Raw genomic sequence first — 50,862 nt, 5'->3', positions numbered from 1 at the left:
GCCACGGGCCGGCGCCGGAACCGGAGCTCCTCGGCCACCTGTTCGGTGAGCGCGCCCAGGGAGGTGCCGAGAGCGCCCGCCAGCGCGGCGATCATCTCGCTGGAGGGTTCCTTGCGGCCGCGTTCCACCTCGGAGAGATACTGCGGTGAAATACCCGCGCGCTCAGCGGTTTCCGCGAGCGTTTCGCGTTTCTCGGTGCGCAGCGTGCGGAGCCGGCCACCGAGTACCTCGCGCCACAGCGGCTCGGGCCGCTCCACCGGCTGCCGGGGCGGCCGCTCGGCGCGACCACCGGGAATCGCCTGGAGTCTGCGGGGCTCGGTCATGGACAGAGCCTAGAACTCGGGTCCGCCGGTGCGCGCGGATTACGCTACGGGCGTACATCCGGGCCGGCTCGGGTGACCGATATGCGGAGTTGTGCCCGCGAAGAGCCGATCCCGCGGCCCGATCTGTGCCGGGGCGCTGCCGGACAGCGCCCACACGGGCGGCTTCTCCGCGTCGAGCACCGGCAACAGAGGCGTCGGTGCGGGTGTGCCGGTGTTCGGTGCGCAGGCCGCGCGGTGCGGTACCGGCATCGCGGGCGGATCCCTGCCGGATTCGGCCGGATATGCGGGCCCGCGCACGCGGGCCCGCATATCGGTCAGCTGCTGCCGAAGAGGCCGCGCAGCAGGTGGCGGACCCAGCCCGCCGGGTCCTGCCAGCCGCGGTCGCGGTGCCGGTCGTGGTTCCAGTGGTCGTCGCGGTCCCAGTGGCGGTCACGGTCACGGTCGCGGTCCCAGTGGCGGTCGCGATCACCGTGGCGGTCGCGATCCACCTGGGTGTAGCCCGGGGCCGGGGCCGCCGGGTCGGCCATCGCGGGCGCCGCGAGGCCGGCCAGCGGGACCAGGGTGATGGCACCCGCGACGGCGAGCCGGGCGGTGGCCCGGCGGGTCGCGGATACTCGGTTCGTGCGGAACACTTCGAATCCTCTCGTGCGGTGTCCGCCGGCACGGCGGAAGTGGCCGGCCGGCGGACGTTGAACCTTCACCCTCGCGCAATGGTCACGAAAGTCACAGACCTTCCGTGGATCCGATCGAGAAATCATCCCCGGGTACTACGGGGAAACCCGGGGCCCTGCTTCGACCGGGCGATGAGCGGGTCATCCGCGCGATGGATCGCCTCGTCGGAGCGTGACGCCGGTCTCCTCGGCGCCGAGTCCTTCCTCGCAATGGAAAATTTTCGAAGTGGAGGAACTTTCCCGGACGTGGCATCGTTGTCAGAGAGATCAGGTGGATCGACCGTGGTCCGTCTGGCTCGCAACAGAAAGTATGAAGTAAGTAACATGGCTCAAGGCAGCGTGAAGTGGTTCAACAGCGAGAAGGGCTTCGGCTTTATCGCGCAAGACGGGGGCGGACCTGACGTCTTCGTGCATTACTCGGCAGTGTCGGGAAGCGGTTTCCGTACCCTCGAAGAGGGTCAGCGCGTGGAGTTCGAGATCGGGCAGGGCCAGAAGGGTCCGCAGGCTCAGGACGTCCGCGCCATCTGAGTGGTGTGACGAAGTAGCGAGGCCCCGTACCGGAAGGTACGGGGCCTCGCTCCGTTTCCGGGGCATATCGCGGGGGTCTCGACTGGAAGCCGACCGCTGGGTATGGAAATTTTTTGTCGACCCGGTTCGAGCGGGACCGGGTCCGCCGGTCGTCGTTTTGCCGGTCGGCTGATACACGCCGAATCGAGAATTATCGGGCGAGGGCGCTCGGCCGCCCAGTGTGAAAATCCGGCAATTCGAATCGGGCGGTCCGAGTACCGGAATTCGGACCGCGCGGACATTCGGCCCGACGCCGCCCCGAAGACTTTTCTCCGCTTCCGATCCGGTCCGGCGGATTTCGAATGTTGTTCCCCGGGCCGAGCCGGGTCCACGCGGCGGGTTCCGCGTCCGTGGCGGCGGCCCGGGCCCGGGCGCATACGCCTGCCACGGTAAAGCCCCCACCGGCTCCCCCCGGGTGGGCGACGATCCGTTGCGTGATCCACCCCACCCGGCCGGCCGGGTACGCGCAGGTCGGCAGATACCGAAAGCAGGGGGTGGCACAGGGCCGGATCGGTCCGAACTAAGCTTGGGCCGTCAACTGGCCGTCCCCACATCCAGGAGTATCCCACTGTGAGCCAAGCAGGCCGTCCTGTAGTTCTGATCGCCGACAAGCTCGCCCAGTCGACCGTCGACGCGCTCGGTGACGGTGTCGAGGTCCGCTGGGTCGACGGCCCGGATCGGCCCGCGCTGCTGGCCGCGGTGCCCGAGGCCGATGCGCTGCTCGTCCGCTCCGCGACCACCGTCGACGCCGAAGTCCTCGAAGCGGGCAAGAACCTCCAGATCGTCGCCCGGGCCGGAGTCGGCCTCGACAATGTCGACGTCCCCGCCGCCACCGAACGCGGTGTGATGGTCGTCAACGCGCCCACTTCCAATATCCACACCGCCGCCGAGCATGCCGTCACCCTGCTGCTGAGCGCGGCCCGCCAGATCCCGGCGGCCGACGCCACCCTGCGCGAGCACACCTGGAAGCGCAGCAGCTTCAACGGTGTGGAGATCTTCGGCAAAACCGTCGGTGTGATCGGCCTGGGCCGGATCGGACAGCTGTTCGCGGCGCGCCTGGCCGCCTTCGAAACCAAGATCGTCGCCTATGACCCCTACGTCTCTCCGGCCCGCGCCGCGCAGCTCGGCATCGAACTGCTGAGCCTCGACGAGGTGCTCGAGCGGGCCGATCTCATCTCCATCCACCTGCCCAAGACCCCGGAGACCAAGGGCCTGCTCGGCAAGGACGCGCTTGCCAAGACCAAGAAGGGCGTCATCATCGTGAACGCCGCGCGCGGCGGCCTGGTGGACGAGGCCGCGCTCGCCGAGGCGATCACCTCCGGACATGTCCGGGCCGCCGGTATCGACGTCTACGAGACCGAGCCCTGCACCGACAGCCCGCTGTTCGAACTGCCCCAGGTCGTGGTGACCCCGCATCTGGGCGCCTCCACCACCGAAGCCCAGGACCGGGCGGGCACCGATGTCGCCAAATCGGTGCTGCTGGCCCTGGCCGGTGAGTTCGTACCCGGCGCGGTCAATGTCACCGGCGGTGTGGTCGGCGACGAGGTCGCCCCGTGGCTGGATCTGGTCCGCAAGCAGGGCGCCCTGCTCGGTGCGCTCGCCGACGAACTGCCGGTGAGCCTCGAGGTGCAGGTGCGCGGCGAACTGGCCGCCTCCGAGGTCGAGGTACTGCAGCTCGCGGCCTTGCGCGGGGTGTTCTCCGCCCATGTGGATGATCAGGTCACCTTCGTCAACGCGCCGGCACTGGCCGAGGCCCGCGGGATCAGCGCCGAGGTGACCACGGCGACCGAGAGCCCCAGCCACCGCAGCCTGGTGGATCTGCGCGCGGTGTTCGGCGACGGCCGCACCATCAATGTCGCGGGCGCGCTGACCGAGCCACAGCAGGTCGAGAAGATCGTCAACATCAACGGCCGCAACTACGATATGCGCGCCGAGGGCATCAACCTGGCCGTCCTCAACTACGAGGACAAGCCGGGCGCACTCGGCAAGGTCGGCACCGCGCTGGGCGCCGCCGAGATCGATATCCTCGCCGCGCAGCTCACCCAGGACGCCAACAAAGAAGGCGCCACCGTCGTGCTGCGGGTCAACAAGGAGGTGCCCGAAGCGGTGCGTTCCGAGATCGCCGCCGCGGTCGGTGCCGCCAAGGTCGCCCTGGTCGACCTGTTCTGAGCTGTTCCGTGCACGCCGCCGCCCGGGCCGGTGGGCGGCGTGCACCGACGGGTAACCGTCCGCCCCGGGCCGTGCGTTCCGGGGCGGGCCCGTACCCGGCCACCGTCCGGTGACAGATCTACCCGGCCCGGCAGCCGCGTCCCGCTCTGTTCGCGGCCTCGTTCGTAGAAAGCGTGGTTGTCATGAAACTCGCCGTGATCCCCGGTGACGGTATCGGACCGGAAGTCGTCACCGAGGCGCTCAAAGTGCTCGATGTGGTGCTGCCCGGGGTCGAACGGACCCACTACGACCTCGGCGCCAAGCGTTACCACGCCACCGGGGAGATCCTGCCGGAATCGGTGCTGCCGGAACTGAAACAGCACGACGCGATCCTGCTCGGCGCCATCGGCGACCCGTCGGTGCCCAGCGGCATTCTGGAACGCGGTCTGCTGCTGCGCACCCGGTTCGCGCTCGATCACCATGTGAACCTGCGCCCCTCCAAGCTGTACCCGGGCGTCGGCAGCCCGCTGGCCGGCACCCCGGATATCGATTTCGTGGTGGTCCGGGAAGGTACCGAGGGCCCGTACACCGGCACCGGCGGCGCGATCCGAGTGGATACGCCGCACGAGGTCGCCACCGAGGTCAGCACCAACACCCGGTTCGGGGTCGAACGTGTGGTCCGCTACGCCTTCGCCAAGGCACAGGCCCGGCGCAAGCACCTCACCCTGGTGCACAAGACGAACGTGCTCGCGTTCGCCGGTTCGCTGTGGCAGCGCACGGTGGACGAGGTCGGCGCGGAATTCGGTGATGTCGAGGTGGCCTACCAGCACATCGACGCCGCCACCATCCATATGGTCAACGACCCGGGCCGATTCGACGTGATCGTCACCGACAACCTGTTCGGCGATATCATCACCGATCTCGCCGCCGCCGTCAGCGGCGGTATCGGCCTGGCGGCCAGCGGCAATATCGATGCCACCGGCACCAACCCGAGCATGTTCGAACCGGTGCACGGCAGCGCCCCCGATATCGCCGGTCAGTCCAAGGCCGACCCGACCGCGGCCATCCTCTCGGTCTCGCTGCTGCTCGAGCACAAGGGCGAGACCGCGGCCGCCGCCCGCATCCAGGACGCGGTCGCCAAGGATCTGTCCGGCCGCACCGGTACCGCGTCGACCACCGAGATCGGCGATCGGATCGCCGCCGCCCTCTGACCTCGAGAGCCCCGGATTTCCGTGCGCGAAATCGGGTTGCGTGTCCGATACCATCGGGGATACCTGGGCGTATCCCCGATGGACGGCCCGAGCACTTGGAGGCAGCATGACCGCGTGGCACGCCACCAGTGATGTCGGCTTCGGCCCGTACACAGTGCTGGATCTCTACGATCTGCCGGAGGACGGCAAGGGTTTCGAACTCGAGGACGGGTGGTTGGTCGAGGTGGCAGCGGGGGCGCGGCACCACTTCATCGGGTGGTCGCTGGCCGGCCGAATCCGGACAGCCGCGGGATGCGCAGACGTATTCGTCTGTGACGGCGGCGAGTGGGAGGTCAGCACGCCGTCGGGTGTCCGTAAGCCCGATGTGTTCCTCGTCCCCAAAACAGTGGCGCGAGCCGCGATTGTCGACGAATCGCCGAAATTGATTCCGGGTACCGACATCCTGCTGGCCGTCGAGGTGGTGTCACCGGGTAGCGGCAGCGAACGCACCGACCGCGTGCGCAAGGTCCGCGAGTATGCGGCGCTGGGAATTGCGGAGTACTGGATCATCGAACATCAGCCGCATATACGGATTCATCGAGGCACCCTTGACGGTGCCTCCTATCGGTGGGACCCGCCGGTGGCGGAAGGCACCGAGTTCATCGCCGAGATCGAGGCCGACGCGAGAATTCGCGTGGCGCTCGATCCGGCGGTGCTCATCGAGATCTGACGAGTGCGATCCGCTCGTCCGACCCGGCCGGGCCACCGGATGCACCACAGACACGACTATCCAGGTGGTGGTCGACTCGCTGTGCTCGTCGAGACCCGATCGATTATCCGTTGGGCATCCGGTACGGCCGGGGAGCGGTCGGCGGTAACGGATTCGGCCCCCGATTACTCGAGGGGCTTTTCCGACGCCACCGGGACCAGCGGGATCGCCACGGCTGCCAAGGCCGCTGCGGCCAGGTAGACCGCCGGGAAACCGGTCGCGGTGATGAGCGCGCCGAATACCGGCGGCACCGCGGCGACGGTCAGGTTCTGGCCGGTGTTCTGGATGCCCAGCCCGCGACCGCTCCAGAACGGCCCGGCGCGTTCGGCGATCGCGGTGAAGGCCAGACCGTTGTCGGAGACCGTGACCACCGAGGCGGCGACGAGCAGTGGGACGGCGGCCCACCACCAGTGCGTCCAGGAGGTCAGCGCCAGCAGGGCCATGGTGGCGACCGCGGCGATCGCGACCTGGCGCAGCGGGCCCATCCGGCTGCCGACCCGGTCCGACCAGGCGCCCGCGCCGATCCGGCCCAGTGCGCCCAGAATCTGGGTGCCGGTGACCAGCGCGCCGGCCGCCGCCAGCGACCAGCCGAGGTCGCGGTGCAGCCACAGCAGCGCGAAGGTCCAGACCGTGGCCTGGGGTATGACCAGCAGAATCGATACGCCGTGGATACGCCACAGCGTGCTGCTGCCCCGGTAGGGGTTGATGCCGGTCGCCTGGGCTCGGGCCGGCCGGGGCGGGTCGACGACGCCCAGCAGACAGCACACGGCGGCCAGTCCGGCGAGGATCGCGGGCACGCTGAGCGCTGGTGCGACACCGAACCGGTCGGCGACCAAGGGTATGGACATCGCCGCGATTCCGACGCCCAGCGGCTGGCCGGTCTGCCGGATTCCCATGGCCAGGCCGCGCCGGTCGGGCGGGAACCAGCCGACGATCACCCGGCCGCTGGCGCCGTTGGTGCTGGCGGCGCCGATCCCCCCGAGGAACAGCAGGACACCCAGGGCGGGGTAGCTGGTGGTGAAGGCGGCGGCCGCCCCGGCCGCGCACATGATCACCGGCCCGGCGACCAGGGCGATGCGTTCGCCGACCCGGTCGACCAGATAACCCCAGGCGATGAGAGTGCAGCACAGGCCGACGGTGGGCATGGCCACCAGCAGGCCGGCGGTGGGCAACGGCATACCCCCCGCTGTCAGCGCGGGGAGCAGGAACGGCACCCCGTGGACGAAGATCGCGCTGGACACCTGGGCGAAGACCCCGAAGGCGAGCATGAGCCAGCGGTGTACGGGGGATATCTGTCTGCCGGACGCGGCGACCGGCAGGGCCGCCGAAGGACTGTGCGCCATGGTTCCCCATCTCGGAACGAGACATATCTCAATATGTAAGAATTGCGTCTCAATCTTTGAACGTACGACGGTCACGGTACACCTCGCGACCCGGGATCCCGCAAGTGGTGTCGCTGTTCTCGCCGCCGGACGGACCGACCGGTCGGGCGCATTCGGGCTGGTGAACCCGGCTGGATAGACTTCGGTCATGCGTCTAGGTCGAGTTGCCAGCCCCGACGGGGTCGCGTTCGTCGCCATCGAAGGCGAAACCGCCAAGGAAATCGCCGAACATCCGTTCGGCACCCCGACGTTCACCGGCCGCAGCTGGCCGTTGGCCGATATCCGTCTGCTCGCCCCGATCCTGGCCAGCAAGGTGATCTGCGTCGGCAAGAACTATGCCTCCCATGCCGCCGAGATGGGCGGTGAGGCTCCGGCCGAACCGGTGATCTTCATGAAACCGAATACGTCCATCATCGGTCCCGATATCCCGATCATCGTGCCGCCCAGTTCGTCCCGCGTCGACTACGAGGGCGAGCTCGCCGTGGTCATCGGGCGGCCCTGCAAGGACGTACCCGCGGCCCGGGCCAGGGACGTCATCCTCGGCTACACCGTCGCCAATGATGTGACCGCCCGCGACCAGCAGGCCCAGGACGGCCAATGGACCCGGGCCAAGGGCTACGACACCTTCTGCCCCCTCGGGCCGTGGATCGAAACCGAACTCGATCCCGCGGACCTCGAGATCAGCACCGAACTCGACGGTGAAGTACGACAGCGCAGTACCACATCGCTACTGCTGCACGATATCCCGGATATCATCGAATGGGTCACCCGCGTGATGACCCTGCTCCCCGGTGACGTGATCCTCACCGGAACTCCCGAAGGTGTCGGCCCGATGAAAGACGGTCAAACGGTCTCGGTCACCGTCTCCGGTATCGGCACGCTCACCAATCCTGTTGCCGCAAAACGCTGAACGAAAGAGGGACATGACAAACGTACGGGTCCGTTTCTGCCCGTCGCCCACCGGAACACCGCATGTCGGGCTCATCCGCACGGCACTGTTCAACTGGGCCTATGCCCGCCATCAGGGCGGCACGTTCGTCTTCCGTATCGAGGACACCGATGCCGCGCGGGATTCCGAAGAGTCCTATCAGGCGCTGTTGGAGGCGTTGCGCTGGCTCGGACTCGAGTGGGACGAAGGCCCGGAAATCGGCGGGCCCTACGCGCCCTACCGGCAGTCACAGCGGCGCGAAATCCACCGCGACGTGGTGCAAAAACTCCTCGATGCCGGTGAAGCGTACGAATCCTTTTCCACGCCAGAAGAAGTCGAGGCGCGCCACCGTGCGGCCGGGCGTGATCCGAAACTCGGCTACGACAATTTCGATCGCGACCTCACGGCCGAGCAGATCGCCGAATACAAGGCCGCGGGCCGGGGCGCGGTGGTCCGGCTGCGTATGCCCGACACCGACCTCACCTGGCACGATCTGGTACGCGGGGAAACCACCTTCAAGGCGGGTTCGGTGCCGGACTACGCGCTCACCCGCGGCACCGGCGACCCGCTCTATACGCTGGTCAACCCGGTCGACGACGCCACCATGCGGATAACTCACGTCCTGCGCGGCGAAGACCTCCTCTCCTCCACGCCGCGTCAGCTCGCGCTCTATGCCGCGCTGCAGCGCATCGGGGTCGCCGATTTCACTCCCGAATTCGGTCATCTGCCGTTCGTGATGGGGCAGGGGAACAAGAAGCTGTCCAAGCGCGACCCGGAGTCCGACCTCTTCCTCCACCGCGCTCGAGGATTCATTCCCGAGGGCCTCCTCAATTACCTCGCGCTTCTCGGCTGGAGCATCGCCGACGACCACGATGTCTTCTCCATGGACGACATGGTCGCGGCCTTCGACATATCGAAAGTAAATTCGAACCCGGCCCGCTTCGATCAGAAGAAGGCCGATGCGATCAATGCCGAGCACATCCGTTTGCTGGAGCCCGCCGATTTTGCCGGACGGTTGCGCACTTTTTTCACCGAGCGCGGATATATCGGTGCCGGAATAGACGAGAAGGTATTCGCCGCCGCCGCCGATCTCGTGCAGACGCGCATTGTCGTGCTCGACGACGCGTGGGGTCTGTTGCGATTCCTCTTCGCGCCGTCCGGCGAGTTCGGTATCGACCCCGCCGCGGGTAAGAAGAATTTGGGACCGGACGCCGCTCCGGTATTGGACGCGGCAATTTCCGCGCTCGAACCATTGACCGCCTGGACCGCATCCGAGATCGAGAACGCGCTCAAAGTCGCGCTCATCGACGGAATGGAACTGAAACCGCGAAAGGCCTTCGCGCCGGTGCGGGTATCGGTCACCGGATCGCATATCAGTCCGCCGCTGTACGAATCCATGGAACTGCTGGGCCGCGAGCTCACCATGCAGCGGCTGCGCGCGGGCCGAGAATGGACGCCGCCGGCCGAATGAGCGCCGGTGTGACACCGCCGTCCCCGCGCCATCGGGGGCGGCGGCCGTCCACCTGCCGCGGGCGGGGCGGCCCACCGCGGCACCGTTACACACCTGATGTGACGGCGTGACCAGGCGATTTGTAGTTTCCCCGGAACGGTTTGGTACTCTCTTTCTCGGCCGGAACGACGGTGCCACCGCAGCCAGCGGTGCAACCGAAAGCCCAGGTCATTGGGGTATGGTGTAATTGGCAACACAGCTGATTCTGGTTCAGCCATTCTAGGTTCGAGTCCTGGTACCCCAGCGGAGATCGCTCTCAGCTTCATCGTCCAGATGCGGTGCGGAACGAGTTATCCAGGCGATTTGGTCGCCGCCGCCCGGTCGGTTACGCTGATCGAGCTTCGGATCGAAAGATCCGCGATCCACTCCAGCCAGGAGTTGATCACAAGTCCTGGCCCCGTCGTCTAGCGGCCTAGGACGCCGCCCTCTCAAGGCGGTAGCGCGGGTTCAAATCCCGTCGGGGCTACTCAGCTGCGAGGCCCATGCTCATGGAGAGCATGGGCCTTTGCTGATTCGCGATGTCTTGCGGGGGTGCAACCCCCGCACCCCGCCCAGGCGGGCTCGGCGCCCCCTGGACCCCCCTTCGCGGACCGGGAGCGGTTCGGGGTGGGCCCGGGGCTTCGCCCCTGGACCCTTTATGGACTGGGAGCGGGCATGGGCCGGGCCGGGGCTTCGCCCCTGGACCCTTTGTGGACCGCTTCTCGGCGAAAGGTGACGCCGGGGGTTCGCCGCTGGAGTGTTTCGGTGGTCGGTGACCCGAGCGGGGGGCTGCCGGGGTTTCGCTCCTGGATCTGTTCGCCGACTGCTTGTGGTCGAGCGTGCGTGAGGATGCTGTGAGCAGCCGTTTTATGGCTGATTACCGGTGGATGTGCCGTCGGCGTGTCGCCCCGGCAGCCCACTGGGATCGTCGGTTCTTCGAGGATGGCGCGGGCTCTTTCTCGACCCGGAAACGATCTCGGGCCGGTGGGTGCGCCGCCCCGGGACTTTCCCGGGCTTGTTGCCTCCGAACGTGAGGCCGGAGCTGTGGCGCGTGGAAACGCCGGCCGAACTGCTTGCTGCGGGCTGGTCGGCGGGTTCGGGCGGGGTCGGACACCGCATGCGGGCCGGTAGCGTCCGGGTAGATGTTGGTGGCCGGGGGCGGCCGGGCGGGCGTGGGTTGCGCGGTGGTGCGGACAGATGCCGGGTGCTGCCGGTCGGGCAGCACCCGGGGGCTCAGTCGTCCAGGGCGTTGGCGGTGGATCCGCCCAGGGGCATGGCGGGCAGGCCCAGTTTGCGGTGGTCCCAGCTGCGGATGCGGTCGGGGACGATGCGGACCGCGACGCGTTTGTTCAGCATGCCTTCGACGTATTCGCGCATATCGTCGGTGTACGGGCCGGTGTAGCGCTCCCAGACGCTGACGCCGACGGCGAACAGTTTTTCCGGGTCGTCGATCACCTCGGCGCGGCCCTCCAGCGAGACTCCGCGCAGTGTGTCGTAGGTTTTCCCGGCCTCGACCATGCAGGTGACCGTGGGGTTGCGCCGCAGGTTGACGGCTTTCTGGGATTTGCCCTTGGTCTCGAACCACAGTTCGGGGATCGCGTCGGGCCGCTCCGGATCGGCGATCAGCGCGTACCACATGGCGGTGAGGTGCGGTTTACCGTCCGCGCCCAGGCTGGCCAGGGTGGCGACGCGACTGCGGGTGAGGAAATCGGTGATCTCGGTATCGGTCATCACGATCTGTGACCGTTGGTTCACTCCCATCAGGCCACCATAAGTGACGGCAGCTGCCCGCCGCTCAGAGTCGGCGGTGCAGCGCATCGGCGGCCGCGACCAGGTCCGCCGCCCAGCGAGCGCCCGGTCGGCGGCCCATTCGATCGATCGGACCCGAGACCGAGACCGCGGCGACCACCGCGCCCTGCTGGTCGCGCACCGGCGCGGATACGCTGGCCACTCCGGCCGCGCGTTCGCCGGCGCTCTGCGCCCAGCCGCGTTTACGGACCTCGGCGAGTGTGCGCTCGGTGAATACGGCGTCACCGAGCACGGTGCGCTGCAGGTCGGGATCGGCCCAGGCGACCAGCACCTTGGCCGCGGATCCCGCGGTCAGCGGCAGGCGGGAACCGATCGGCACGGTGTCGCGCAGCCCGGCGGGGGGTTCGAGGGCGGCGACGCAGATCCGTTCGTTGCCTTCCCGGCAGTACAGTTGCACGCTTTCGCCGGTGATCTCACGCAGCCGGGGCAGAATCGAGCCCGCGGCCTCGAGCAGCGGGTCGGCGGCGCCGGCGGCGAGTTCGGCGAGGGCCGGGCCGGGGCGCCAGGAGCCGTTGCCGTCCCGGGCGAGCAGCCGGTGGGTTTCCAGTCCGACCGCGAGCCGGTGCGCGGTCGCGCGGGGCAGGCCGGTGCGCTCGCACAGCTCGTTGAGACCGCAGGGCCGCTCGGCGACCGCATACAACACTGTCACCGCTTTGTCCAGGACGCCGATACCGCTATGCTGTCTCATACAACGATATTAGCGTCCTGCATTCTGAGATGCCATTACGAACAGCCCAGGTGGTGTCCTGGAAGGGGTCGCATGATTCCAGCTAGCGCGTATCCGGTGCCGGGCAGGCCCGGGCCGGATGCCGAGCCCGAAAGGTGATCGAGACAATGCCACGTACGCTGGCCGAGAAGGTATGGGAACAGCACGTCGTCGCCCGCGGCGAGGGTGAGGGCGAGGCGCGCGAACCCGATCTGATCTATATCGATCTGCATCTGGTGCACGAGGTGACCAGCCCCCAGGCCTTCGACGGTCTGCGGGCGGCCGGCCGCCCGGTGCGCCGGCCCGATCTCACCATCGCGACCGAGGATCACAATGTCCCGACCGTCGATATCGACAAACCCATCGCCGACCCGGTGTCGCGTACCCAGGTGGAAACGCTGCGGCGCAACTGCGAAGAATTCGGCATCCGGCTGCACCCGATGGGCGACCGTGAACAGGGCATCGTCCACGTCGTCGGACCGCAGCTGGGGTTGACCCAGCCCGGCACCACCGTGGTCTGCGGGGACAGTCACACCTCCACCCACGGGGCTTTCGGCGCGCTGGCCATGGGGATCGGCACCAGCGAGGTGGAGCATGTGCTGGCCACCCAGACACTTTCGCTGCGGCCGTTCAAGACGATGGCCATCACCGTGGACGGTGTGCTGCCGCCCGGTGTCACCAGTAAAGACCTCATTCTCGCGGTGATCGCCGAAATCGGTACCGGCGGCGGGCAGGGCTATGTGCTCGAGTATCGCGGTGAGGCCATTCGCAATATGTCGATGGAAGCGCGGATGACCGTCTGCAATATGTCCATCGAAGCCGGTGCCCGGGCCGGAATGATCGCCCCGGACGAAACCACCTACGAGTTCCTGAAAGGCCGCCCGCACGCCCCGCAGGGCGCGGACTGGGATGCCGCGGTCGAGGCCTGGGAGGCGCTTAAAACCGACGAGGACGCGGTTTTCGACCGGGAGGTGCACATCGACGCGAGCGCGCTCACCCCGTTCGTCACCTGGGGCACCAACCCGGGGCAGGGGCTGCCGCTGGGTGCGAACGTGCCCGATCCGGCCCGGATCGCCGACGAGACCGCGCGCGAGTCCGCGGAGAAGGCGCTGCGCTATATGGATTTGACCCCGGGTATGCCGCTGCGTGAGGTCTCGGTGGACGCCGTGTTCGTCGGATCCTGCACCAACGGCCGGATCGAGGATCTGCGGGCCGTGGCGGACGTGCTGAAGGGCCGCAAGGTGGCCGAGGGCGTGCGAATGCTGGTGGTACCGGGCTCTATGCGGGTACGCGAACAGGCCGAGGCCGAGGGGCTGGGCGAGATCTTCACCGCGGCCGGGGCCGAATGGCGGCAGGCGGGCTGCTCGATGTGCCTGGGCATGAACCCGGATCAGCTCGCCCCGGGTCAGCGCTGCGCCTCCACCTCGAACCGGAACTTCGAGGGCCGGCAGGGCAAAGGCGGGCGCACCCATCTGGTGTCGCCGCTGGTGGCCGCCGCGACCGCGGTTCGCGGCACGCTGTCGGCGCCCGCGGACCTCGACTGAGCCCGTCTTATATCGAAACTCACTTATAGCCGAAACAGGGAGAAATACGATGGAAGCCTTCACCGTGCACAAGGGGATCGGCGTTCCGCTGCGCCGGTCCAATGTCGACACCGACCAGATCATCCCCGCCGTCTATCTGAAGCGCGTCACTCGTACGGGATTCGAAGACGGCCTGTTCGCCGCCTGGCGTGGTGACGAGGACTTCATTCTCAACACCGAGCCGTACAAGCACGGCAGCGTCCTGGTGGCCGGGCCGGATTTCGGGACCGGATCTTCGCGTGAGCACGCCGTATGGGCGCTCATGGACTATGGCTTTCGGGTAGTTATCTCTTCGCGTTTCGCCGACATCTTCCGCGGTAATGCGGGCAAGGGTGGCCTGCTGGCGGCGCGAATGTCACAGAATGATGTCGAAATGCTCTGGAAGTTGCTCGAGGAACAGCCCGGACTGGAATTGGTTGTGGACCTCGCGGCGCGCACGGTGACCGCAGGAACCATCGTGTTGCCGTTCGATATTGACGACTACACCAGGTGGCGCCTGTTGGAGGGTTTGGACGACATCGGCCTGACGCTGCGGCGTAGCGATGTGATCGCCGAGTTCGAAAAGGCAAGGCCGGCTTGGAAACCAAAGACCCTGCCGGAACCTATTTCGCAGGCGTAATGTTCTCGGCCTCTTAGTGGGCCCTCAGATGTCGTGGTAGCTGTGCGTGTGCTAGACCACATGAATTTTGGCGTGGCACATAGACTCTTGCCCAATGTGGGTTTACCGTGGTACCTAGTCGGTCCGACGACGGGCCATTAGTCTGCGGAGGATTCAATGAACAAGGCGGAACTGATCGACGTTCTGACCGAAAAGTTGGGTACTGACAGGCGCACGGCCACCGCGGCAGTCGAGCATGTGGTCGACACCATCGTGCGCGCGGTACACAAAGGGCAGAGCGTCACCATCACCGGATTCGGTGTGTTCGAACAGCGTAAGCGGGCAGCTCGGGTGGCGCGGAATCCGCGTACCGGGGAAACCGTCAAGGTGAAGCCCACTTCGGTGCCGGCGTTCCGGCCCGGCGCCCAGTTCAAGGCGGTTATCGCGGGTAAACAGAAGCTCGCGGCAACCGGGCCCGCCGTGAAACGCGGTGTCAATGCTCCTGTGGCGGCCAAGAAATCCACGGCGAAGAAGACAACGGCGAAGAAAACCACCGCCAAGAAGGCCGCGACGAAGGCACCCGCCAAAACAACGGCACGTAAGACGGCCACCAAGGCACCGGCCAAGAGCACCGCCGCCAAGAAGACGGCCACCAAGGCCGCGGCCCGCAAGACGGCGACGAAGACCCCCGCCAAGGCCGCCACCAAGAAGGCCACCGCCAAGAAGACCACCACGGCCGCCAAGTCCACGGCCAAGAAGTCGGCCACCGCGAAGCGGACCCCGGCCAAGAAGACGACAGCCAAAAGGGCTCGCTGACCCGCGGCCCAGCGCGCCGGCGACGCACTGATTCCAGCCGGGGTCCCACCGGATCCCATGTGCCCGGCCCGCCCATGCGGCACCGCCGCACTGTTCGACTCCGCCGGATCCCGGGTGCGTGCTCGCACCCGCGGACGGCACGAGACCCCGCGATCGGTCCTCGTCAGCGAGTCACCGGGTGGTATGACGACTCGGCGATTCGCAGATTCACACAACCGGAACGCCGGACGGACGAGCCCCCGGGCAACCCCCGGGGGCGTAGCCGTCTTTTCGGCCCGATGCCGGTGGGGCCCGCGTCCTAAGCGGTGACCGCGGGCGCGGTATCGACGGACAGCGATCGGTCGAGATGATCGGCGGCCACCAGCCGCTCACCCGAGAACGACAGCACCCACACCGACCCCTTACGGGTCCGCGCGGGTGACAACCGCATCCCGTCCCGGGCCGCCCACCAGCGGACCAGGTCCGGAATGGTGTCGCCCTGGCTGCACAGCACCCGGACCCGCCGCGTCGAGACCAGCGACCGAATCCGGTCCCGGGCCTTGTCCGGATCGGCGGCGTAGCCGATATCGCCCAGTAGCGGTTCGATCTCCACCTCGACGCCGAGCTCCTCGGCCAGCGGAGCCACCGTCTGCACACAGCGCAGCGGTTCGGCCGAATAGACGTCCTGCGCGCCGAACGCCAGCAGATTGGGGACCAGCGCCAGCGACTGGCGATAACCGGCCGGCTCCAGCGGGCGCCGGTCGTCGGGTCCCCGGTAGCGGTCGCGTCGTCCGGCCTTGGCGTGGCGCACCAGCAGCACGGTGTGCGTATCGGCGGGCAGCCGGGTGAACGCCCGCACGATCTGGCGGTCCATCGGATACGACAGCTCCGCCATCACCGTGTCCAGTGAGCACCAGGTCAGTTCGTCGACCTCGTTGTTGGCGCTGAATTCCCCGTCGACGACCTCGGCGGCCCAGTAGTCGACCCGTTTCATCTTGCGGTGCCCGGTGATCGGATAGGTCACTTTGCCGAGATAGCGGCCCAGCCGGGGCCGCAACCCGGTTTCCTCCTCCGTCTCCCGGAACGCCGCCAGGACGGGCGATTCGCCGGGGTCGAGTTTGCCCTTGGGCAACGACCAGTCCTGGTATTTGGGGCGCCGGATGACCGCGATCTCGATACCACCCGCGGAACCGGGTGCGTGCCGCCACAAGACGGTGCCCGCCGCGTGGATATTGGGTGCTGTCCGGGGATCCGGGTAGGTCGGTGGGGTATGCGCGTCGTTCACTGCTGATCCGGACGGCGTAGTCGCATGAGCGCCACCTGATGATCGCGGACTTCGACACCGTCACCGCCGGCCCCGGCCCGGTCGGGGCTGGATTTCCAGTTGCCGTCGGAGTCCAGGACCCAGCATCTGGTCATCGGGTGCAGGGCGGATTCGAAGATCTCGTCGAGCCGCTCGCACAGCCTGGGGTCCTTCACCTGGGCCATGACCTCGACCCGCCGGTCCAGATTGCGGTGCATCATATCGGCGCTACCGATCCAGAACTCGTTCTGGGCCCGGAAGTTGAGAATCCGGGAATGTTCCAGCACGCGGCCCAGAATGGACCGCACCTCGATGTTCTCGCTCATCCCCGGGACACCGGCCCGGAGCCCGCAGATACTGCGGACCACGATGCGCACCGGCACCCCGGCCTGGGAGGCGCGGTAGAGCGCGTCGATGATCTGCTCGTCGACCAGCGCATTGGCCTTCAACCGGATCCCGGCCTCGGCGCCGGATCCGGCCAGTTCGATCTCCCGTTCGATCCGGGCGATGATTCCGGCCCGGATACCGTTCGGGGCCACCAGCAGATTGCGGTAATCGGATTTACGGGAGTAGCCGGTGAGCGAATTGAACAGATCGGTGAGGTCGGCACCAATTTCGGGTGCCGCGGTGAGCAATCCGACATCCTCGTACAGCCGGGCGGTCTTGGGGTTGTAGTTCCCGGTGCCGATATGGCAATAGCGGCGGATGGTGGAACCCTCGCGGCGCACCACCAGGCAGGTCTTGCAGTGGGTCTTCAGCCCGACCAGGCCGTAGACCACGTGCACGCCCGCCTGTTCCAGCGTGCGCGCCCATTTGATGTTGGCCTGCTCGTCGAACCGGGCCTTGATCTCCACCAGCGCCACCACCTGTTTGCCCGCCTCGGCGGCGTCGATGAGGGCGTTCACGATGGGAGAGTCGCCGGAGGTGCGATACAGGGTCTGTTTGATGGCCAGCACCTGGGGATCGGCGGCGGCCTGTTCGATGAAACGCTGGACGCTGGTGGAGAACGAATCGTAGGGGTGGTGCACCAGTACGTCACCCTCGCGCAGCGCCTGGAACACATTGCGCGGCGTCTCCCGTTCGCCGAACGCGGGCGGTGTCGCGGGCACATAGGGGGCGTCCTTGAGGTTCGGCCGGTCCACCCCGTACACCTGCCACAGGCAGGACAGGTCCAGCAGGCCGGGAACCTGGATGACATCGGCGGGATCGACCTCGAGCTCGCGCAACAGCAGATCGAGCATGTGCTCGGTCATATCGTCGGAGACCTCGAGCCGCACGGGTGAACCGAAGCGGCGGCGCGCGAGTTCCCGCTCCAGCGCCTGCAACAGGTCCTCGTCGCGGTCCTCGTCGACTTCGAAATCGGCATTGCGGGTGATCCGGAACGAATGGTGCTCCACCACGGTCATCCCGGGGAACAACTGATCCAGATGCGCCGCGATGAGCGCTTCCATCGGAAGGAACGCGGCGATGCCGCCGCCGCTGGGTCCGGGCCGGCGCACCCGGACGAAGCGGTCCACATTGTCGGGGACCTTCACCCGCGCGAAATGTTCGCCCCCGGTGCTCTCGTCCTGGACTGTCACCGCGAGGTTCAGGCTCAGTCCGCTGATGTAGGGAAAAGGATGAGCCGGGTCCACGGCCAGCGGGGTCAGGACCGGGAAGACCTGCTCCTGGAAATGCGCCGACAACCGTTCCCGTTCGTCGTCGTCGAGATCGGTCCAGTCGATGATCTCGATACCCTCCGCGGTGAGCGCGGGGAGGACCTCGCCGAGGAAGACCTCGGCGTGCCGGACCGCGAGATCCTGGCTGCGGGCCGCGATGAGCGCCAGTTGCTCGTTGGGCGAGCGGCCGTCGGCCGACCGCACCGAAAGCCCCGTTTCGGCGCGGCGTTTGAGCCCGGCGACGCGGACCATGTAGAACTCGTCGAGGTTCGAGGCGAAGATCGCCAGGAATTTCGCGCGTTCCAGCAACGGCAGCGAACTGTCCTCGGCCAGGGCCAGAACTCTGGCGTTGAAATCCAGCCAGCTCAACTCCCGGTTCAGGTAGCGATCGGCCGGCAAACGGGGTGCGGTCCCGCCGGCGGGGATCTGGGTGGCGGCCGGAGGCGGGGTCGGGAGCACCTGCTGCTGCTTGATGGTTTCCGTATCGCTCACACCTACGATCATTCCCTACGAACCGGTGACCATGCATATGCCGTAGATGACTGTTATCTCGAGTTCACGCGGTGGCGGCTGCCCGTTGGCGCGGCCGAGCCGATCCGGTCCACCGAGCCCGCCCGGCGGAGCGAAGGCGGAGTTACGCCTGACACACCTGGGTCACCGCGGCCCGGGCCGGAGCCGGCCAGCCGAGTTCGCCGAGCAGTGCGGCGGTATCGGGGCCGGTCCCCAGCGCCCGCACCGCCGCCAGATCCTCGGCGGTATCGACATCGTGGCGCAGGCCCGGCCAGTCCCCGTGCAGCCGGACCGCGCCCTCGGCCCGGTGGCGATGCGCCGAATCCCGCCCGAACCTGGGCCGTAGCGCGGTACCGGCCGGTGCCAGCAGCGCCGCGGTGCCGGTGCCCGCATGGTCGGCCACGAACGCGCGGGCACCGCGGGCGGCCGCGAGGACAGCGGACAGTTCCGGCGTGCGCAGGGCCGGCAGATCGGCTTGCAGGGCCAGTACGGCCACCTCGCCGTGGCGGTCCCGCAGCGCGGCCGCCGCGGTGGACAGGGCGGTGTTGAGCGGGTCGGGGCCGGCGGTGGCGCTGCGAGGTTCGGGATGGACGGTCGCGCCGAGCGCGCGGGTCGCGCGGGACACCACGGGATCGGGGGTGACCACGGTGATCGAGGCGATTTCCGGGGCCGCCGCGGCCGCGCGCACGGTATCGGTCAGCATGGCCAGGACCAGCCGGGACCGCTCGGCCGGGGCCAGGACTCCGGCCAGCCGGCTCTTGGCGCTGTCCAGGGTTTTCACCGCGATGACGGCGTGCACGGTGTGCGAGCACATGGCCCCATCCTGTCATGGCATATTGGGCTGATGACGAGGGCGGCGGTACTGGGTGCGGGATCGTGGGGCACGGCTTTCGGGAAGGTGTTGGCGGAGGCGGGAACCGAGGTGACCATCTGGGCCCGCCGGCCCGAGGTCGCCGAGGCGCTGGCCACCGACCACCGCAACCCCTACTACCTGCCGGGCGTGCAGTTGCCGCCGGTCGCGGCGACCGACGACTACGCGCGGGCACTCGACGGCGCCGATATCGTGGTCCTGGCGGTGCCGTCGCAATCATTGCGCGCGAATCTGAAGATCTGGTCACCGGCCATCGGCCCCGACGCCACCCTGCTGAGTCTGGCCAAGGGGATCGAGAACGGCACCCTGCTGCGGATGAGTGAGGTGATCGCCGAGGTCAGCGGTGCCGCGCCGGATCGGATCGCGGTCCTGTCGGGGCCCAACCTGGCCAAGGAGATCGCCGCCGGGCAACCCGCGGCCACCGTGATCGGCTGCGCCGATGCCGAACGGGCCGCCGCGGTGCAGCGCGCCTGCGTGACCGGTTACTTCCGGCCCTACACCAACACCGATGTGATCGGCTGCGAACTGGGTGGCGCCTGTAAGAATGTCATCGCCCTGGCCTGCGGAATCGCCTCGGGCATGGGGTTCGGCGACAACTCCCTCGCCGGGCTGATGACCCGGGGGCTGGCCGAGATCATCCGGCTCGGTGTGGCACTGGGCGCCGAACCGGTGACCCTGGCCGGGCTGGCCGGAGTGGGGGACCTGATCGCGACCTGTACTTCCCCGCTGTCCCGGAACCGCTCGTTCGGGCAGGTCCTCGGGAGCGGCGGGTCCATGCAGGCCGCGCAGGAGGCGACGCACGGCCAGGTCGCCGAAGGGGTGAAATCGTGCACCTCGGTGCGCGCGCTGGCCGCGGCCAAGAATGTGGAGATGCCGCTCACCGAGGCCGTGCACCAGGTATGCCACGAAGGACTGGCGGTACAGACGGCGCTGGAGAAACTGCTGGGGCGGCAGATAAAACCCGAATAGCCACGCCGGTGGTCCGGCACGGTTGGCCAGTGGCCCGGCAGGGTACGGTTCGGTCATGAACCGGATCAGGGTGGCCGTAGTTTTCGGCGGACGCAGCAACGAGCACACGGTGTCGTGTGTATCGGCGGGTGCTGTGCTGCGGAACCTCGATCCGGCACGGTTCGAGGCGGTGCCGATCGGAATCACCCCGGAGGGCACCTGGGTGCTCACCGATACCGACGCCGCCGAACTGGGCCGGCACGACCGGACCCTGCCCTCGGTCACCGGGGGTGGCCGGGAACTGATGCTGGCCGCGGACCCGAGCCGCGCCGGGACACTGGTCTCCCTCGACGATCCGCACACCGCCCTCGACGCCGTCGATGTGGTGTTCCCGGTACTGCACGGGGCGTTCGGCGAGGACGGCACCGTGCAGGGCATGCTCGAACTGGCGGGCATTCCCTACGTGGGACCCGGGGTGCTGGCCAGCGCGGCCGGCATGGACAAGGAGTTCACCAAGAAACTTCTCGCCGCCGACGGACTGCCGGTCGGCGTGCAGGTGGTGTTGCGGCCGGGCACCGCCACCGTCACCCCCGCGCAGCGGGAACGGCTGGGATTGCCGGTGTTCGTGAAACCCGCGCGCGGTGGTTCCTCCATCGGGATCACCAAGGTCACCGAGTGGGCCGATCTCGACACCGCGATCGCCGCCGCCCGCGCCCACGACCCGAAGGTGATCGTGGAGGCGGGCATCGTGGGCCGCGAGGTCGAATGCGGGGTGCTGGAATTCCCGGATGGCCGGGTGGAAGCCAGTGTGCTCGCCGAGATCAAGATGCCCGAGGATCTGGCCGATGCCGACGCCGGTGAGAAACCCGGTCCCGCCTTCTACGATTTCGACACCAAATACCTCGACGACGTCTGCGAATTCGACGTACCGGCCAAACTCGACGACGAGGTGTCCGACGAGGTCCGCGAGATCGCGGTACGCGCCTTCCGCGCGCTGGACTGCCAGGGCCTGGCCCGCGTCGACTTCTTCCTGACCGAGGACGGCCCGGTGATCAACGAGATCAACACCATGCCCGGGTTCACCCCGATCTCGATGTATCCGCGGATGTGGGACGAGACCGGGGTCGGTTACGGCAAACTGCTGACCACCCTCGTGGAGACGGCCCTCGCCCGCGGTACCGGGCTGCGCTGACCGTGCTCAGTTCGGCAGTTCGCCCGGGTCGATCGGGCGGGCCGGCAACTGCGCGGTGACGGTATCCGACACCGCCTGTAGCGGAGTCGGGCCGGACCCGTCGGGAACCGTGAGCGCGATATAGGTTTCGCGGTCCACCGCGAACCAGGTGGCGGTGGCGGCCGCGTCGTCGCGGATTTCGAACCACTGCACGCCGTTGACCACCTGTAACGGGGACGCCCGATTGAATTCCAGCGGGCGGTCGAGTCCGCAGCGCAGCACGATCGGTTCACCGCCCTCGGGCAGCTGCCAGGCAGTTGTCGCCGGAGGCGCCGGTTCGACCAGGGTGGCGCGGGTGTACTCGCCGAGGTCGGCGGGCAGTGCGGGCAGCAGGGTGGCACAGGCGGGACCGTTCGCCGCGGGCGCCGGCACCGGACCCAGTGCGAGCGGTTCGCGTTCGACCGGTGTCCGCGCGGCGATGACCGCCGCGACCACCACACCGATCAGCAGTGCGATAGGCAGCGCGACCGCGGTCGCGATCAGTGCGGGCGAATACCCGCTACGTTCGGCGCCGCTGCCGTCCGGGGTTTCGGTGTCCTGGTCCGGCGATGTCCCCGGCATCCTCGGCGGTCCTTTCGTCAGCGCGTACACGGCGGCGGGCGCACGCGGTGTCCCGGCCGCCGCGCCTGGTCACCGGGCACAGGGTACCGTCGTGCGGGAAGCGCCGGAGTATCGGCCGGGCGCACGGGCTCGGGGACCCGCGGAGTCCGGGGTACGGCAACGGTGGCGTTCCGCCGGTGGGCACGGCTCCGTTGCCCGGGGCCGGTGCGGCGGCGACCGGTGGTAACAGCGAGTGAGGAAGGCCCCACGATCAGTACAGGACCGACGGTGCGCGACGTGGGCGAATTCGCCCTCATCGCCCGGATCAACGCGGGCCGGGAACAGGGGCCCGCCGTGCAACTGGGCCCCGGTGACGACGCGGCGGTGCTGGCGGCGGCGCGCGGGCGCTATGTGGTGAGCACGGATATGTTGATCGAGGACCGGCATTTCCGCCTGGACTGGTCGGCCGCGGAAGAGGTCGGCCGCAAGGCCATCGCCCAGAACGCCGCCGATATCTACGCGATGGGCGCCGAGCCGGTCGGCTATGTGGTGGGACTCGGAGTACCGGAGCCGACTCCGGTGGATTTCGTGACCGGGTTGGCGGACGGGTTCTGGTCGGAGGCGGCACGGGCGGGAGGCTCGGTGGCCGGTGGGGATATCGTGCGCAGCCCACAGGTGGTGATCTCGGTGACGGCTTTCGGTGACCCGCTGGGCGAACAACCGGTGACCAGATCCGGTGCGCGGGCGGGTGGGATCCTCGCGATCGCCGGGCGGCCGGGCTGGTCGGCGGCCGGTTACGCGGCGCTGGCGGGTGGGCGCTCGACGGAGCCCGGTCCGGGGGTGGCGCGTGCGGTCGCCGCACATCGTGCCCCGCGACCCGCCTACGACCTCGTCCGTACCGCCGTGACCGGCGGCCATCCGCCGATGGCGCTCACCGATATCTCCGACGGGTTGCTCGCCGATATCGGGCATCTGGCCGAATCCTCGGGAGTCGCGATCGATGTGCGTTCGGCGGCACTGCACGATACCGAGCTCGCGGAATGCGCCGCTTTCCTGAAAGCCGATGCGCGGCAATGGCTTCTGACCGGGGGCGAGGATCATGTGTTCGCCGGGGTCTGGCCGGCCGGTTCCCCGCCGCCCCCCGGCTGGACCGTGATCGGCGCTATCGAGGCCGGTCACGGGGTGACCGTGGACGGCGCCCGGTACCGCGGTCCGCAGGGCTGGGAAGCGTTCTCCGGGACGGACTCGGCGAATGTCGGCCACTCACGATAGGTTGTGCGGTCATGAGCACGAAACCACTCGTGGAAATCATCGATCCGGGCTGGGCGAAGGCACTGGATCCGGTCGCCGACCGTATTGCGGAGATGGGCGAATTCCTGCGTGCCGAGAACGCCGCGGGCCGCGGGTATCTCCCCGCCGGGGAGAATGTACTGCGTGCTTTCCAGGAGCCGTTCGAGGCCGTCCGCGTGCTGATCGTGGGCCAGGACCCCTATCCGACTCCGGGCCACCCGATGGGACTGAGCTTCTCGGTGGCGCCGGATGTTTCGCCGGTACCCCGCAGCCTGGCCAACATCTTCGCCGAATACACCAAGGACCTGGGCCATCCCACCCCGAGTTGCGGCGACCTCAGCCCCTGGTCGCGCCAGGGTGTGCTGATGCTGAACCGGGTCCTCACGGTATCTCCCGGCAAACCGGCCTCCCATCGCGGCAAAGGCTGGGAAAAGGTCACCGAGCAGGCGATCGCGGCCCTGGTGGCCCGCGACGAGCCGCTGGTTGCGGTGCTGTGGGGCCGCGATGCCGCCTCCCTGAAACCGGCGCTGGCGGCGGCGGAGGTGCCCAGTATCGAATCCGCGCACCCGTCACCGCTGTCGGCATCGCGCGGGTTTTTCGGCTCGCGTCCGTTCTCCCGGGTCAATGAATTGCTGGACGAACTCGGCGCCGAGCCGGTGGACTGGCGCCTGCCCTGAGTGGGCGTCGAAAGAGAAACAAGATAGAGGAGCACATATGAAACTGCGCGGCATCACCGCCTCGCTCGCGTTGGGCGCCGCCCTGACGGGGGCGGCCGGAGCGACGGCCGGAGCGGCCCCGCTGACCCTGGAACCGATGAGTCCGGCGACCGATCCCGCGGCCCCGATCGCCGAGGATTTCACCTCGACCGGCTCGTCCACGATCTCGGCCTCGGTGAACGCCAAAGGCGCCTGCCTCTTCCAGCGGACCCTGAGCGCCATGGACCTGGACTGCTGATTCGTCCGTTCGTACGGCGTAACGCCCGCATATTTGCGATGCTGAAAATCGTGAGTAATGCGAACAATTTGCTCGATCCCGTCCAGCTGCTGTTACGCGGCCGGGGCGGGATCGAGCTCGTTGCGGACCGGTACGGCCCGCCGGACGGCCCGGCCGTGCTCTTCCTGCACGGCGGCGGCCAGACCCGGCATTCCTGGAAACGAACCGGGGCGCAGCTCGGCGCCGCGGGAATCCGGGCGGTCACGCTGGACGCGCGCGGCCACGGTGACAGCCAATGGGCACTCGATCGCGACTACCGCTACGAGGCCATGGTCGGCGATGTACTCGCGGTTCTGGAACAGCTGGGCGGCGGCCCCGTGGTGGTGGTCGGCGCCAGTATGGGCGGTATCACCGGGCTGCTGGCCACCGCGGCCCCCGGTGGCGACGCGATCGGCGCGCTGGTCCTGGTGGATATTGTCACCCGGCCCGAACCCGAGGGTGTCAATCGCGTGCTCACCTTCCTGAGCAAGAACCCCGACGGATTCGCCACCCTCGACGAGGCCGCGGATGCCGTGGCCGACTACCTTCCGCACCGGCCTCGGCCCAAATCCAACGCGGGACTGCTGCGTAACCTCCGGCAACGCGACGGCCGCTGGTACTGGCACTGGGATCCGGGCATTCTCGGCGACAAGGCCGCCGACCCCGACGAGATGGCGAGCATGCTCGAAGGCGCGGCCCGGGCACTCGATATCCCGGTTCTGCTCGTACGGGGGCTGCAATCGGATGTGGTGAGCGCCGCGGGCGCCGCGGAATTCCTGGAATTGGTTCCGCATGCCGAGCTGGTCGAGATCGGCAATGCCGCCCATACGGCCGCCGGCGACGACAACGACGCGTTCACCGAGGCGGTGGCGAAGTTCGTCACCCGGGTTCGCTGACCCGGCCCGCCCGCGGCGGCCCGCGCCGACCGGGCCCGCGCCGCCGGAGAGCGGACGGTCAGCTCAGCCCGGAATAATCCGGGGCGCGTTTGGCGAGGAACGCGTCCACACCTTCGCGGCCGGTCGGGCTGCCCGCGGCCGCTCCCATCGCGTCGCGTTCGGCGTCCAATTGTTCGGCAAGGGTCGCGGTGGCCGACCGGCTCAGCAGGCTACGGATGGAGGCGTAGCTGGCGCGTGGTCCGCGGGCCAGCGTGCGGGCCAGTTCACGGGCGTTGTCGCGGACCGCTTCGTCGCTGTCGGCGATCCGGGCCAGAATTCCGAGGCGCTGGGCTTCCGCGGCATCGAGTACCGCGTCGGTCAGCAGGATTTCGCGGGCTTTCGCCGCACCCACCAGCCGGGGCAGCGTCCACGACATCCCACCGTCGGGGCTGAGCCCGACGCCCGGATAGGCGGGGCGCATCCGGGTGCCGGGGCCGCCGACCGCGATATCGGCGGCACAGACCAGGCTCATTCCGGCGCCGGCGGCCCAGCCATGGACCGCGGCGACCACGGGCACCGGGGCGTTGTCCAGCGCCCGGACGAAAACGTGCAGGGTATCGGCGAGTTGATACAGGTGTGCGGCACGGTCGGTCGCCGCCGCGAAATCACGGACATCGCCACCGGCGCAGAAGTTCGGCCCCGCGCCGGTGAGCAGGACGGCACCGATATCCGAGCCCAGACCGGCCAGGGCGGCGGTGCCCGCGGCGACCCCGGCGAAATCCAGGGAGGTGCCCTTGGCTGCGGTGGACAGGGTGATCTCCAGGACCCCGTCCTCGATGTGGACGTATTCGGCTTCGGTGCTCATGGCCGCGACATTACTGGGCGCGGCCGCGCCGGGATATCGCTACCGTCGCACCATCCGGATCTCGGTGGCCGTGGCGAAACGTTCGGCACGGGCGGTGCCGTCGGGGACGAAATCGTATTTGGTGTAGAAGGCCCGGGCCCGGGGATTGTCCCGGAAGACCCACAGCGAACACGAGCGCTCGGGTTCGAGTACCGCGTCCAGCAGAGCCCGGGCCAGCCCGCTGCCGTACCACTCGGCGCGGACATACATGGCCTGCAATTCCCGCTCCGCGACCGGGGGCTCGTCGCGGGGCGGGCCGTAGTGGGTGAACCCGGCGATCTCGTCGCCCGATTCCGCGACCACGATCCGCCCGGTATGGTCGCCGGCGATGCGTTCCCAGATCGCGGCGCGCCGATCGAGATCGAAAGCGGCCAGTACGTGGTCGGGGACCAGGCCTCGGTAGGCCTCGCGCCAGCAGGCGATATGGCAGGCGGCCAGGGCCCGGGCGTGGTCGGGGCGCAGCGCGGTGAGTGTCCAGGGGGCGGCCGTGCCGTGCGGATTGCCGGTGTCGCTACTCGTCCGAGGCTCCTTCCGGAAAGCGATACGACCTCGCCCCGGCTCCTGTGCGGAGCCGGGGCGAGGTCGTATCGAAGAGCTGTGTGCCCGACGGATGAAACCGGTTACCCGGTGATCAGCCGCGGACCACCTTGCCCGCCTTCAGGCAGGAGGTGCACACGTTCATCCGGCGGGTGTTACCCGGGGCGACCTGGGCCCGCACGGTCTGGATATTCGGGTTCCAGCGACGGTTGGTGCGCCGGTGCGAATGCGAGACCGATTTACCGAAGCCGGGGCCTTTGGCGCAGACGTCGCAGACGGCAGCCATAGTCGCGAACTCCTTCATGTCATCATGGGGGACCTGCCACCGGTACAGCGGTCGATCCTGATCAATGTCGTCATGCCTGCCGACGAGCATCGGCGGATTCGATGACCATCGGACAGCGCCGACCGAGAACGGCCGCGCCAGGCAACCCTGCAAGGGTAGCCCGACCCGCCGCGATCCACCAAACCGGGGTCGACCGATCAAGCCGTAGTTTATCCGGCGAACCCTTGCGAGGCGCCCTGGACGCGGCCCGTCCCGGGGCACGATGTCGGGAGCGGCCGCTAACCTGGCGTTCGACTTCCGCGACGACGAGAAACGAGGTGACGGTGCCCGAGACCCGGCAGGTGAGCGGCGAGGGTTCGCCGGTCACCGGATCCGCGGACGGCGGGCTGGGCGGGGCCGAACTCCTGGCCTGGGGTCATCTCTGTGTGGCCGCGCTCGAACAGCGGCGCGCGGAGATCGATGCCCTCAACGTCTTTCCGGTACCGGACTCCGACACCGGGACCAACCTCCTGGCGACCATGCGCGCCGCCGTCGCGGAAGCGCGGCTCCCGGCGGCGGGTGCCGACGGTGAGCCGGACCGGCCCTCCGCCCGCGCGGTGGCCGCGGCACTGGCCCGCGGCGCGACCGCGGGGGCCCGGGGCAACTCCGGCATCATCGTGTCCCAGGTATTGCGGGGTATCGCGGACGCGACGGTGGACGCGGCGCTGACCGAACTCACCTACCGGACCGCGTTGGCGCGGGCGGCCGCCCTGGTCCGGGGAAGCCTGAGCGATCCGGTGGAGGGCACCATCCTCACGGTTCTCGACCGGGCGGGGGCTGCGGCGCACCGGTGTGCCGAGCCGGGGCTGGCGGCGGTGGTGCGCGCCGGAGCCGACGCGGCGGCGCGGGCGCTGGAGGACACCCGCGACCAGTTGGCGGTGCTGCGCGACGCCGGGGTCGTGGATGCCGGTGCGCGTGGGTTGCTGGTGCTGCTGGACGGGCTGGTCACCGTGGTGACCGGTGAGACGCCCGTGCGCGCCGAGTACCGGCCCGCGGATATCCGCACGCCGGCGGCGCGGCCCGGACCGGCACAGCGTTACGAGGTGATGTACCGGATCGACGGGGGTCGCGTGGATCTCGCCGCCGAGCTGCGTTCCCGGCTGGCCGCGCTGGGGGATTCGGTGGTGGTGGCCGCCGACGGCGTCGGTGGCTGGTCGGTCCATGTGCACTGCGCGGACGCGGGGGCGGCGGTGGAGGCCGGCCTCGCCGTGGGCCGTCCGCACACGATCCGTATCGAGCACCTGACCGAGGCCTCCGCGTCCGGGGACGGCGGCCCGCATCCCGGCGGTGCCGTGGTCACCGGGGTGCGGGAAGCGGCGGACAGCCGGCAGGTGCACGACCGTGCCCTCCGGCAGATCAGTGGACGCCTCGGCGAGCCCGCCGATCGTGGGGTGCTCGCCGTCGCGTCCGGCGCGGGTGCGGCGGCGCTCTTCGAAGCGGGCGGCGCGGTGGTGCTGAATGCCGGACGGACGCTGGAATCGGCGGTACTGCTGGCGGCTATCCGGCAGCTCCCGCATCGGGAGGTGCTGGTACTTCCCAACGGTGCGCTCCCGGCCCACGAGCTGGTGGCGGTCGGGGCGGCGGCGCGTGACGCGCGCCGCGACGTACTGCTGCTGCCCAGCGCCAGCATGGTCCAGGGTCTCGCGGCGCTGGCGGTACACGATCGGGCCCGGATCGCCGTGGACGATGCCTTCACCATGTCCGAGGCGGCCGCGAGCACCCGCTGGGGCGCGCTGCGCCGCGCCGGTGGGCGAGCGCTCACCATGGTCGGGACCTGCGCTTCCGGCGACGGACTCGGCCTGGTGGGCCACGATGTGGTGGTTATCGACCGGGATACCCGGGCCGCGGGCGAGACCCTGCTGAACCGGATGCTCGGGCTGGGCGGCGAACTGGTGACACTGCTGGTCGGCGCGGCGGCGCCGGACGGGCTCGCCGACGACCTCGCGCGGCATATCGGTGACGAATTCCCCGGTGTGGAGGTCACGGTGTATGCCGGAGGCCAGCAGGGCGACCTGATACAGATCGGTGTGGAATGAGTATCCGCCGGACCCGCCGCCGCGGGCCGAGGGGACAGGAGTAGCGCGATGGCGACACTGAGCGACCGGCTCGACCATCTGCTCGGCGCGAAGGCCGCCGCGTCGCTGGCGGACGCGTTCGATATGCACACCGTGGAAGATCTGCTGCGCCACTATCCGCTGCGCTACGCCACCCAGGGGCAGCCGCTCACCGAGGAGGCGCCGGAGGACGGGGCGCATATCACCGTGATCGGGCGGGTCACCAAGGCGGATCTGCGGCCGATGCGGCAGCGGCGCGGGTCGCTGCTGAAGGTGGTGCTCGACACCGGCGGCGGGCGCGGCGTGGATGTCACCTTCTTCAATGGCGACAAGGTGAAATACGCGGTCCGCCAGGGTGTCCGGGCCATGATGTCGGGCACGGTCAACTACTGGCGGCCCGGTCAGTGGAATCTCAGCCATCCGGGATATCTGATCCTGCCGGAGGCCGACGACGAGGAGCCGGCCCTGACCACCGTGCGCGGCGGGGGTGACCTGCGCGGGATCGCGCAGAGCGCGAAGGGCGCGGGCGGTGTGGACATGTCCTTTTTCGACCGCGAGTTCATCCCGGTTTATCCGGCGACGGCCAAGGTGCAGAGCTGGGAGATCCTGGCCTGTGTCCGGCAGATTCTCGATCAGCTCGACCCGCTCGCCGATCCGTTGCCCGCCGAGGTGCGCGACGAACGGGAACTGATGCCGGTGGGCGATGCGCTGCGCCTGATCCACCTGCCCGAACGCACCTCCGATATCGAACGCGCCCGGGAACGGCTGCGTTTCGACGAGGCACTGGCATTGCAGCTGGTGCTCGCCGAACGCCGGCACGAGGTCTCCGGCCGCACGGCCCGGGCCTGTCCGCGGCGCGCGGACGGAATCGTCGCCGCCTTCGACGAGCGGCTGCCGTTCGAACTCACCGCGGGACAGCGCGGCGTCATAGGCGAGATCTCGGCGGATCTGTCCCGGGAACAGCCCATGCACCGGCTGCTGCAGGGCGAGGTGGGTTCGGGTAAGACCATCGTCGCGTTGCACGCCATGTTGCAGGTGATCGACGCGGGTCAGCAGTGTGCGCTGCTTGCGCCCACCGAGGTGCTCGCCGCGCAGCACTACCGGTCGCTGCGGGCGATGCTGGGCGATCTCGGGCAGGCGGGGGAGCTGGGCGCGGCCGAGACCGCGACCCGGGTGACGCTGGTGACCGGGTCCATGCCGGCCGCGACGAAGCGAGCCGCCCTGCTCGCGGCGGTGACCGGGGACGCGGGCATCGTGATCGGTACCCACGCACTCATCCAGGACGCGGTCGAATTCTTCGATCTGGGTCTGGTGGTGGTGGACGAACAGCACCGCTTCGGGGTGGAGCAGCGCGATGCGCTGCGGGCCAAGGCGAAATCGGGCTTCTCCCCGCACTTGCTGGTGATGACCGCGACCCCGATCCCGCGCACCATCGCCATGACCACCCTGGGCGACCTGGAGACCTCGACCCTCACCGAACTGCCCCGGGGGCGTTCGCCGATCCAGTCGAAGGTGGTACCGCGCCGGGTCCATCCCAACTGGGTGGACCGGGCGTGGGAACGGATCACCGAGGAGGTCGGTGCGGGCCGGCAGGCCTATGTCGTGTGCTCGCGGATCGGAGACGACGAGGACGGTGCCGGGGCGCGGGGCAAGAAAGCCGCGGAGAAGGAAGCTCCGTCGACCCAGGCCGTGGTCGATGTCTTCGACCGTCTGCGTACCGGACCGCTCGCGCACCTGCGGATCGGGCTGCTGCACGGACGGCTGCCGTCGGATGAAAAAGACCAGGTGATGCGCGACTTCAATGCCGGCGATATCGATGTGCTGGTGTGTACGACGGTGGTCGAGGTGGGCGTGGACGTCCCGAACGCGACCGTGATGGTGATCGTGGACGCCGATCGGTTCGGGGTGAGCCAGCTGCACCAGCTCCGGGGCCGGATCGGGCGCGGCGCGCATCCCGGGTTGTGCCTGCTGATCACCGATGCCGCGCCCGGCGGCCCGGCGATGACGAGGCTGGAGGCCGTCGCCGCCACCACCGACGGATTCGAACTGTCGGTACTCGATCTGCGGCAGCGGCGCGAGGGCGATGTGCTCGGTGCGGCGCAGTCGGGCACCACCCGGTCGCTGCGCCTGCTCTCGCTGCTCGACGATCTCGAGGTCATCACCGCCGCCCAGGAGCTGGCCCGCACCGTGGTGGAGCAGGATCCCGGGCTGACCCGGCATCCCGGCCTGGCGGCGATGATGTACGCCGCCGTCGATTCCGAACGCCTGGAATACCTGGCCAAATCCTGATCACCGCGCGCGGGAACCGGGCCGGGACGCTCGGCGTCAAACCTGGCAACGGAATCGCCGAGGGGAAAGGGGTTGGCGTCATGGAGGAAAGACAGGGGTGCCGGGCGGTACGGCGGGGGCGGTCCGCACCGGCGCGGATCCGGCCGGTGCTGCGGGTGGCGCAGACCTGCCAGCACTGTGTGGCCCGGCGGACGAAACGCCGGGAACCCGGCGCGGGGGAGCTGGAAGGCTGAACGGCCCGGGCCGCGCGAGGTGCGGCCCGGGCCGGGATTTCAGCGGACGGCGCGGGCGGCGGCCACCATATTGCGCAGGGAGGCCTCCACCTCGGCCAGGCCCCGGGTCTTCAGGCCGCAGTCGGGATTGACCCAGAGACGTTCGGCGGGAACAGCTTTCAGCGCGGCCCGCAGGGACGTCGTGATCTCCTCGACACCGGGCACCCGGGGCGAGTGGATATCGTAGACACCCGGGCCCACGCCGGCGGCGAATCCCGAGGCATTCAGATCGTCCAGTACCTCCATATGTGAGCGGGCGGCCTCGATGGACGTGACATCGGCGTCCAGCCCGGCGATGGCGTCGATCACCTCACCGAACTCCGAATAGCACAGGTGGGTGTGGATCTGGACGGAGTCGGCCACCCCGGAGGTCGCCAGCCGGAACGCGTGCACCGACCAGTCCAGGTACTCCTGCTGATCGGCCGCCCGCAACGGCAGCAGTTCCCGCAGGGCGGGCTCGTCGACCTGGACGATCCGGATCCCCGCGTTCTGCAGGTCCACCGTCTCGTCCCGGATAGCCAGGGCCACCTGCCGGGCCGAATCCGCCGGCGGCTGATCGTCGCGGACGAAGGACCAGGCCAGGATGGTCACCGGGCCGGTGAGCATGCCCTTGACCGGTTTGCCGGTGAGCGACTGCGCGTAGGCGATCCACTCCACCGTCATGGCGGCGGGACGGGAGACGTCACCGAACAGGATGGGCGGGCGCACACAGCGGGTGCCGTAGGACTGCACCCAGCCCAGCTCGGTCGCCGCGAATCCGTCGAGCTGTTCGGCGAAGTACTGCACCATATCGTTGCGTTCCGGTTCGCCGTGCACGAGGACATCGAGCTCGAGCTTCTCCTGCAGGGCGATGACTTCGCCGATCTCCGCCCGCATCCGCCGGACGTACTCGGCCCGGTCGATCTCCCCGGCCCGCAGCGCCGCCCGGGCCAGCCGGATGGCCGAGGTCTGTGGGTAGGAGCCGATGGTGGTGGTCGGCAGCGGCGGCAGGTGCAGGTGCTCCCGCTGCAGTGCCCGGCGCTGTTCGGCGGGGGCCCGCCGCACGGCCTCCGCACCCAGCGCGGCCAGCCGCGCCCGCACCCGCGCATTGTGGATCCGCGGATCGGCGCGGCGGCTCGCCGCGGCGGCGCGGGCGGTGTCCAGCTCCGCGGCGATCGCCTCGGTGCCGGAGTTCAGGCCCGTGGCCAGGGTCCGCACCTCGGCGGTCTTCTCGGCGCCGAAGGCGAGCCAGGAGCGCAGCGCGTCGTCGAGGCGCGTCTCCACCGCCAGTGAGTACGGGACATGCAGTAGCGAGCAGGACGTGGACACCGCGAGCGCTCCCACGCTGCCCAGCAGGGTGGCCAGCGTCGACAGTGCGTCGTCGAGATCGGTGCGCCAGACATTGCGCCCGTCGACGACTCCCGCGACCAGCAGTTTATGTGCCAGCGCGGGGATCGCCGCCACATCGGCGACCTCGGTGCCCGCGACCAGATCGACGGCGATACCTTCGACTTCGGTGGCGGCCAGCGCTTCCAGGGCGGCACCCGGATGCCCGAAATAGGTCGCCACCAGCACCGCCGGTCGCCGCGGCGCCGCGGTGAGCTCGGTGTAGACCCGACGGACCGTCGCCAGTTCCGCCGCGGTGAGATCGGTGACCAGCGCGGGTTCGTCGAGTTGCACCCAGTCCGCGCCCGCGTCGGCGAGCAGCCGCAGCAACTCCGCGTACAGCGGGATCAGTTCGTCGATCCGGTCCAGCGCCGCGCCGCCGGTGGTCTTGGCCAGTTTCAGGAAGGTGACCGGTCCGATGACCACGGGCCGGGCCGGTACGCCGAGTCCGATCGCTTCGGTGACCTGCGCCAGCAGATCCTCCGGGTGCAGGCCGAAGGTGGTGTCGGAGCCGAGCTCGGGGACCAGATAGTGGTAGTTGGTGTCGAACCACTTGGTCATCTCCAGCGGTTCCACCGATTCGGTTCCGCGCGCGGCGGCGAAATAGCGGTCCAGCCGATCCTCGATCCCGGCGACCCGGGCGGGGAGGGCGCCGAGGAGGGCGGCCGTATCGAGCATCTGGTCGTAATAGGAGAAAGTGCCGACGGGGATCGAATCCAGGCCGGCGGCGGTCAGCGCCGCGTACTGGTCGCGGCGTAGCGCGCGGGCGGTTTCGTGCAGCCGCGCCGCATCGATCCGGCCCGCCCAGTAGGACTCGGTCGCGCGTTTGAGTTCCCGGCGTGGCCCCACCCGGGGGAGTCCGAGAAGTGTTGCGGTGAACGGGCTGTGCGAAATAACAGTCACGGTGTTCTCCAGTGCTGAAGTTCGACGGACGTCGCCGTTCCCGGGCGCACGGCACCGATGAGACCCCGAACGGCCCGGCCGTGCGGTCGGGTCGCATGTCAGCACTGGTGGACCGCGGCGCCCGCTCCACGAGGCGACGGCCACCGGATACGGCGTATCCGGTACAACCGGCAGGTCTTCGGACTCGCGGGCACCGGCCTGTCGGCCGACCTACTGGCCGTCGCTTCCCAGGCGTGTCGCCCAGTGCTCATGACGGCGGTCGTTCCTGCTCACCGCTGCGGGACAGTTCCGGATTCCCACCGGATTCCCTCTCACCCGCGGGTGCGGGCTTCGGCGCCGGGGGCGGACGTTCGGGGCTCCTCGTCGTCCGGCCGGCGGACCAGCTGCGTGCTCCACCATAACGCGGCACCACCCGGCGGCACGAGCGGTCCGGCGGACCGTCGCGCGCAACGGGGTCGCCTCGTGTCCGGGCGGCGGTCGTCCCCGCGGTGTGTGCGGTGCGGTTGCGGGCGGGCCGGCATCGGAGGATCATGCGACGGCGGTGCTCGCGTGTCCGGGAAGTAGCGGGGTGGTGGCCGGGCCACCGGGACCGCACAAAAGGGAGTCGCGGGCAGTGAGATATGACGGCGCGGTGAACTCTACTTCGCACCGTTGCCCTACCCCGATGTGAAGATTCTGCGAAGTGGACTTCGCTGTCGATCCTGGGTGTGGCGCCGGGTACGTTGGTTCAATGTTCTCGAAAGTCTTGGTTGCCAACCGCGGCGAAATCGCCATCCGAGCCTTCCGCGCGGCGTACGAGCTCGGTGTCGGAACGGTTGCCGTCTTCCCGCACGAGGACCGTAATTCGGTCCACCGCCTGAAGGCGGACGAGGCATACGAGATCGGCGAGGAAGGTCATCCGGTCCGGGCCTACCTCTCGGTCGACGCCATCATCGAGGCGGCGAAGACCGCGGGCGCCGACGCGATCTACCCCGGCTACGGGTTCCTGTCGGAGAATCCCGATCTGGCCGCCGCGTGCGCGCGGGAGGGCATCACCTTCATCGGACCGTCGGCCGAGGTGCTCGAACTGGCGGGCAACAAGGCCCGCGCGATCGCCGCGGCGCGGGAGGCCGGGCTGCCGGTCCTGGATTCGAGCGCGCCCTCGGCCGATGTGGCCGAGCTGCTGGCGGCGGCGGAATCCATGGAGTTCCCGGTATTCGTCAAGGCCGTCGCCGGCGGCGGCGGGCGCGGTATGCGCCGGGTGGCCGAGCGGTCGGCGTTGCGGGAGGCGATCGAGGCGGCCTCGCGCGAGGCCGAGTCGGCGTTCGGTGATCCCACGGTGTTCCTGGAACAGGCCGTGGTGAACCCGCGGCATATCGAGGTGCAGATCCTGGCCGACACCCAGGGCGAGGTGATGCACCTGTTCGAGCGTGACTGTTCGCTGCAGCGGCGGCACCAGAAGGTGATCGAGCTGGCCCCCGCCCCGAATCTGGATCCGGATTTGCGCGACCGGATCTGCGCGGACGCGGTGGCCTTCGCTCGGCAGATCGGTTACAGCTGTGCGGGCACGGTGGAGTTCCTGCTCGACGAACGCGGCAATCACGTGTTCATCGAGATGAATCCGCGGATCCAGGTGGAACATACGGTGACCGAGGAGATCACCGATGTGGACCTGGTGCAGTCGCAGTTGCGGATCGCGGCCGGGGAAAGCCTGTCGGATCTGGGCCTGAGCCAGGACAAGGTGACGATCCGCGGTGCGGCGTTGCAGTGCCGGATCACCACCGAGGACCCGGCCAACGGATTCCGCCCCGATACCGGCCGCATCACCGCCTACCGCACCCCCGGCGGCGCCGGTATCCGGCTCGACGGCGGCGCGAACCTGGGCGCGGAGATCGGCGCCTACTTCGATTCCATGCTGGTCAAACTCACCTGCCGCGGCCGGGACTTCCCGGCGGCGGTGGCGCGGGCCCGCCGTGCGCTGATGGAATTCCGGATCCGCGGTGTCACCACCAATATCCCGTTCCTGCTCGCGGTACTCGGCGACGACGATTTCACCGCGGGCCGCATCACCACCTCGTTCATCGACGAGCGCCCGGAGCTGCTCGCCACCCGCGAACCCGCCGACCGCGGTACCAAGATCCTCAACTACCTGGCCGACATCACGGTGAACAAACCGCACGGCGCCCGGCCGACCGCGGTGTACCCGCACGACAAACTGCCCGCGATCGACCTGTCGGTGCCGCCGCCGGACGGTTCGCGGCAGAAACTGCTGACGCTGGGTCCGGAGGGATTCGCGCAGGCCTTGCGCGAACAGAAGGCGGTCGGGGTCACCGACACCACCTTCCGCGACGCGCACCAGTCGCTGCTCGCGACCCGGGTACGCACCAACGGCCTGCTCGATGTGGCCGGGCACGTCGCGCGACTGACCCCGGAACTGCTGTCCATCGAGGCATGGGGCGGGGCGACCTACGATGTGGCGCTGCGCTTCCTCTACGAGGACCCGTGGGAGCGGCTGGCCGCGCTGCGCGAGGCGATTCCGAACATCTGCCTGCAAATGCTGCTGCGCGGCCGCAACACCGTCGGCTACACCCCCTACCCGGAGCGGGTGACCCGGGCGTTCGTGGCCGAGGCCACCGCGACCGGGATCGATATCTTCCGGATCTTCGACGCCCTGAACAATGTGGACCAGATGCGCCCGGCCATCGACGCGGTCCGCGAAACCGGTACCGCGATCGCCGAAGTCGCGCTGTCCTACACCGGTGATCTCACCGATCCGGACGAGAAGCTCTACACCCTGGACTACTACCTCAAACTGGCCGAGCAGATCGTGGACGCGGGCGCGCACGTGCTGGCGATCAAGGATATGGCCGGGCTGTTGCGCGCGCCCGCCGCGGCGAAGCTGGTGACCGCGCTGCGCAGCAATTTCGATCTGCCGGTCCATGTGCACACCCACGACACCCCGGGCGGGCAGCTGGCCACCTATCTCGCCGCCTGGCAGGCCGGTGCCGACGCCGTGGACGGCGCGTCGGCCGCCATGGCCGGTACCACCAGCCAGCCCGCGCTCTCGGCGATCGTGGCCGCCGCCGCGCACAGCGAATACGACACCGGGCTGAACCTGCGCAATGTCTGCGATCTGGAGCCGTACTGGGAGGCGCTGCGCAAGGTGTACGCGCCGTTCGAATCCGGACTGCCGGCGCCCACCGGCCGCGTCTACACCCACGAGATCCCCGGCGGTCAGCTGTCGAATCTGCGCCAGCAGGCCATCGCCCTGGGGCTCGGCGACCGGTTCGAGGAGGTCGAGGCGAAATACGCGGCCGCGGACCGGTTGCTGGGCCGCTTGATCAAGGTCACGCCGTCCTCCAAGGTGGTCGGTGACCTGGCGCTGTCGCTGGTGGGTTCCGGGATCGAGATCGACGATTTCGCCGCCGATCCGGGTCGCTACGACATCCCCGATTCGGTGATCGGCTTCCTGCGTGGCGAACTCGGTACGCCGGCCGGTGGCTGGCCCGAGCCGTTCCGGGAGAAGGCGCTCGCCGGCCGGGGCGCGGCCAAACCCGAATCCGAGTTGTCCGCCGCGGACGAGGCGGGGCTGGCCGGCACCTCCGAAGAGCGCCGGGCGACCCTGAACCGGTTGCTCTTCCCCGGCCCCACGGCGGAATTCCTGGCGCACCGGGAGAAGTACGGCGATACCACCGGCCTGTCGGCCAATCAGTTCTTCTACGGCCTGCGGCACGGCGAAGAACACCGGGTACAGCTGGAGAAGGGCGTCATCCTGCTCATCGGGCTGGAGGCGATCTCCGAACCCGACGAACGCGGGATGCGCACGGTCATGTGCATCCTCAATGGGCAGTTGCGCCCGGTATCCGTGCGGGACCGGTCCATCGCCAGTGAGATCCCGGCCGCGGAGAAGGCCGACAAGAACAATCCGCATCACATCGCGGCGCCCTTCGCCGGTGTTGTGACGCTGACCGTGGCCGAAGGCGAAACGGTCGCCTCGGGCGACACCATCGGCACCATCGAGGCCATGAAGATGGAAGCCGCCATCACCGCCCCGCGCGGCGGTGTGGTGGGCCGGGTGGCCATCGCGCAGGTGCAGCAGGTCGAGGGCGGTGATCTGCTGGTCGAACTGGGCGAGCGCGAATCCGAATGACCCGGATCGTCGCCGGTACCGCCGGTGGGCGGCGCCTGAAGGTGCCGCCGGCCGGGACCCGGCCCACATCGGATCGGGTGCGGGAGGCCGTGTTCTCCTCGATCGAGGCGTGGATGGACCTCGCGGGCGCCCGGGTGCTCGACCTCTACGCCGGCTCGGGCGCGCTCGGGCTGGAGGCGCTGTCGCGCGGCGCTGCCGAGGCACTGCTGGTCGAATCCGACCGGCGGGCGGCCGGGGTGCTGCGCGGCAATATCGCCGAACTCGGGCTGGACGGTGCGCAGATGCGGATCGGGACGGTGGCACAGGTGCTCGCCCACGGTGGTGCGGGCACTTTCGATCTGGTGTTCGCCGATCCGCCCTACGAGCTGCCGACCGAGGCCGTCCAGGGCGATCTCCGCGCACTCGCCGCCCACGGATGGCTCGCCGAGGACGCGTTGCTGCTGGTCGAACGCTCCGCGCGGTCGGCCGAGATCGACTGGCCCGCAGGCCTACAGGGCCGCCCCGCGCGGCGCTATGGGGAGACCCGGATCGAGTCGGCGGTGTACGTCGGCGCGACCCCGGCCGGCGCGGGCGAACCTGCTAGCGTCTGACCCATGGCAGGAGCTCTGTGCCCGGGATCCTTCGACCCGGTGACCAACGGCCATCTCGATGTGTTCCGGCGGGTCGCCGAACAGTTCGACGAGGTCGTGATCACGGTGATGATCAACAAGAAGAAGCAGGGCATGTTCTCGATCGAGGAACGTATCGATCTGCTGCGCGACGCCACCGCGGACCTGCCGAACGTGCGGATCGCCTCCTGGGACGGCCTGCTGGTCGATTTCGCCCGGGAACAGGGCATCACCGCCATCGTCAAAGGTCTGCGCGACGCCGGTGACTTCGGTTACGAACTCCAGATGGCGCAGATGAACAAGAAGCTCTCCGGCGTCGACACCTTCTTCATCGCGACCAACCCCACGTTCAGCTACCTGTCCAGCTCCCTGGTCAAGGAAGTGGCGGCCTTCGGCGGCGATGTCAGCGATATGCTGCCGCCGCTGGTGCACAAGCGGCTACTCGACCGGCTGGCCGAGCGCGCGGGCTGACCCGGACCGCTGGGCGGTCACTTCCCGGGCCCGCTGCAGTGGCCGGAACACCAGACCGCGCAGCGCCAGGAACCGCAGACCACCGACCGCGGCGCTGATCGCCAGCACGGCCGCGGCCTGGGTGGGTGCGTTCAATGTCGGGGCCAGGACCTCCAGCGCCGCGAGGGCCGCGGTACTGATACCCAGGCCCAGCAGCGCCAGGCCGCCGCCCTCCCACTGCGCGGTGAACCAGCCGACCCGCTCGGCGGCGTGGAAGGTGAGCCTGCGGTGCAGTTCGTTGGCCAGCACGGTGCTCACGACCGATCCGGCCACATTGGCCGACAGGGTCCCGAGGCCGGTGAGGGTCAGGAAGAGCAGGACATAGGAGATATTGCTCAATCCACCGACCAGTGCGAAACGAATCAACTGCGGAAAGGCGCGATCACCGCGCAGGTACCGCAGGAGGCGCTGTTGCCAGGCGGCGGGGGTGAACGGCTCCGGCCAATCGATATCCAGATCCCCGGTGGTCAGTGCCGTGGAGGTAGGCAACTGCAGGATGGTCATGGGCGGTTCCGATCGGGCAAGGGACGGGCAGCCCCGCCGCGCCGCGGTTGGGCTCCCTAAGAATTTAACACCAAGCGGAGGGCAGGTCTCCAGTTGATTGTGTGACTCTGCAGATATCGGGCCGACCGGGCGACACACCGAAAGTAGGTTCGGCGCATCCACCGGCCCGGGGCACACTGGGAACGGCGTGATGTATCGCCGATCGTCAGCAGGAGGACAGTGAGCATGTATCGGGTATTCGAGGCGCTCGACGAACTGGTCGCCATAGTCGAGGAGGCGCGCGGTATCCCCGCGACGCGCAACTGCATCGTGCCGCGGCCGGAGACACTCGATCTGCTCGACGATGTGCGGGACGCGCTGCCCACCGAGATCGACGACGCCCAGGATGTGCTCGACCACCGGGACAAGATCGTCGACGACGCCCGGGGGCTGGCCGAGGACACCATCCGGTCCGCCGACGAACAGGCCGCCGGCACGGTGGCCGACGCCCGCGCCGAAGCCGACCGCATCCTCGCCGAGGCGAAAGCGCACGCCGACCGCATGGTCGCCGAAGCCACCGCCCACGCCGACCGGATGGTCGATACGGCCACCGCCGAGGCCGAACGCCTCGTCTCCGACGCCAAAGCCGAATACGAGGCGGTCACCGGACGGGCCCGCGCCGAGGCCGAACGGACCGTCGAGGCCGGTAAGGCCTCCTACGACCGCTCGGTCGCCGACGGTCAGGCCGAACAGCGCCGGCTGGTGGAGGACACCGAGGTCGTCCGGGCGGCGCACGCCGAATCCGCCCGCATCATCGACGCCGCCCACGCCGACGCCGACCGGATGCGCGCCGACTGCGATCACTACGTCGACACCAAACTCGCCGAGTTCGAGGACACCCTCGGCAGTGCCCTGCGCACCGTCGGCCGGGGCCGCCAGCAGCTCCGCAACGGCGCGGGCGTCCCCGACTACGCCGCCGAGTTCCGGCGGTAATACCGGCCTCGCCTCCGGCGGGTCGGGCCGAGGCCCTGTGACCCCGATTCCTCCCTCACGCGACCGGTCGCTGCACGCCGTCGCATCGATACCGGGCGACCTTCGGCAGCGCTGATGCGCTCGTCCCACCTTATTTTGCCCGGTTGGCCCGTTCGCCGTACTGTGGTGTGGTTGCTCGCCGATTCCGGCGCAAAACCAACTGCCCCGACCCACCCAGTGGAGTGTTTGCGATGCCTGCCGATACCACCGCGCGCTCGCGTTCCGGTGCACCTCGTGCACACGGCGCGGGTTTCGTGCTGGATGTCCGCAGCCTCGGTCGCGCCCCGGGCTCGATGCGCGAACTGCGGCGGACGGTCACCACCACCGAACGACTCGGACTCGATCTCGCCGGCGTGCCCGTCGGCGCGGAGGTCGAGCTGGATCTGCGGTTGCAGGCCGTGTCCGAAGGGGTGCTCGTCACCGGGTCCCTGGAGGCGCCGGTGGCCGGTGAGTGCTCGCGATGCCTGGAACCGTTCACCGATACGGTGCGGTTGTCGCTGACCGAGCTGTTCGCCTACCCGGACAGTGCCACCGATCAGACCTCCTCCGAGGACGAGGTCTACCGGATGAACGACGATCTCATCGACCTGGAACCCCTGGTGGTGGACCAGCTCGGCCTGGAGTTGCCGCTGCAGCCGTTGTGCTCGCCGGACTGTCAGGGGCTGTGCCCGGAGTGCGGTGTTCGGATGGCGATTGCGGGATCCGATCATGGGCATGAGATACTTGATCCCCGCTGGGCCGGGCTGGCGAAATTCGCCTCCGGATCGCCCGGCAGCGGCAGCCCCGACGAGGGTGCGGCCACCGGAGATCATCCCACCGATACAGCACGTAACAGTACAGAGGAGAAATAGTCGTGGCCGTTCCCAAGCGCCGGATGTCCCGTTCCAACACCCGGTCGCGGCGCAGCCAGTGGAAGGCCGCCGCCCCCACCCTGATCACCTGCCCGAACCGGGCCTGTGGCCAGAAGACCCCGCCGCATATCGCGTGCCCCTCCTGCGGTACTTACAAGGGCCGCCAGGTCGTCTCCGCCGTCTGACCCCCGGGTCGACCGTTGACCGCGGGTAAAGACGAACCCGGTGAACCGGGTGATCATTCGGGCCTGCTCGCCGCCCTGGGCGTCGAGGTGGCTCCGGAGTTGTTGCGATTGGCGCTGACCCATCGCTCGTACGCGTACGAGAACGGCGGCCTGCCGACCAATGAGCGGCTCGAGTTCCTCGGGGACTCGGTGCTCGGTCTGAGCATCACCGAACGGCTCTACCACGAGCATCCGGAGAAATCCGAGGGTGAGCTGGCCAAGCTGCGCGCGAGTGTGGTGAACATGCACGCGCTCGCCGAGGTGGCACGCAACCTGGGTGAGGGTGGACTGGGCGCGCATCTGCTGCTCGGCAAGGGTGAGGAACTCACCGGCGGCCGGGACAAGCCCAGCATCCTCGCCGACGGGATGGAATCGCTGCTCGGCGCCGTCCACCTCGAGCACGGTATCGACGTGGCCCGCGAGGTCGTGCTGCGGCTGTTCGCCGAGCTGCTCGAGCGCGGACCGCGGATGGGCGCGGGACTGGACTTCAAGACCAGTCTGCAGGAGCTGACCGCCGAACGCGGTCTCGGTGTGCCCAGCTACGAGATCACCTCGACCGGTCCCGACCACGACAAGGAATTCACCGCGACCACTGTGATCGCCGGTGATGCCTACGGTCAGGGAGTCGGCCGGTCGAAGAAAGAGGCCGAGCAGAAGGCGGCGGGCGCGGCCTACCGCGCGTTGACCGGCGAATCCTGAATGCCCGAACTCCCCGAGGTGGAGGTCGTACGCCGCGGCCTCACCGAACATCTGTGCGGGCGAACCGTCGAATCGGTCACGGTCACCCATGCGCGGTCGGTGCGCCGGCACGAAGCGGGCGCGGCCGATATGGCGGCGCGGCTCACCGGGCTCACGGTGGCCGCGGCGCAGCGACGCGGCAAGTATCTGTGGCTCACCTTCGACGAACCCGGCGGCGGACCCGCCGATACCGCGCTGGTCGTCCATCTCGGTATGAGCGGGCAGATGCTGGTGCAGCCCGCCGATGCCCCGGTGGAGAAGCACGCGCACATCCGGGCGACCCTCGACGATGGGCGCGAGCTGCGTTTCGTCGACCAGCGCACCTTCGGCGGCTGGGTGCTGGCGCCGCTGGTGGAGGTGGACGGTGATCTGCTGCCCGACCTGCTCGCGCATATCGCCCGGGACCCGCTGGACCCCCGCTTCGATACCGAACGGGTCGTCGCTGTGTTGCGGACCAAGAACACCGAGATCAAACGGGTGCTGCTGGATCAGGCCGTGGTCTCCGGGATCGGCAACATCTACGCCGACGAGGCGCTGTGGCGGGCGAAGGTGCACGGTGGCCGGATCGCCTCGACGCTCACCCGTCCAGTTTTGCGCACCCTGCTCGGCGAGGCCCACGCGGTGATGACCGACGCGCTCGCCGCGGGCGGTACCTCCTTCGACGCCCTGTACGTCAATGTGAACGGCGAATCCGGCTACTTCGAGCGCGCTCTGGCGGTGTACGGGCGCGGTGACCGGCCGTGCCCGCGCTGCGGCGCGGTGATCGTGCGGGAGAAGTTCATGAACCGCTCGTCCTATTCCTGCCCACGCTGCCAGCCGCCACCGCGCGGACGCCGCATTTCCTCCTGACGACCCCCTCGCGCCCGGCCCGGCGGCGGGTTACGGTGGGCCTCGCAAGATCACCGACCGGTCCGTCTGGGAGGCAGGCCATGCGCAAGCTCACCTACTACGTCGCGGCCACCATCGATGGGTTCATCGCCACCGAGGACGGCTCGGTGGACTTCTTCCCGGTCGGCGGTGATCACGGGCCCGCCATCACCGCGCAGTACCCGGAAACGCTGCCGTCGCGGGTGCGCGAATCACTGGGTATCACCAAACGCAACGCGAACTTCGACACCGTGATCATGGGCCGCCGGACCCACGATTTCGGGGTCCGTACCGGCACCGCGAACCCGTACGCGCATCTGCGGCAGTACGTGGTGTCCACGACACTCACCGAGCCACCGGACCCGGCGGTGGCGCTGATCGGCGCCGATCCGGTCGCCGCGGTGGCCGAACTCAAACGGGAGCCGGGCCTCGGCATCTGGTTGTGCGGTGGCGGCGAGCTCGCCCGGGCGCTACTGCCGGAGATAGACCAGGTCTTCCTGAAGCTGTATCCGATCGTGCTGGGCCGCGGGCGGCCGCTGTTCGGCACCGGCCCGCAGCTGCCGGATCCGGCGTGTTTCCGGGTGATCACCAGCCAGGTCTTCGAGGACGGTGTCGCCTTCGTGAAGTACGGCCGGGTGGGTTAGGCGGTGGCGGGCGAGTCGCCGGGGCCGGACGCGGCCGGAACACCCGCTCCGGGGCCCGTCGCGGCCCTGCGTGAGATCGGGTTCTGGCTCGAACGCGACCGGGCGCAGACGCATCGGGTGAAGGCCTACCGCAGAGCCGCCGATGTCCTCGCCGGCCTCGACGACGCCGCGGCCGACCGGCACCGCCGCGACCACAGCTGGCAGGAGCTGGCCGGGATCGGCCCCAAGACCGCCGCGGTGATCGAGGAGGCGTACGGCGGGGCCGTCCCCCGCTATCTGGCCGAACTCCGCGCCGCCGCGGAACCGATCGGTGCTCCGGGCGCGCCCCTGCGTGAATTGCTGCGCGGCGACCTGCACACCCATTCGGACTGGTCCGACGGCGGCAGCCCGATCGCCGAGATGATGGCCTGTGCGGCTGCGATCGGGCACGAGTACTGCGCGCTCACCGACCATTCGCCGCGGCTGACGGTGGCGAACGGGCTCTCGGCCGATCGGCTGCGGCGCCAGCTCGATGTGGTGGCCGAACTGAACGCGGAGCCGGCGCCGCTGCGGGTACTGACCGGGATCGAGGTCGACATCCTCGACGACGGCTCACTCGATCAGGACGCCGATCTGCTCGCCGAACTCGATATCGTCGTCGCCAGTGTGCATTCGCGGTTGCGCGACGACCGCGACACCATGACCCGGCGGATGGTGTACGCGGTGGCGAACCCGAATGTCGATGTGCTCGGCCACTGCACCGGCCGGTTGGTCGAAGGCGGGCGCGGTACCAGACCGGAATCGGACTTCGACGCCCGGATCGTTTTCGAGGCCTGCCGCCGCTACGGTACGGCGGTCGAGATCAACAGCCGGCCCGAACGACGGGACCCGCCGTCCCGGTTGATTCGGCTCGCCGTGGAGATGGGCTGCGAGTTCTCCATCGATACCGACGCGCACGCACCGGGCCAGTTGGATTGGCAGGGCTACGGCTGCGCCCGCGCGGTGGCCGCGCAGGTTCCGCCGGAGCGGATCGTGAACACTCGCCCGGTGGACGAACTGCTGGAGTGGACGCGCGCTTCCGGCGGTTGACCGGGCGACCCGTCCCGACCGACGGGGATGATCACCGCGCCCGGGCCGCCGGTGACCGCATGGTGAATACCGCTGGAATAGTTCACGTGCGCAGCCGGGTTCTCTTTCCGGTGGCCGAAGATGGTGAGAATTATGCCGATTCGGGGGAGGGTAGCCGCTGGTGAGCGAGCTGTTGCTCAATCTTGTTCTGCCACTGGCCGGTATCGCGATACCGGTGGGCGCGTTCCTGTGGGAGTTCGTGTTCGTCGGCCGGAAACGGCTGGGGTGGCGGGTGCAGATGGACACCCCGGTCATCGGGGAGGCCGAGTCCGGGCACGCGGGTGCGCTGCGGCAGCTGCGGCAGACCGCCGACGGCGCCGAGCGTAATCTGCAGGACCTGTCGGTAGTGCTGGTACGGATCGAGAACAACGGCGCCACCACGATCGATGCCGCCGACTACGTGACCGCGCAGAACAGCCAGGCCGGTCTGCACCTGCATTTCCCGGACCGCAAGGTGATCGGGATGGCGGTCACCGAGTTGAGCAATCCGGGCCTGGCCGTCCGTTTCGAACCCGATTCGGGCTTCGGGCACCGGCAACCGGAGCAGGGTGTCGGTGTGATCGACCTGCCGAAGGTCCCGCTGAACCGCAACGATCACTACAAGATCCTGGCCACGCTGGAACGCACCTCGGGCCACGGCCCCTACCCCGACCCGGTCATGCACGGGGTGGTCACCGGTGGGGGTATCGCCAAAACCAAAGGCCGGACCGGGGTCTCGCTGCTGATGGTGGCGCTCACCGGCTTCCTCGTGCTGGTCATCGCGGCCATGACGGTCATCGATATCGCCGAACCCGAGCCCGCGCCGCTGGGTTGCGCGGCCGGTGAGTTGACCGTGGTCGGTTCGACCGCCTTCGAGCCCGTCATCCGGGAGGCGGCCCGGATCTACGAACAGACCTGTCCCGGCGCCGGTTTCGCCTTCGGCTTCGAGGGCAGCGAACGCGGTATGGACCGGCTCGAGGAGGAAGCCGGTGATCACGGCGGGCTCCTCGCGATCGGTGACGCCCCCAAGGGCGTGGATTACCCCGCTCTCGTGCAGCGGCCGCTGGCGGTATCGCTGTTCTCGGTGGTCGTCCATCCGAGTGCGGGGGTGCGGGATCTGACGGCCGGGCAGATCGGCGACCTGTTCCAGGGACGTGTATCGAACTGGCGTGAGGTGGGCGGCGCCGATCAACCGGTACGCGTGATCAATCGCTATGCCGGGTCGGGCTCGCGCTGGACCTTCGAAACCCGCCTGCTCGATTCCGCCCAGCCGCCCGAACCGGGAGCGACCTGCCGTGAACTGCGGCGAGGTACGGCCGCCGGACGCTGCCAGACGCTCTACACCGACGATATGCTCGCCGAGGTCGCTGCCACCACCGGTGCGATCGGTTACAGCGAATCCGCCGACGCCGGCAATACCCCGGGGGTGGTCGGGGTGACGATAAACGGCCGGCGCGCCACCCGGGAGGAGCTCGCCGCGGGCGGCTACCCGTTCTGGGGAGTGGAGTACGCGTTCGGCCACGGCGATTTCGCGCCGGACTCGCTGGGAGCGGGTTTCCTGCGGTTCCTCGTCGGTGAGGCCGGGCAGGACGTGATCCGGTCGTACGGAAATCTCCCGTGTGCCGACCTGGCCGACCCCGCGCTGTGCCGGCCACGCGGCTGACGATGCTCGGTGCGGTGACGGTGGCGTCGGCCGTGTACGGCAGGTCCGTGGCGTCCCGCGGGACATATAGGGCCCGTGCGGCCGGCCGGCGGTGCGCCGGTGCCCGAGGTCGTGAACCCGCGCACGTCGCGTGAACAACGCGTAAGGATCGAGTGCGCCCGCCGTCTGGGCGGAGTAGTTTCGCGACGTACCGACCTGAACGACCGGAACTTCCCGGCACAACGGGCACGGTACGGCGCCGGAGGACCCCGGCGCCGGGAACCGGACGGGAGAGGACGGCCATGTCCCTGGTGGCGTGCGCGTTGATCGCCGGATTCGTCTTCGGTCTGCTCCTGCTGCGAGCCGTGGCCGTGATTCTCGACGCCCGCGACGAGCGGCGGGTCCGGGTGCCGGTGCGCGGCCGTCGTCGGCCGCCCCGGCGCTGATTCGGCCGAGGACGGGTGCGCGGTGCGGCGAAGGCGGATGGCAGGATCGCGAGCATGGTTGACAACACCTCTGCGGCATCCGCCCCGGCGGGCGGTACGGCCCCCGCGGCGCAGGACGGGCCGACAACCCTCTGGGTGGAGCGGACGGGTACCCGCCGCTACACCGGTCACAGTTCACGTGGCGCCGAGGTACTCATCGGGTCCGAGGGCGTACCCGGCGTGTTCACCCCCGGTGAGCTGCTGAAGATCGCGCTGGCGGCCTGCTCGGGGATGAGCTCGGATTTTCCGCTGTCGCGGCGGCTCGGCGACGACTACGACGCCACCATCCGCGTCTCCGGGGCCGCGGACCGGGAGAACGAGGTGTATCCGCAGCTCGACGAGGTCTTCGAACTCGACCTCAGCGAGCTCGACGCGGCGGCCCGGGACCGGTTGCTGGTGACGGTGCAGCGGGCCATCGACAAGGTCTGCACGGTCGGCCGCACGCTGAAGGCCGGCAGCAAGGTGACGTTGTCGTTCGATATCGACACGGTCGACTGATCGTGACCGCGGCCGAGGACGGGACCGACCCGGTGCGATTGAGCGCCTGGGTGCACGGATACGTGCAGGGCGTGGGCTTCCGGTGGTGGACGCGGGCACGGGCGCTGGAACTCGGCCTCACCGGGCACGCCACGAACGCGGCCGACGGCAGGGTGCACGTGGTGGCGGAGGGGCCACGCGCCGCGGCCGAGCGGTTGCTGGCGCTGTTGCGGTCAGGGGACACCCCCGGCCGGGTGGATCTGGTGGTCGAGTCGTGGGAACCGGCGCGGGGCGGGCCGGCCGGTTTCGCCGAACGGTAGTCGTGGCGCACCGCAACCCTTGACATAACACAGTGGAAGGTGCACTCTGAGTGCATCCACTGTGGAATGTGGTCCGACCTGTAAGGGGAGCGGTTATGGAGATCACGACGGGAACCCGGGCCTCGGACGCCGAACGCGATCGCATCGTGCGCGATCTGAGCCGCCATCTCGGCGACGGCCGTATCGATCTCACCGAATACGACCAGCGCGTGGCGCAGGTGTACCGCACCGCCACCCGCGAGGAACTCACCGGCGTGCTCGCGGACCTGCCCGCCTTGGCGCCGGTGCGTTCGGTGGCGACGCGTCCGCGTTTCCCGATCTGGCAGCGGATCGAGGCCACCGCGTGGCTCACGGTCAGCGTGCTGGTGCTGGTGATCTGGGGCGCGATCTCGCTGGGCGTCGGGGAGTTCACCTATTTCTGGCCCATATGGGTCATCGGCCCGTGGGGTGCGGTGCTGGCAGTACGGGCGGCAACCGGTATCGAGAGCGGCCACCGCCATCGCCGGAAGATATAACGCCCGGTAGCCTTCGTGACATCCGGCCGGTGCGAACGCCCGGCCACGGGTCGCCGGTGTACCGGCAATCGATCGGCCACGGCCGGTGCGCCGGTCGGTGACACGGCGCCGCGGGCCGATAGCATGGCTGATCGGCCTGGGCGAGGCGGGCAGTCACGGAGGCGGAAAGGGTCGTCGGCGTTGCACCTGAAGAGCTTGACGTTGAAGGGTTTCAAGTCCTTCGCGTCCGCGACGACCCTGCGCTTCGAACCCGGGATCACCTGCGTGGTGGGACCGAACGGATCCGGTAAATCGAATGTCGTGGACGCCCTCACCTGGGTGATGGGCGAACAGGGCGCCAAGGCGCTGCGCGGCGGGAAGATGCAGGACGTCATCTTCGCCGGTACCTCCGGGCGGGCGGCGCTGGGCCGCGCCGAGGTCACGCTGACCATCGACAATTCCGACGGCGCCCTGCCCATCGACTATGCCGAGGTCTCCATCACCCGCCGCATGTTCCGCGACGGTGCCGGGGAATACGAGATCAACGGCAACTCCTGCCGGCTCATGGATGTGCAGGAACTGCTCAGCGACTCCGGTATCGGCCGGGAAATGCACGTCATCGTCGGGCAGGGGCAGCTCTCGGCGATCCTCGAATCGCGTCCCGAGGACCGGCGCGCCTTCATCGAGGAAGCCGCCGGCGTACTCAAACACCGCAAACGCAAGGAAAAGGCCGTTCGCAAACTGGATGCGATGCAGGCCAACCTGGCCCGGCTCACCGACCTCACCACCGAACTCCGCCGCCAGCTCAAACCGCTGGGCCGGCAGGCCGAGGTCGCGCGCCGGGCGCAGACGGTGCAGGCGGACCTGCGCGATGCCCGGTTGCGGCTGGCCGCCGACGATCTGGTCACCCGGCGCAACGAACTGGAGAGTCAGCAGAGCAAAGAGGCCTATGCGCGGGAACAGCAGATCACCGTGCGCACCGAACTCGATGCCGCCAATGCCGCACTCGCCCAGCAGGAATACCGGCTCTCCCGGCTCACCCCCGGGGCCGAGGCCGCCGGCCAACTGTGGTTCCAGCTCTCCGCCCTCTCCGAGCGGGTCAACGCGACCATCCGGATCGCCGGTGACCGCGCCCGGCACCTGGATACGGCCGCTCCCACGAACACCGGCCGCGATCCCGATCAGCTCGAGGCCGAAGCCGACCGGGTGGAGGCCGAGGAGGCCGAACTGCGCGAGGCCGTCGAAATGGCCACCGAAACACTGGAAGCCGCGCGGGAGGGACTGGGCGAACGCGAGCATGCCGCCAAGGCCGCCGAACAGGCGCATCTCGCCGCGGTCCGGGCCATCGCCGACCGGCGCGAGGGGCTGGTCCGGTTGTCGGGGCAGGTCGAAAACCTGCGTACCCGCGCGCAATCGATCGACGCCGAGATCGTGCGCTTGTCCACCGCCATCACCGAGGCCCGGGCCCGGGGAACCGCGGCGCGATCGGAATTCGACGGGGTACAGGACGAACTGGCCGAGCTGGACGCCGGGGAGGCCGGGCTCGACGCCCAGCACGAGCACGCCGTGGAGGCGCTCGGACTGGCCGACCACCGGGTCACCGAACTGCGCGCCGTGGACCGGGAGGCCGGCCGCCTGGTCGCCTCGCTGACCGCGCGGATCGAAGCGCTCGGTATGAACCTGGCCAGCCGCGACGGCGCGGCCTGGCTCACCGAGAACCAGCCGGCCGGACTGCTGGGCCCGTTGTCCGGGCAGTTGCGGGTACACGCCGGGTACGAATCGGCGGTCGCGGCGGTCCTCGGCCCGGTGGCCGAGGCGGTGGTGGCCGATACGGGGGAGACGGCGCTCAGCGCACTGCGGGCACTGGGGAAGGCCGACGGTGGGCGCGCCGCGCTGGTGTACGAGGGTCCGGAGGCGGCGGACGCCGCGGACCCGGCGCTGCCCGGGCCGGCGCGCTGGTTGCTGGACGTGGTGGACTGCCCGGACCCGATCCGCGCGGCGGTGGTGGCCCTGACCCGCCGGGTCGCGGTGGTCGACGACCTCGACTCGGCGTCCGCGCTGCTGGCCGCGCGCCCGGAACTACGGGTGGTGACCCGCGAGGGCGATCTGGCCGGCACCGGGTGGCTGGTGGGTGGTTCGGATCGGTCACCGAGCCGGTTGGAGATCCAGGCGAGTATCGATGCCGCGGAGGCCGATCTGGTGGCCGCCCGCCGGCACGCCGAGGAGTTGGAGGCGAGCCTGGCCGGCGCGCTGGAAGAGCAGTCCGATCGCAAAGAAGCGGTCGACCACGCCCTGCTGGCCCTGCACGAATCCGATCAGGCCCTCAATGCCGTGTACGAGCGACTCGGCCGGCTCGGCGCAGCCGTCCGCGCGGCCGACGCCGAATCGGAGCGGCTGACCGGCCAGCGCGCCGACGCCGAAACCGCACACGAGAAGGCGGTCGGCGAGCTGGCCGAACTCGAGGACC

General features: G+C 69.1%; 48 protein-coding genes, 2 tRNA genes and 1 riboswitch. Of the genes, 36 read left to right on the top strand and 14 right to left on the bottom strand.

What is annotated here, in order from left to right; all coding sequences use genetic code 11:
• Together ON38_RS17610 and ON38_RS17600 are read right to left on the bottom strand one after the other, a co-directional pair.
• Positions 1-323, bottom strand: a 323-nt coding sequence (locus ON38_RS17610; RefSeq protein WP_039825910.1) for a helix-turn-helix domain-containing protein, incomplete at its 3' end; no start/stop codon positions are given.
• Positions 324-637: 314 nt separating this feature from the next.
• Entirely contained in the window at positions 638-955 is a 318-nt protein-coding gene (locus ON38_RS17600; protein ID WP_051164905.1) for a hypothetical protein, read from the bottom strand.
• A gap of 363 nt (positions 956-1,318) precedes the next feature.
• Here ON38_RS17600 and ON38_RS17595 point away from each other — a divergent pair, with 363 nt between their 5' ends.
• From ON38_RS17595 to ON38_RS17580, 4 genes are all read left to right on the top strand, one after another.
• A complete protein-coding gene (locus tag ON38_RS17595) occupies positions 1,319-1,522 on the top strand; it encodes a cold-shock protein (protein ID WP_030521844.1) in 204 nt (67 codons plus the stop codon).
• A gap of 609 nt (positions 1,523-2,131) precedes the next feature.
• On the top strand, positions 2,132-3,730 hold the full coding sequence (gene serA / locus ON38_RS17590; protein ID WP_039825908.1) for a phosphoglycerate dehydrogenase: 1,599 nt from the start codon (positions 2,132-2,134) through the stop codon (positions 3,728-3,730).
• Positions 3,731-3,912: 182 nt separating this feature from the next.
• Complete coding sequence (locus ON38_RS17585) at positions 3,913-4,920, top strand: 3-isopropylmalate dehydrogenase (protein WP_039825907.1); 1,008 nt, start codon at positions 3,913-3,915, stop codon at positions 4,918-4,920.
• Between the two features lie 106 nt (positions 4,921-5,026).
• Complete coding sequence (locus tag ON38_RS17580; RefSeq protein ID WP_039825906.1) at positions 5,027-5,629, top strand: Uma2 family endonuclease; 603 nt, start codon at positions 5,027-5,029, stop codon at positions 5,627-5,629.
• Between the two features lie 164 nt (positions 5,630-5,793).
• On the opposite strand, the gene ON38_RS17575 is transcribed toward ON38_RS17580, so the two are convergent.
• Positions 5,794-7,011, bottom strand: coding sequence for an MFS transporter (locus ON38_RS17575; protein ID WP_218000790.1), 1,218 nt, complete (start codon positions 7,009-7,011; stop codon positions 5,794-5,796).
• 187 nt (positions 7,012-7,198) lie between these two features.
• Between ON38_RS17575 and ON38_RS17570 the strand changes: the two genes are divergently transcribed.
• The 4 genes from ON38_RS17570 (at position 7,199) to ON38_RS17555 (ending at position 9,954) form a co-directional block, all read left to right on the top strand.
• Positions 7,199-7,960, top strand: a complete 762-nt coding sequence (locus tag ON38_RS17570) for a fumarylacetoacetate hydrolase family protein (protein ID WP_039825905.1) — start codon at positions 7,199-7,201, stop codon at positions 7,958-7,960.
• Between the two features lie 13 nt (positions 7,961-7,973).
• Positions 7,974-9,449 (top strand): glutamate--tRNA ligase, encoded by a 1,476-nt coding sequence (gene gltX, locus ON38_RS17565; protein ID WP_039825904.1) that lies wholly within the window; start codon positions 7,974-7,976, stop codon positions 9,447-9,449.
• Between the two features lie 211 nt (positions 9,450-9,660).
• Positions 9,661-9,732, top strand: a tRNA-Gln gene (locus ON38_RS17560).
• A gap of 149 nt (positions 9,733-9,881) precedes the next feature.
• Positions 9,882-9,954, top strand: a tRNA-Glu gene (locus tag ON38_RS17555).
• 746 nt (positions 9,955-10,700) lie between these two features.
• Here the strand turns inward: ON38_RS17555 and ON38_RS17550 are convergent.
• Complete coding sequence (locus ON38_RS17550; RefSeq protein ID WP_039825903.1) at positions 10,701-11,228, bottom strand: pyridoxamine 5'-phosphate oxidase family protein; 528 nt, start codon at positions 11,226-11,228, stop codon at positions 10,701-10,703.
• A 34-nt stretch (positions 11,229-11,262) separates the two neighbouring features.
• Positions 11,263-11,964 carry an IclR family transcriptional regulator gene (locus ON38_RS17545; protein WP_039825902.1) on the bottom strand — a complete coding sequence of 234 codons (702 nt, stop codon included), beginning with the start codon at positions 11,962-11,964 and terminating at the stop codon, positions 11,263-11,265.
• A 146-nt stretch (positions 11,965-12,110) separates the two neighbouring features.
• Between ON38_RS17545 and leuC the strand changes: the two genes are divergently transcribed.
• The 3 genes from leuC to ON38_RS17530 all read left to right on the top strand — a co-directional run bounded on the left by leuC (position 12,111) and on the right by ON38_RS17530 (position 14,979).
• Positions 12,111-13,526, top strand: a complete 1,416-nt coding sequence (gene leuC / locus ON38_RS17540) for a 3-isopropylmalate dehydratase large subunit (protein WP_174372430.1) — start codon at positions 12,111-12,113, stop codon at positions 13,524-13,526.
• A 49-nt stretch (positions 13,527-13,575) separates the two neighbouring features.
• On the top strand, positions 13,576-14,184 hold the full coding sequence (gene leuD, locus ON38_RS17535) for a 3-isopropylmalate dehydratase small subunit (protein ID WP_039825901.1): 609 nt from the start codon (positions 13,576-13,578) through the stop codon (positions 14,182-14,184).
• 156 nt (positions 14,185-14,340) lie between these two features.
• The gene (locus ON38_RS17530; protein WP_039825900.1) at positions 14,341-14,979 is read left to right on the top strand and encodes an HU family DNA-binding protein; all 639 of its coding nucleotides are present in this window, start codon (positions 14,341-14,343) and stop codon (positions 14,977-14,979) included.
• Positions 14,980-15,277: 298 nt separating this feature from the next.
• Here the strand turns inward: ON38_RS17530 and ON38_RS17525 are convergent, their stop codons facing one another.
• From ON38_RS17525 to cofC, 3 genes are all read right to left on the bottom strand, one after another.
• A complete protein-coding gene (locus tag ON38_RS17525) occupies positions 15,278-16,243 on the bottom strand; it encodes an NUDIX hydrolase (protein WP_051164903.1) in 966 nt (321 codons plus the stop codon).
• Positions 16,240-18,423, bottom strand: coding sequence for an RNA degradosome polyphosphate kinase (locus ON38_RS17520; RefSeq protein WP_039825899.1), 2,184 nt, complete (start codon positions 18,421-18,423; stop codon positions 16,240-16,242). The genes ON38_RS17525 and ON38_RS17520 overlap by 4 nt, the downstream gene beginning before the upstream one ends.
• Positions 18,424-18,553: 130 nt before the next feature.
• Positions 18,554-19,243, bottom strand: coding sequence for a 2-phospho-L-lactate guanylyltransferase (cofC, locus tag ON38_RS17515; protein WP_039825898.1), 690 nt, complete (start codon positions 19,241-19,243; stop codon positions 18,554-18,556).
• Between the two features lie 30 nt (positions 19,244-19,273).
• Between cofC and ON38_RS17510 the strand changes: the two genes are divergently transcribed.
• On the top strand, positions 19,274-20,269 hold the full coding sequence (locus ON38_RS17510; RefSeq protein WP_039825897.1) for an NAD(P)H-dependent glycerol-3-phosphate dehydrogenase: 996 nt from the start codon (positions 19,274-19,276) through the stop codon (positions 20,267-20,269).
• Positions 20,270-20,324: 55 nt separating this feature from the next.
• Positions 20,325-21,440, top strand: coding sequence for a D-alanine--D-alanine ligase family protein (locus ON38_RS17505; protein WP_039825896.1), 1,116 nt, complete (start codon positions 20,325-20,327; stop codon positions 21,438-21,440).
• 6 nt (positions 21,441-21,446) lie between these two features.
• Here ON38_RS17505 and ON38_RS17500 read toward each other — a convergent pair whose 3' ends face one another.
• A complete protein-coding gene (locus ON38_RS17500; RefSeq protein ID WP_039825895.1) occupies positions 21,447-22,040 on the bottom strand; it encodes a DUF3515 domain-containing protein in 594 nt (197 codons plus the stop codon).
• Positions 22,041-22,244: 204 nt separating this feature from the next.
• On the opposite strand from ON38_RS17500, the gene ON38_RS17495 reads away from it, so the two are divergent.
• From ON38_RS17495 to ON38_RS17480, 4 genes are read left to right on the top strand one after another with little or no spacing between them, the layout of a single operon-like run.
• The gene (locus ON38_RS17495) at positions 22,245-23,291 is read left to right on the top strand and encodes a thiamine-phosphate kinase (RefSeq protein WP_306306679.1); all 1,047 of its coding nucleotides are present in this window, start codon (positions 22,245-22,247) and stop codon (positions 23,289-23,291) included.
• 11 nt (positions 23,292-23,302) lie between these two features.
• Positions 23,303-23,986 carry a uracil-DNA glycosylase gene (locus ON38_RS17490; RefSeq protein ID WP_039825894.1) on the top strand — a complete coding sequence of 228 codons (684 nt, stop codon included), beginning with the start codon at positions 23,303-23,305 and terminating at the stop codon, positions 23,984-23,986.
• Between the two features lie 37 nt (positions 23,987-24,023).
• The gene (locus ON38_RS17485; RefSeq protein ID WP_039825893.1) at positions 24,024-24,263 is read left to right on the top strand and encodes a hypothetical protein; all 240 of its coding nucleotides are present in this window, start codon (positions 24,024-24,026) and stop codon (positions 24,261-24,263) included.
• Positions 24,264-24,313: 50 nt separating this feature from the next.
• Positions 24,314-25,177 carry an alpha/beta fold hydrolase gene (locus ON38_RS17480; RefSeq protein ID WP_039825917.1) on the top strand — a complete coding sequence of 288 codons (864 nt, stop codon included), beginning with the start codon at positions 24,314-24,316 and terminating at the stop codon, positions 25,175-25,177.
• 58 nt (positions 25,178-25,235) lie between these two features.
• Here the strand turns inward: ON38_RS17480 and ON38_RS17475 are convergent, their stop codons facing one another.
• The 3 genes from ON38_RS17475 to rpmB form a co-directional block, all read right to left on the bottom strand.
• Complete coding sequence (locus ON38_RS17475; protein WP_039825892.1) at positions 25,236-26,021, bottom strand: enoyl-CoA hydratase/isomerase family protein; 786 nt, start codon at positions 26,019-26,021, stop codon at positions 25,236-25,238.
• Positions 26,022-26,060: 39 nt separating this feature from the next.
• Positions 26,061-26,435, bottom strand: a complete 375-nt coding sequence (locus tag ON38_RS17470; RefSeq protein WP_281004620.1) for a GNAT family N-acetyltransferase — start codon at positions 26,433-26,435, stop codon at positions 26,061-26,063.
• Between the two features lie 256 nt (positions 26,436-26,691).
• On the bottom strand, positions 26,692-26,883 hold the full coding sequence (rpmB, locus tag ON38_RS17465; protein WP_011210730.1) for a 50S ribosomal protein L28: 192 nt from the start codon (positions 26,881-26,883) through the stop codon (positions 26,692-26,694).
• Between the two features lie 386 nt (positions 26,884-27,269).
• Between rpmB and fakA the strand changes: the two genes are divergently transcribed.
• The 3 genes from fakA to ON38_RS36090 all read left to right on the top strand — a co-directional run bounded on the left by fakA (position 27,270) and on the right by ON38_RS36090 (position 31,498).
• Positions 27,270-28,958: a DAK2 domain-containing protein gene (fakA, locus tag ON38_RS17460; RefSeq protein ID WP_039825916.1), complete on the top strand. Its 1,689-nt coding sequence runs from the start codon at positions 27,270-27,272 to the stop codon at positions 28,956-28,958.
• Between the two features lie 48 nt (positions 28,959-29,006).
• Complete coding sequence (gene recG / locus ON38_RS17455; RefSeq protein WP_039825890.1) at positions 29,007-31,265, top strand: ATP-dependent DNA helicase RecG; 2,259 nt, start codon at positions 29,007-29,009, stop codon at positions 31,263-31,265.
• 80 nt (positions 31,266-31,345) lie between these two features.
• On the top strand, positions 31,346-31,498 hold the full coding sequence (locus ON38_RS36090) for a hypothetical protein (RefSeq protein WP_157181797.1): 153 nt from the start codon (positions 31,346-31,348) through the stop codon (positions 31,496-31,498).
• Positions 31,499-31,537: 39 nt separating this feature from the next.
• Here the strand turns inward: ON38_RS36090 and metE are convergent, their stop codons facing one another.
• Positions 31,538-33,805, bottom strand: a complete 2,268-nt coding sequence (gene metE, locus ON38_RS17450) for a 5-methyltetrahydropteroyltriglutamate--homocysteine S-methyltransferase (protein WP_039825889.1) — start codon at positions 33,803-33,805, stop codon at positions 31,538-31,540.
• Positions 33,806-33,957: 152 nt separating this feature from the next.
• A riboswitch (cobalamin riboswitch) is annotated at positions 33,958-34,139 on the bottom strand.
• A 396-nt stretch (positions 34,140-34,535) separates the two neighbouring features.
• Here metE and ON38_RS17445 point away from each other — a divergent pair.
• From ON38_RS17445 to coaD, 3 genes are read left to right on the top strand one after another with little or no spacing between them, the layout of a single operon-like run.
• On the top strand, positions 34,536-37,934 hold the full coding sequence (locus ON38_RS17445) for a pyruvate carboxylase (RefSeq protein WP_039825888.1): 3,399 nt from the start codon (positions 34,536-34,538) through the stop codon (positions 37,932-37,934).
• On the top strand, positions 37,931-38,524 hold the full coding sequence (rsmD, locus tag ON38_RS17440; RefSeq protein WP_039825887.1) for a 16S rRNA (guanine(966)-N(2))-methyltransferase RsmD: 594 nt from the start codon (positions 37,931-37,933) through the stop codon (positions 38,522-38,524). The genes ON38_RS17445 and rsmD overlap by 4 nt, the downstream gene beginning before the upstream one ends.
• Before the next feature lie 3 nt (positions 38,525-38,527).
• Positions 38,528-39,013, top strand: coding sequence for a pantetheine-phosphate adenylyltransferase (coaD, locus tag ON38_RS17435; RefSeq protein WP_039825886.1), 486 nt, complete (start codon positions 38,528-38,530; stop codon positions 39,011-39,013).
• On the opposite strand, the gene ON38_RS17430 is transcribed toward coaD, so the two are convergent.
• Positions 38,981-39,556: a GtrA family protein gene (locus ON38_RS17430; protein ID WP_157181796.1), complete on the bottom strand. Its 576-nt coding sequence runs from the start codon at positions 39,554-39,556 to the stop codon at positions 38,981-38,983. The two genes, coaD and ON38_RS17430, sit on opposite strands and share 33 nt — an antisense overlap.
• A gap of 225 nt (positions 39,557-39,781) precedes the next feature.
• On the opposite strand from ON38_RS17430, the gene ON38_RS17425 reads away from it, so the two are divergent.
• The 13 genes from ON38_RS17425 to smc form a co-directional block, all read left to right on the top strand.
• Entirely contained in the window at positions 39,782-40,528 is a 747-nt protein-coding gene (locus ON38_RS17425; RefSeq protein ID WP_039825885.1) for a DivIVA domain-containing protein, read from the top strand.
• Positions 40,529-40,758: 230 nt separating this feature from the next.
• On the top strand, positions 40,759-41,418 hold the full coding sequence (locus ON38_RS17420; RefSeq protein WP_051164901.1) for a YceD family protein: 660 nt from the start codon (positions 40,759-40,761) through the stop codon (positions 41,416-41,418).
• 2 nt (positions 41,419-41,420) lie between these two features.
• On the top strand, positions 41,421-41,603 hold the full coding sequence (gene rpmF / locus ON38_RS17415) for a 50S ribosomal protein L32 (RefSeq protein WP_039825884.1): 183 nt from the start codon (positions 41,421-41,423) through the stop codon (positions 41,601-41,603).
• 15 nt (positions 41,604-41,618) lie between these two features.
• Positions 41,619-42,341 carry a ribonuclease III gene (rnc, locus tag ON38_RS17410; protein ID WP_039825883.1) on the top strand — a complete coding sequence of 241 codons (723 nt, stop codon included), beginning with the start codon at positions 41,619-41,621 and terminating at the stop codon, positions 42,339-42,341.
• Entirely contained in the window at positions 42,342-43,229 is an 888-nt protein-coding gene (gene mutM / locus ON38_RS17405; protein WP_039825882.1) for a bifunctional DNA-formamidopyrimidine glycosylase/DNA-(apurinic or apyrimidinic site) lyase, read from the top strand.
• A gap of 80 nt (positions 43,230-43,309) precedes the next feature.
• Entirely contained in the window at positions 43,310-43,891 is a 582-nt protein-coding gene (locus ON38_RS17400; RefSeq protein ID WP_039825881.1) for a dihydrofolate reductase family protein, read from the top strand.
• 3 nt (positions 43,892-43,894) lie between these two features.
• Positions 43,895-44,959: a PHP domain-containing protein gene (locus tag ON38_RS17395; RefSeq protein WP_051164900.1), complete on the top strand. Its 1,065-nt coding sequence runs from the start codon at positions 43,895-43,897 to the stop codon at positions 44,957-44,959.
• Between the two features lie 160 nt (positions 44,960-45,119).
• Positions 45,120-46,640 (top strand): PstS family phosphate ABC transporter substrate-binding protein, encoded by a 1,521-nt coding sequence (locus ON38_RS17390; protein ID WP_039825880.1) that lies wholly within the window; start codon positions 45,120-45,122, stop codon positions 46,638-46,640.
• A 281-nt stretch (positions 46,641-46,921) separates the two neighbouring features.
• A complete protein-coding gene (locus ON38_RS36085) occupies positions 46,922-47,065 on the top strand; it encodes a hypothetical protein (RefSeq protein WP_157181795.1) in 144 nt (47 codons plus the stop codon).
• Positions 47,066-47,119: 54 nt separating this feature from the next.
• Entirely contained in the window at positions 47,120-47,602 is a 483-nt protein-coding gene (locus tag ON38_RS17385) for an OsmC family protein (RefSeq protein ID WP_039825912.1), read from the top strand.
• A 2-nt stretch (positions 47,603-47,604) separates the two neighbouring features.
• On the top strand, positions 47,605-47,901 hold the full coding sequence (locus ON38_RS17380; RefSeq protein WP_039825879.1) for an acylphosphatase: 297 nt from the start codon (positions 47,605-47,607) through the stop codon (positions 47,899-47,901).
• Positions 47,902-47,996: 95 nt separating this feature from the next.
• Entirely contained in the window at positions 47,997-48,416 is a 420-nt protein-coding gene (locus tag ON38_RS17375) for a DUF1707 SHOCT-like domain-containing protein (RefSeq protein ID WP_039825878.1), read from the top strand.
• A gap of 180 nt (positions 48,417-48,596) precedes the next feature.
• Positions 48,597-50,862 (top strand): chromosome segregation protein SMC (smc, locus tag ON38_RS17370; RefSeq protein ID WP_039825911.1); only part of this gene is annotated, 2,266 nt, incomplete at its 3' end.

This window comes from Nocardia testacea NBRC 100365, assembly GCF_000308775.1.
Taxonomy (GTDB): Bacteria; Actinomycetota; Actinomycetes; order Mycobacteriales; family Mycobacteriaceae; genus Nocardia; species Nocardia testacea.
This window is presented reverse-complemented; position numbering and strand designations above follow the sequence as displayed.

What these genes read in the sequence shown, in the direction of transcription:
- ON38_RS17595 (WP_030521844.1), top strand. Translation starts at nt 1,319, where the DNA reads ATGGCTCAAGGCAGCGTGAAGTGGTTCAACAGCGAGAAGGGCTTCGGC.
- ON38_RS17585 (WP_039825907.1), top strand. Translation starts at nt 3,913, where the DNA reads ATGAAACTCGCCGTGATCCCCGGTGACGGTATCGGACCGGAAGTCGTC.
- ON38_RS17580 (WP_039825906.1), top strand. Translation starts at nt 5,027, where the DNA reads ATGACCGCGTGGCACGCCACCAGTGATGTCGGCTTCGGCCCGTACACA.
- ON38_RS17575 (WP_218000790.1), bottom strand. Translation starts at nt 7,011, where the DNA reads ATGGCGCACAGTCCTTCGGCGGCCCTGCCGGTCGCCGCGTCCGGCAGA.
- ON38_RS17570 (WP_039825905.1), top strand. Translation starts at nt 7,199, where the DNA reads ATGCGTCTAGGTCGAGTTGCCAGCCCCGACGGGGTCGCGTTCGTCGCC.
- gltX (WP_039825904.1), top strand. Translation starts at nt 7,974, where the DNA reads ATGACAAACGTACGGGTCCGTTTCTGCCCGTCGCCCACCGGAACACCG.
- ON38_RS17550 (WP_039825903.1), bottom strand. Translation starts at nt 11,228, where the DNA reads ATGGGAGTGAACCAACGGTCACAGATCGTGATGACCGATACCGAGATC.
- ON38_RS17545 (WP_039825902.1), bottom strand. Translation starts at nt 11,964, where the DNA reads ATGAGACAGCATAGCGGTATCGGCGTCCTGGACAAAGCGGTGACAGTG.
- leuC (WP_174372430.1), top strand. Translation starts at nt 12,111, where the DNA reads ATGCCACGTACGCTGGCCGAGAAGGTATGGGAACAGCACGTCGTCGCC.
- leuD (WP_039825901.1), top strand. Translation starts at nt 13,576, where the DNA reads ATGGAAGCCTTCACCGTGCACAAGGGGATCGGCGTTCCGCTGCGCCGG.
- ON38_RS17530 (WP_039825900.1), top strand. Translation starts at nt 14,341, where the DNA reads ATGAACAAGGCGGAACTGATCGACGTTCTGACCGAAAAGTTGGGTACT.
- ON38_RS17520 (WP_039825899.1), bottom strand. Translation starts at nt 18,423, where the DNA reads ATGATCGTAGGTGTGAGCGATACGGAAACCATCAAGCAGCAGCAGGTG.
- cofC (WP_039825898.1), bottom strand. Translation starts at nt 19,243, where the DNA reads ATGTGCTCGCACACCGTGCACGCCGTCATCGCGGTGAAAACCCTGGAC.
- ON38_RS17510 (WP_039825897.1), top strand. Translation starts at nt 19,274, where the DNA reads ATGACGAGGGCGGCGGTACTGGGTGCGGGATCGTGGGGCACGGCTTTC.
- ON38_RS17505 (WP_039825896.1), top strand. Translation starts at nt 20,325, where the DNA reads ATGAACCGGATCAGGGTGGCCGTAGTTTTCGGCGGACGCAGCAACGAG.
- ON38_RS17500 (WP_039825895.1), bottom strand. Translation starts at nt 22,040, where the DNA reads ATGCCGGGGACATCGCCGGACCAGGACACCGAAACCCCGGACGGCAGC.
- ON38_RS17490 (WP_039825894.1), top strand. Translation starts at nt 23,303, where the DNA reads ATGAGCACGAAACCACTCGTGGAAATCATCGATCCGGGCTGGGCGAAG.
- ON38_RS17485 (WP_039825893.1), top strand. Translation starts at nt 24,024, where the DNA reads ATGAAACTGCGCGGCATCACCGCCTCGCTCGCGTTGGGCGCCGCCCTG.
- ON38_RS17475 (WP_039825892.1), bottom strand. Translation starts at nt 26,021, where the DNA reads ATGAGCACCGAAGCCGAATACGTCCACATCGAGGACGGGGTCCTGGAG.
- rpmB (WP_011210730.1), bottom strand. Translation starts at nt 26,883, where the DNA reads ATGGCTGCCGTCTGCGACGTCTGCGCCAAAGGCCCCGGCTTCGGTAAA.
- recG (WP_039825890.1), top strand. Translation starts at nt 29,007, where the DNA reads ATGGCGACACTGAGCGACCGGCTCGACCATCTGCTCGGCGCGAAGGCC.
- ON38_RS36090 (WP_157181797.1), top strand. Translation starts at nt 31,346, where the DNA reads ATGGAGGAAAGACAGGGGTGCCGGGCGGTACGGCGGGGGCGGTCCGCA.
- ON38_RS17445 (WP_039825888.1), top strand. Translation starts at nt 34,536, where the DNA reads ATGTTCTCGAAAGTCTTGGTTGCCAACCGCGGCGAAATCGCCATCCGA.
- rsmD (WP_039825887.1), top strand. Translation starts at nt 37,931, where the DNA reads ATGACCCGGATCGTCGCCGGTACCGCCGGTGGGCGGCGCCTGAAGGTG.
- coaD (WP_039825886.1), top strand. Translation starts at nt 38,528, where the DNA reads ATGGCAGGAGCTCTGTGCCCGGGATCCTTCGACCCGGTGACCAACGGC.
- ON38_RS17430 (WP_157181796.1), bottom strand. Translation starts at nt 39,556, where the DNA reads ATGACCATCCTGCAGTTGCCTACCTCCACGGCACTGACCACCGGGGAT.
- ON38_RS17425 (WP_039825885.1), top strand. Translation starts at nt 39,782, where the DNA reads ATGTATCGGGTATTCGAGGCGCTCGACGAACTGGTCGCCATAGTCGAG.
- ON38_RS17420 (WP_051164901.1), top strand. Translation starts at nt 40,759, where the DNA reads ATGCCTGCCGATACCACCGCGCGCTCGCGTTCCGGTGCACCTCGTGCA.
- mutM (WP_039825882.1), top strand. Translation starts at nt 42,342, where the DNA reads ATGCCCGAACTCCCCGAGGTGGAGGTCGTACGCCGCGGCCTCACCGAA.
- ON38_RS17400 (WP_039825881.1), top strand. Translation starts at nt 43,310, where the DNA reads ATGCGCAAGCTCACCTACTACGTCGCGGCCACCATCGATGGGTTCATC.
- ON38_RS36085 (WP_157181795.1), top strand. Translation starts at nt 46,922, where the DNA reads ATGTCCCTGGTGGCGTGCGCGTTGATCGCCGGATTCGTCTTCGGTCTG.
- ON38_RS17385 (WP_039825912.1), top strand. Translation starts at nt 47,120, where the DNA reads ATGGTTGACAACACCTCTGCGGCATCCGCCCCGGCGGGCGGTACGGCC.
- ON38_RS17375 (WP_039825878.1), top strand. Translation starts at nt 47,997, where the DNA reads ATGGAGATCACGACGGGAACCCGGGCCTCGGACGCCGAACGCGATCGC.